The organism is Arthrobacter tecti (assembly GCF_054511355.1).
The window spans coordinates 1-55,455 of the sequence record NZ_JBTNCT010000010.1 but is presented as its reverse complement, the minus strand read 5'-3'; the positions used below and the strand labels follow the sequence as shown (position 1 = coordinate 55,455).

The 55,455-nt window shown below is 63.9% G+C and carries 54 protein-coding genes (1 of these 54 only partly in view); 20 read left to right on the top strand and 34 right to left on the bottom strand.

Going from position 1 to position 55,455, the window contains the following annotated elements; genetic code table 11:
• Positions 1-1,033 carry the 5' portion of a sensor histidine kinase gene (locus ACX80C_RS12190; protein WP_459326743.1) on the bottom strand. 281 nt of this gene lie to the left of the window's left edge, so 1,033 of the gene's 1,314 nt are visible here — the first part of the coding sequence; its start codon is at positions 1,031-1,033; the stop codon falls past the left edge of the window.
• Positions 1,034-1,218: 185 nt separating this feature from the next.
• Between ACX80C_RS12190 and ACX80C_RS12185 the strand changes: the two genes are divergently transcribed.
• Positions 1,219-2,301: an ABC transporter permease gene (locus ACX80C_RS12185; protein WP_459326742.1), complete on the top strand. Its 1,083-nt coding sequence runs from the start codon at positions 1,219-1,221 to the stop codon at positions 2,299-2,301.
• 49 nt (positions 2,302-2,350) lie between these two features.
• The gene (locus ACX80C_RS12180) at positions 2,351-3,058 is read left to right on the top strand and encodes an ABC transporter ATP-binding protein (protein WP_459326741.1); all 708 of its coding nucleotides are present in this window, start codon (positions 2,351-2,353) and stop codon (positions 3,056-3,058) included.
• Between the two features lie 120 nt (positions 3,059-3,178).
• Here ACX80C_RS12180 and ACX80C_RS12175 read toward each other — a convergent pair whose 3' ends face one another.
• The 9 genes from ACX80C_RS12175 to ACX80C_RS12135 all read right to left on the bottom strand — a co-directional run bounded on the left by ACX80C_RS12175 (position 3,179) and on the right by ACX80C_RS12135 (position 15,381).
• Entirely contained in the window at positions 3,179-6,127 is a 2,949-nt protein-coding gene (locus ACX80C_RS12175) for an exo-alpha-sialidase (protein ID WP_459326740.1), read from the bottom strand.
• Between the two features lie 97 nt (positions 6,128-6,224).
• The gene (locus ACX80C_RS12170) at positions 6,225-7,163 is read right to left on the bottom strand and encodes an alpha/beta hydrolase (RefSeq protein ID WP_459326739.1); all 939 of its coding nucleotides are present in this window, start codon (positions 7,161-7,163) and stop codon (positions 6,225-6,227) included.
• Positions 7,160-7,837 carry an N-acetylmannosamine-6-phosphate 2-epimerase gene (locus ACX80C_RS12165; protein ID WP_459326738.1) on the bottom strand — a complete coding sequence of 226 codons (678 nt, stop codon included), beginning with the start codon at positions 7,835-7,837 and terminating at the stop codon, positions 7,160-7,162. Before ACX80C_RS12165 ends, ACX80C_RS12170 begins: the two co-directional genes overlap by 4 nt.
• Positions 7,834-8,790 (bottom strand): ROK family protein, encoded by a 957-nt coding sequence (locus ACX80C_RS12160; RefSeq protein ID WP_459326737.1) that lies wholly within the window; start codon positions 8,788-8,790, stop codon positions 7,834-7,836. Before ACX80C_RS12160 ends, ACX80C_RS12165 begins: the two co-directional genes overlap by 4 nt.
• 3 nt (positions 8,791-8,793) lie before the next feature.
• Positions 8,794-9,720, bottom strand: coding sequence for a dihydrodipicolinate synthase family protein (locus tag ACX80C_RS12155; RefSeq protein WP_459326808.1), 927 nt, complete (start codon positions 9,718-9,720; stop codon positions 8,794-8,796).
• Between the two features lie 43 nt (positions 9,721-9,763).
• Positions 9,764-10,570 carry an ATP-binding cassette domain-containing protein gene (locus tag ACX80C_RS12150; RefSeq protein WP_459326736.1) on the bottom strand — a complete coding sequence of 269 codons (807 nt, stop codon included), beginning with the start codon at positions 10,568-10,570 and terminating at the stop codon, positions 9,764-9,766.
• Entirely contained in the window at positions 10,567-12,735 is a 2,169-nt protein-coding gene (locus ACX80C_RS12145) for a dipeptide/oligopeptide/nickel ABC transporter permease/ATP-binding protein (protein ID WP_459326735.1), read from the bottom strand. The genes ACX80C_RS12150 and ACX80C_RS12145 overlap by 4 nt, the downstream gene beginning before the upstream one ends.
• 2 nt (positions 12,736-12,737) lie before the next feature.
• Complete coding sequence (locus tag ACX80C_RS12140; RefSeq protein WP_459326734.1) at positions 12,738-13,697, bottom strand: ABC transporter permease; 960 nt, start codon at positions 13,695-13,697, stop codon at positions 12,738-12,740.
• Between the two features lie 70 nt (positions 13,698-13,767).
• Entirely contained in the window at positions 13,768-15,381 is a 1,614-nt protein-coding gene (locus ACX80C_RS12135) for an ABC transporter substrate-binding protein (RefSeq protein ID WP_459326733.1), read from the bottom strand.
• A 170-nt stretch (positions 15,382-15,551) separates the two neighbouring features.
• Between ACX80C_RS12135 and ACX80C_RS12130 the strand changes: the two genes are divergently transcribed.
• Together ACX80C_RS12130 and ACX80C_RS12125 are read left to right on the top strand one after the other, a co-directional pair.
• Positions 15,552-16,277 carry a FadR/GntR family transcriptional regulator gene (locus ACX80C_RS12130; protein ID WP_459326732.1) on the top strand — a complete coding sequence of 242 codons (726 nt, stop codon included), beginning with the start codon at positions 15,552-15,554 and terminating at the stop codon, positions 16,275-16,277.
• 141 nt (positions 16,278-16,418) lie between these two features.
• The gene (locus tag ACX80C_RS12125; RefSeq protein ID WP_459326731.1) at positions 16,419-17,501 is read left to right on the top strand and encodes a fatty acid desaturase family protein; all 1,083 of its coding nucleotides are present in this window, start codon (positions 16,419-16,421) and stop codon (positions 17,499-17,501) included.
• Positions 17,502-17,572: 71 nt separating this feature from the next.
• On the opposite strand, the gene ACX80C_RS12120 is transcribed toward ACX80C_RS12125, so the two are convergent.
• Positions 17,573-17,758 carry a hypothetical protein gene (locus tag ACX80C_RS12120; protein ID WP_459326730.1) on the bottom strand — a complete coding sequence of 62 codons (186 nt, stop codon included), beginning with the start codon at positions 17,756-17,758 and terminating at the stop codon, positions 17,573-17,575.
• 445 nt (positions 17,759-18,203) lie between these two features.
• Positions 18,204-19,049: an HpcH/HpaI aldolase/citrate lyase family protein gene (locus tag ACX80C_RS12115; RefSeq protein ID WP_459326729.1), complete on the bottom strand. Its 846-nt coding sequence runs from the start codon at positions 19,047-19,049 to the stop codon at positions 18,204-18,206.
• Between the two features lie 157 nt (positions 19,050-19,206).
• Between ACX80C_RS12115 and bcp the strand changes: the two genes are divergently transcribed.
• Positions 19,207-19,671, top strand: coding sequence for a thioredoxin-dependent thiol peroxidase (gene bcp, locus ACX80C_RS12110; protein ID WP_459326728.1), 465 nt, complete (start codon positions 19,207-19,209; stop codon positions 19,669-19,671).
• Between the two features lie 223 nt (positions 19,672-19,894).
• Here bcp and allB read toward each other — a convergent pair whose 3' ends face one another.
• The 6 genes from allB to ACX80C_RS12080 form a co-directional block, all read right to left on the bottom strand.
• A complete protein-coding gene (gene allB, locus ACX80C_RS12105) occupies positions 19,895-21,235 on the bottom strand; it encodes an allantoinase AllB (RefSeq protein WP_459326727.1) in 1,341 nt (446 codons plus the stop codon).
• Positions 21,232-22,383, bottom strand: a complete 1,152-nt coding sequence (locus ACX80C_RS12100; protein WP_459326726.1) for a glycerate kinase — start codon at positions 22,381-22,383, stop codon at positions 21,232-21,234. Before ACX80C_RS12100 ends, allB begins: the two co-directional genes overlap by 4 nt.
• A gap of 21 nt (positions 22,384-22,404) precedes the next feature.
• The gene (gene gcl / locus ACX80C_RS12095) at positions 22,405-24,183 is read right to left on the bottom strand and encodes a glyoxylate carboligase (protein ID WP_459326725.1); all 1,779 of its coding nucleotides are present in this window, start codon (positions 24,181-24,183) and stop codon (positions 22,405-22,407) included.
• Between the two features lie 103 nt (positions 24,184-24,286).
• Positions 24,287-25,162, bottom strand: a complete 876-nt coding sequence (locus tag ACX80C_RS12090) for a 2-hydroxy-3-oxopropionate reductase (protein ID WP_459326724.1) — start codon at positions 25,160-25,162, stop codon at positions 24,287-24,289.
• 99 nt (positions 25,163-25,261) lie between these two features.
• The gene (locus tag ACX80C_RS12085; RefSeq protein ID WP_459326723.1) at positions 25,262-26,050 is read right to left on the bottom strand and encodes a hydroxypyruvate isomerase family protein; all 789 of its coding nucleotides are present in this window, start codon (positions 26,048-26,050) and stop codon (positions 25,262-25,264) included.
• A 213-nt stretch (positions 26,051-26,263) separates the two neighbouring features.
• Complete coding sequence (locus tag ACX80C_RS12080; protein WP_459326722.1) at positions 26,264-27,208, bottom strand: type IV toxin-antitoxin system AbiEi family antitoxin domain-containing protein; 945 nt, start codon at positions 27,206-27,208, stop codon at positions 26,264-26,266.
• 212 nt (positions 27,209-27,420) lie between these two features.
• Here ACX80C_RS12080 and ACX80C_RS12075 point away from each other — a divergent pair, with 212 nt between their 5' ends.
• Positions 27,421-27,690, top strand: coding sequence for a hypothetical protein (locus tag ACX80C_RS12075; RefSeq protein ID WP_459326721.1), 270 nt, complete (start codon positions 27,421-27,423; stop codon positions 27,688-27,690).
• A 12-nt stretch (positions 27,691-27,702) separates the two neighbouring features.
• Here ACX80C_RS12075 and ACX80C_RS12070 read toward each other — a convergent pair whose 3' ends face one another.
• Together ACX80C_RS12070 and ACX80C_RS12065 are read right to left on the bottom strand one after the other, a co-directional pair.
• Positions 27,703-28,188, bottom strand: a complete 486-nt coding sequence (locus tag ACX80C_RS12070) for a GNAT family N-acetyltransferase (RefSeq protein ID WP_459326720.1) — start codon at positions 28,186-28,188, stop codon at positions 27,703-27,705.
• Positions 28,189-28,204: 16 nt separating this feature from the next.
• Positions 28,205-29,185 carry an ArsR/SmtB family transcription factor gene (locus ACX80C_RS12065; RefSeq protein ID WP_459326719.1) on the bottom strand — a complete coding sequence of 327 codons (981 nt, stop codon included), beginning with the start codon at positions 29,183-29,185 and terminating at the stop codon, positions 28,205-28,207.
• Between the two features lie 85 nt (positions 29,186-29,270).
• Here ACX80C_RS12065 and ACX80C_RS12060 point away from each other — a divergent pair, with 85 nt between their 5' ends.
• Together ACX80C_RS12060 and ACX80C_RS12055 are read left to right on the top strand one after the other, a co-directional pair.
• Positions 29,271-29,618, top strand: a complete 348-nt coding sequence (locus ACX80C_RS12060; RefSeq protein WP_459326718.1) for a cupin domain-containing protein — start codon at positions 29,271-29,273, stop codon at positions 29,616-29,618.
• Between the two features lie 10 nt (positions 29,619-29,628).
• Positions 29,629-29,916, top strand: coding sequence for a DUF4287 domain-containing protein (locus ACX80C_RS12055; protein WP_459326717.1), 288 nt, complete (start codon positions 29,629-29,631; stop codon positions 29,914-29,916).
• Positions 29,917-29,936: 20 nt separating this feature from the next.
• Here the strand turns inward: ACX80C_RS12055 and ACX80C_RS12050 are convergent, their stop codons facing one another.
• Positions 29,937-30,902 (bottom strand): D-2-hydroxyacid dehydrogenase family protein, encoded by a 966-nt coding sequence (locus ACX80C_RS12050; RefSeq protein WP_459326716.1) that lies wholly within the window; start codon positions 30,900-30,902, stop codon positions 29,937-29,939.
• 77 nt (positions 30,903-30,979) lie between these two features.
• Here ACX80C_RS12050 and ACX80C_RS12045 point away from each other — a divergent pair, with 77 nt between their 5' ends.
• From ACX80C_RS12045 to ACX80C_RS12035, 3 genes are read left to right on the top strand one after another with little or no spacing between them, the layout of a single operon-like run.
• Entirely contained in the window at positions 30,980-31,927 is a 948-nt protein-coding gene (locus ACX80C_RS12045) for a DUF402 domain-containing protein (protein ID WP_459326715.1), read from the top strand.
• A gap of 6 nt (positions 31,928-31,933) precedes the next feature.
• Positions 31,934-32,503, top strand: coding sequence for a GNAT family N-acetyltransferase (locus ACX80C_RS12040; RefSeq protein ID WP_459326714.1), 570 nt, complete (start codon positions 31,934-31,936; stop codon positions 32,501-32,503).
• Positions 32,496-33,326 (top strand): DUF3626 domain-containing protein, encoded by an 831-nt coding sequence (locus tag ACX80C_RS12035; RefSeq protein ID WP_459326713.1) that lies wholly within the window; start codon positions 32,496-32,498, stop codon positions 33,324-33,326. Before ACX80C_RS12040 ends, ACX80C_RS12035 begins: the two co-directional genes overlap by 8 nt.
• 159 nt (positions 33,327-33,485) lie before the next feature.
• Here ACX80C_RS12035 and soxR read toward each other — a convergent pair whose 3' ends face one another.
• Positions 33,486-33,920, bottom strand: coding sequence for a redox-sensitive transcriptional activator SoxR (soxR, locus tag ACX80C_RS12030; RefSeq protein ID WP_459326712.1), 435 nt, complete (start codon positions 33,918-33,920; stop codon positions 33,486-33,488).
• 61 nt (positions 33,921-33,981) lie between these two features.
• Between soxR and ACX80C_RS12025 the strand changes: the two genes are divergently transcribed.
• Complete coding sequence (locus ACX80C_RS12025) at positions 33,982-35,388, top strand: MFS transporter (RefSeq protein WP_459326711.1); 1,407 nt, start codon at positions 33,982-33,984, stop codon at positions 35,386-35,388.
• A gap of 61 nt (positions 35,389-35,449) precedes the next feature.
• On the opposite strand, the gene ACX80C_RS12020 is transcribed toward ACX80C_RS12025, so the two are convergent.
• From ACX80C_RS12020 to ACX80C_RS11995, 6 genes are all read right to left on the bottom strand, one after another.
• A complete protein-coding gene (locus ACX80C_RS12020) occupies positions 35,450-35,926 on the bottom strand; it encodes a hypothetical protein (protein ID WP_459326710.1) in 477 nt (158 codons plus the stop codon).
• Between the two features lie 107 nt (positions 35,927-36,033).
• On the bottom strand, positions 36,034-37,995 hold the full coding sequence (locus ACX80C_RS12015) for a beta-galactosidase (RefSeq protein WP_459326709.1): 1,962 nt from the start codon (positions 37,993-37,995) through the stop codon (positions 36,034-36,036).
• A 29-nt stretch (positions 37,996-38,024) separates the two neighbouring features.
• Complete coding sequence (locus tag ACX80C_RS12010) at positions 38,025-38,648, bottom strand: hypothetical protein (protein WP_459326708.1); 624 nt, start codon at positions 38,646-38,648, stop codon at positions 38,025-38,027.
• Entirely contained in the window at positions 38,645-39,550 is a 906-nt protein-coding gene (locus ACX80C_RS12005) for a carbohydrate ABC transporter permease (RefSeq protein ID WP_425339390.1), read from the bottom strand. Before ACX80C_RS12005 ends, ACX80C_RS12010 begins: the two co-directional genes overlap by 4 nt.
• Positions 39,547-40,533 carry a carbohydrate ABC transporter permease gene (locus tag ACX80C_RS12000; protein ID WP_459326707.1) on the bottom strand — a complete coding sequence of 329 codons (987 nt, stop codon included), beginning with the start codon at positions 40,531-40,533 and terminating at the stop codon, positions 39,547-39,549. Before ACX80C_RS12000 ends, ACX80C_RS12005 begins: the two co-directional genes overlap by 4 nt.
• 30 nt (positions 40,534-40,563) lie before the next feature.
• Positions 40,564-41,862 (bottom strand): ABC transporter substrate-binding protein, encoded by a 1,299-nt coding sequence (locus ACX80C_RS11995; RefSeq protein WP_459326706.1) that lies wholly within the window; start codon positions 41,860-41,862, stop codon positions 40,564-40,566.
• Between the two features lie 188 nt (positions 41,863-42,050).
• Here ACX80C_RS11995 and ACX80C_RS11990 point away from each other — a divergent pair, with 188 nt between their 5' ends.
• Genes ACX80C_RS11990 through ACX80C_RS11980 form a run of 3 tightly spaced genes read left to right on the top strand, consistent with a single transcriptional unit; the run spans position 42,051 to position 45,108 of the window.
• Positions 42,051-43,037 carry an acetylxylan esterase gene (locus tag ACX80C_RS11990; RefSeq protein ID WP_459326705.1) on the top strand — a complete coding sequence of 329 codons (987 nt, stop codon included), beginning with the start codon at positions 42,051-42,053 and terminating at the stop codon, positions 43,035-43,037.
• A 50-nt stretch (positions 43,038-43,087) separates the two neighbouring features.
• Positions 43,088-44,029 (top strand): glycoside hydrolase family 43 protein, encoded by a 942-nt coding sequence (locus ACX80C_RS11985; protein WP_459326704.1) that lies wholly within the window; start codon positions 43,088-43,090, stop codon positions 44,027-44,029.
• Between the two features lie 38 nt (positions 44,030-44,067).
• Positions 44,068-45,108, top strand: a complete 1,041-nt coding sequence (locus ACX80C_RS11980; protein ID WP_459326703.1) for a hypothetical protein — start codon at positions 44,068-44,070, stop codon at positions 45,106-45,108.
• 114 nt (positions 45,109-45,222) lie between these two features.
• On the opposite strand, the gene ACX80C_RS11975 is transcribed toward ACX80C_RS11980, so the two are convergent.
• Entirely contained in the window at positions 45,223-47,787 is a 2,565-nt protein-coding gene (locus ACX80C_RS11975; protein ID WP_459326702.1) for a rhamnogalacturonan lyase, read from the bottom strand.
• A gap of 270 nt (positions 47,788-48,057) precedes the next feature.
• On the opposite strand from ACX80C_RS11975, the gene ACX80C_RS11970 reads away from it, so the two are divergent.
• A complete protein-coding gene (locus ACX80C_RS11970; protein WP_459326701.1) occupies positions 48,058-48,549 on the top strand; it encodes a GNAT family N-acetyltransferase in 492 nt (163 codons plus the stop codon).
• Positions 48,550-48,682: 133 nt separating this feature from the next.
• Here ACX80C_RS11970 and ACX80C_RS11965 read toward each other — a convergent pair whose 3' ends face one another.
• Positions 48,683-49,651, bottom strand: coding sequence for an NBR1-Ig-like domain-containing protein (locus ACX80C_RS11965; protein WP_459326700.1), 969 nt, complete (start codon positions 49,649-49,651; stop codon positions 48,683-48,685).
• Between the two features lie 40 nt (positions 49,652-49,691).
• Positions 49,692-50,555, bottom strand: a complete 864-nt coding sequence (locus ACX80C_RS11960) for a peptidoglycan-binding domain-containing protein (RefSeq protein ID WP_459326699.1) — start codon at positions 50,553-50,555, stop codon at positions 49,692-49,694.
• Positions 50,556-50,867: 312 nt separating this feature from the next.
• On the opposite strand from ACX80C_RS11960, the gene ACX80C_RS11955 reads away from it, so the two are divergent.
• From ACX80C_RS11955 to ACX80C_RS11940, 4 genes are all read left to right on the top strand, one after another.
• Complete coding sequence (locus tag ACX80C_RS11955; RefSeq protein ID WP_459326698.1) at positions 50,868-51,749, top strand: peptidoglycan DD-metalloendopeptidase family protein; 882 nt, start codon at positions 50,868-50,870, stop codon at positions 51,747-51,749.
• 113 nt (positions 51,750-51,862) lie between these two features.
• Positions 51,863-52,096 carry a PLDc N-terminal domain-containing protein gene (locus ACX80C_RS11950; protein ID WP_459326697.1) on the top strand — a complete coding sequence of 78 codons (234 nt, stop codon included), beginning with the start codon at positions 51,863-51,865 and terminating at the stop codon, positions 52,094-52,096.
• A complete protein-coding gene (locus ACX80C_RS11945; protein WP_459326696.1) occupies positions 52,083-52,418 on the top strand; it encodes a DinB family protein in 336 nt (111 codons plus the stop codon). The genes ACX80C_RS11950 and ACX80C_RS11945 overlap by 14 nt, the downstream gene beginning before the upstream one ends.
• Positions 52,419-52,422: 4 nt before the next feature.
• Positions 52,423-52,725 carry a hypothetical protein gene (locus tag ACX80C_RS11940; RefSeq protein ID WP_459326695.1) on the top strand — a complete coding sequence of 101 codons (303 nt, stop codon included), beginning with the start codon at positions 52,423-52,425 and terminating at the stop codon, positions 52,723-52,725.
• Positions 52,726-52,751: 26 nt separating this feature from the next.
• Here ACX80C_RS11940 and ACX80C_RS11935 read toward each other — a convergent pair whose 3' ends face one another.
• Genes ACX80C_RS11935 through ACX80C_RS11925 form a run of 3 tightly spaced genes read right to left on the bottom strand, consistent with a single transcriptional unit; the run spans position 52,752 to position 55,095 of the window.
• On the bottom strand, positions 52,752-53,675 hold the full coding sequence (locus ACX80C_RS11935; RefSeq protein WP_459326694.1) for a family 43 glycosylhydrolase: 924 nt from the start codon (positions 53,673-53,675) through the stop codon (positions 52,752-52,754).
• Positions 53,672-54,760, bottom strand: coding sequence for a Gfo/Idh/MocA family protein (locus ACX80C_RS11930; RefSeq protein WP_459326693.1), 1,089 nt, complete (start codon positions 54,758-54,760; stop codon positions 53,672-53,674). The genes ACX80C_RS11935 and ACX80C_RS11930 overlap by 4 nt, the downstream gene beginning before the upstream one ends.
• Positions 54,757-55,095, bottom strand: coding sequence for an L-rhamnose mutarotase (locus tag ACX80C_RS11925; RefSeq protein WP_459326692.1), 339 nt, complete (start codon positions 55,093-55,095; stop codon positions 54,757-54,759). The genes ACX80C_RS11930 and ACX80C_RS11925 overlap by 4 nt, the downstream gene beginning before the upstream one ends.
• Between the last annotated feature and the right edge of the window lie 360 nt (positions 55,096-55,455).

Genomic DNA, 55,455 nt, shown 5'->3' with positions numbered 1-55,455 from the left:
TGGATGCCTGGGCATGGATAGCCACATTGGACATCGCCGATTGGGCCGCGCGCAGCAGGGCCACCTCATAGGGCGCCGGCAACAGGATGGGTTCACCATCAAGCTTGAAACGGCACCGCAAATTTTGCCCCCGGGCCGCCGCCTGCCGTTCGGTGCTCTCACAGGTGCGCCGAAGGCTTTGAATCAGCGAACCTTCCTCGATATGCCCGGTGCTCAAACCACGGACAAAGCGGCGAGCCTCGGTCAGGTTCTCTGCGGCTGTCGCGTGGATGATCCTGACCCGCTCCTGCGCCAGGTCCGCTTGGTCAGCTTCGAGCGCCGCGTCGGCCGCCCGGGAAATCAGCACAATACTGGACAGCCCCTGGGCAAGGGTGTCGTGGATTTCGCGGGCCAGCCGTTCGCGTTCGGCCAGGGCGCCGGCTTCGTGTTGGCTGCGTGCGAGCTCGGTCCGGGTGCGGTGCAGGTCCTGCAAAGCCCGACGCTGGTTGACGCTTTCGGCATGAAGCGCCTGGTAGGCAAGGCCCATGATGACCGCGAAACCGGCTCCGAGGACTGGACCAAGAACCATGGCAATGTGCAGTTCACCGTTGTGGTACCACTGTGCGGCCATCACGACGACGGTGATCGCAGCGACCGCGACGATGGCATGACCTGTCTTCAGTAAGTGAAGATGCAGGAAGAACAGCGGGAACGCCAGCCAGGAAAAGTCAGGATGGATGACAAGCACGAACGCCCACAAGCCAGTGATGACGGCCAGCCATGCGGGCCCGTATCGACCCGCATCAACGATTCCCCAGATTGGACGCCCCTCGGCCGCCCGTTTCTCGGCCAATGTGCCGACCAAATAGACCGCAGCCAGCGTCCCGGCCAGCACTAAACCGCCGTATTTGCCTGCAGATCCCGGTTCACTCAAAAGCATCCGGACTGTGCCAACGGTGAGCAGCACTGCAAAACCGATATGCAGCCCGAGGCGCAAAATGCGCAGCACCAACTCGCCAGTGACAGCAGCACCGATCGAACTTTGGACAGGCATTTCCCCAGACTAATTGCGATCGCAGCGGCGGGCATCAACCGAATGATTGACCGGGCAATCAACCGTCCGTTGATTCGCGATCAACCGGACTGCCCATGTGGCGCTCCGCGAAAGCGCGGAAAGTGGAATAAGGCAGGAGAAACTGCAACTTTCCAATTGGAAGTCATGAAAGAAGTGATCAAGGAATGTATCTAGCTCTGCGGGATATCCGCTTCGCCAAGGGCCGGTTCGCCCTGATGGGATCGGTGGTCGCGCTGATCAGTCTGCTCTTGGTCATGCTCTCCGGGCTCACGGCCGGCCTGGCCAATCAATCGACGTCCGGAGTCAAGGAGTTAAAGGCAACCACCATTGCGTTCGGCGCCCCAGCCGGCAACGAACCCAAGGCTTCCTACACCGAATCACAAGTCACCGCGAAGCAGGTGAACCTATGGGAGCAGGCCGCTGGAGTGAGCCATGCGGAACCGCTGGGCATCACGCAGACCCGTATGCAGTCCGGCGGAACCACCAACGTGGCAGTCTTCGCTGCCGCCCCGGACGGCGAGCTCGCACCGGCAGCACTGGAGAAGGGTGAAGTAGCCGTTAGTGCCCAGGTTGCCGAAGACCTGGAAATCGCCGTCGGTGACACCGTCCTGATCAGCGGCACTGAGCTGCTCGTCGCCGGGATCATCGATAACCAGTGGTACAGCCACTCACCGGTGGTGTGGGCCGCGTTGTCCGACTGGCGGGACTTCGCCCATGTGTCCGATCCGGATGTCATCGGTACCGTCATCGCAGCCAACTACGACGGCGATGCCGCCGGTGCAATAGCCGTCGCAGACATTGATGCAGCGGCAGAAACGGTCAGCACAACGAAGACCGGCAGTTTCTCCGCGCTGGGTTCCTTTTCTTCGGAGAACGGCTCGCTGACAATGATGCAGGGCTTCCTCTACGGGATCTCCGCGCTGGTGATCGTTGCCTTCCTCACGGTTAGGACTGTCCAGCGCACCAGGGACATTGCCGTGCTCAAGGCACTCGGCGGTTCCAACGGGTACGTATTGAAGGACGCCATTACTCAAGCGGCCATCGTGCTGCTGGCCGGTGCGGCGCTCGGCGGAGGGCTCGGCGTCATCGGTGGAATATTCGCCGCACAGGCCGCACCATTTCTCACCACAGCCGCCACCACGCTGCTGCCCATCACCGGCATCATCCTGCTCGGCCTCGCAGGCTCCGCCATTGCCGTGCGCCGCGTCACCAAGGTCGATCCGCTGATCGCTCTCGGCGGCAACTAGGCAACCAGCACGGGCACAGCGCACCTACTCGTTCAGTGAAGGACAGGCCATGAACACCACCTATAACCCAGCCCTCAACCTTGAGGGTGTCACCCTCGAATATCCCGACGGGGAGAACGGAACTCTCAAGGCCCTCGACAATGTCAACCTCTCCGCCGCTGCCGGTACCGTCACCGCGCTGGTCGGCCCCTCCGGCTCTGGAAAGTCCAGCCTCCTGGCCGTCGCGGCGACCCTGATACACCCGACCAGCGGCCGGGTCTGCATCGGCGGGATTGACGTCACAACGTTGCAGGACAGGGATCGAACCAAACTGCGCCGGGAGAAGATCGGGATCATCTTCCAGCAACCGAATCTGCTTCCTTCGCTGACAGCCGTTGAACAACTGGTCATCGCCGAGCATCTCCGCGGTAGCTCCTCCAAAGACGCCAGGTCCCGTGCGATGGAGATGCTTGACGTCGTCGGACTCGCCGAATCCGGGAGCCGCCGCCCGCATCAACTGTCAGGAGGGCAACGTCAGCGGGTCAATGTCGCCCGTGCCCTGATGGGCCGGCCGGCGGTCCTGCTCGTGGATGAGCCCACCGCAGCCCTGGACCATGAGCGCTCCGAGTCGATAGTGCGCCTGTTGTGCCGCATCACCCGGGAATTCGACGTAGCCACCGTCATGGTCACCCATGACACCGAATTCGTTCCCCTCACTGATGCCGTTGCCACCATGCGTGACGGCAGCCTTACCGATCCCCGACTCATCGCCGCATAAGGCCCGCCCGCGGCAGATCATGTCCTCCTTTGCGCATCGAGCGGCCAGTTATGACGTGGTTTCGCGTTGAAACCGGTCATAACTGGCCACTCGATGCTTGCTGCGGTTCGGTCGGCCGGGTTACCGGCCGGAGAGCACCACGCGGTCCCAGCCCACGTACTGACCCTCACCGTCAGTGACCGAGACCCTCCGTGCACCCGGGCCGGCATCGGCGTCGAAGCTGAAGGTCACCTGTCCGGCGTCGTCGGCCTGGAACCAGCCCAGTGGCTCGGTGTCCTCGTGGAGGAAGTACCAGGAGCCCGCCTCCGGGAGCGTAAGGGTCACGTCCTCGCCGCGAACCACAGGAGTACGGGGCGCACCGAAGTCGGCCTCGCTGTCGTGCTTCAACTGATCCCTGGTTGGCACCTCAGGCGTGAAGCCGGGCTCGACGTCCAGCTGGTACGCCTCCGCGGCGACCTGAGCCTCCGCGATTCGGCTGCCATTGGCACCGGCGACGACGGCGTCAACCGCCTCGATCGCTCCGGCCTGCACCTGCGCCTCGGACAGAGTGAACGTCCGGGTGAAGGTGGTGGCACTATCGACGGCCAACTCGGGGACTGCGCCGCCCCAGCCTTCAAGCGCGACATCGGTCAGCCGGACATTGCCGCTGTTGGTGACCGTCACGCTTTGAGTCACCTCATCGCCGACGCTGTCCACGCCGTCGTCGTTTGTATCGGTGATCTCCGTGGTGACAGCCGTGGCTGCCAGCTCGGAATTGCGTTCGGCCAGGTCCGTCTCGCCGCCGTTGATGGTCAGTTCCTTCGACGGGAATCCCGCGGCACTGAGCGTCCAGGTGGTCAGCGGCACAAAGAAACCGTCTGCTGCTTCCTGTTCGGTAACGGTGTGGCGAGGGGTGCCGCAGGTGTAGTCATTCCCTGCCGGCAGCACGAGGAACCGGCAGTTACCCGGACCCGGCGGTACAAACGGAGCGAAATTGCCCGACGTCGGGACAGTCGCCTCGGTGACCAGCCCTGTGTTGGTCACATGGAAGGAATACGGCACCTGCTCGCCCGCTGTGTACGGGTTGGCCGCCAGATCGCGGTTGGTGTCGGTACGCGAACCAATGATTTCCGCGGCGAGGGCGTTCGCCTTGCCCGCAGAGTTCAGGAACAACGCCTGTCCGGTGAAGTTGACCGTCTTGGTCAGCGCCGGATCGGTGGTCGAGGTCGATTCAAAGGTTGCCGTCGGGACGAAGTAACCCCGGTCGACGTCCTCCTGCGTCACGGTGTGCTTCGCCGTGGTGCAGTTGTAGGCATCGCCGGCGGGAAGGACACGGAACCGGCAGTTCGGAGCGGTCGGCGGCAGGAATCCAATGTCGAAGTTGCCGGCTGTCGGTACGGCGCTGGTGGTCACCGTAGCCGTGCTCGTAACGCGGAAGTTGTAGGCAACCCGATCACCCACCGCATACGGATTCGTGTCCACGTCGCGGTTCGGATCAGCGGGCGCTCCCGTTATGGACAGCCCGACGGCGTCTGCCGCGGCCTGGAAGGAGTGCCGCGATTGTCCGCCCTGCGCTGCCGTGAATACGGCGTCGAGCTTTGACGCGGCGGCGGCGTTGTCGCCGGCTGTCAGCGGGACGGTGATGGTGGCCGACTCTCCTGGCGCGATTGCAGGTACGTCGACGACGGGTGCGGTCCACCCCTCCGGCGTGTCGATGGTGACCTCACCCGAAACAGCGGTTTGTTCCTGGTTCGAGATGGTCACCGGAACGTCCACTGCTTCACCGGGGGCGAGCTTGACGTCGTCGACCTCAAGTGGGGCACAGACGTAGTTCAACCAGGCGTCGTCGAACTTGGAGAAGGTGATTCCGTCGGTATAGCTGGACTCGTACAGGAGGCCGATCTGGCCGTCCTCCAGCCGCTCCAAAGTCGAGTATGCGGAGAACCCGGACCGGACGGACCGGACGGATGGCCACGTCTCACCATCATCGCAGGAGACGCGAACGGAGACGTTGCTGCGGGAACTCTGGCTGTTGGAGTTGGAGAAGATCAGCTTCTTCGCATCCGGCGTGCCCTGCGCGGCATCCGGAAAAAGCCGCGTGATTGAGCCGTTGTTGGTCGGGTCAGGCAATTCGAAGTCCTGCGTGACCGGCCCGTAGCTGTGTCCGCCGTCCGTGGAGATCGCTACCTTGCGGTATCCACCATTGCCGCTGTCCCGCGAGTTCAGCATCACGCGGCCGTCGGAGAGTTCGACCGTCTTGTTCTCATCCATCCGGACGCCAACGTTCTCGCCCTTCTGCCACGTGAGGCCGTGATCGTCTGAGTAGACGCTGTACGCCTGGATGGAGCGCGTACCGTCCGGCTGCAGTACGTCGCCGGCGTACTGCTGGATCAGGCGGCCCGCATACTTGCCGTACTTCAGCTGGATGCCCTGGCCGGAGGAGGCGAAGTTACTGCGCACGTCTCCGGGCGCCGGGTTCGCAGGATTGCTGCCGGGCTTCGTGGTTTTGGTGATGAGGCGTGGTTCAGACCAGGTGATGCCGCCGTCGTCGGACTCAATGACGGCAGAGCTGATCACGTTCCTGTTGGCGTCGTCATTGCCGAAGGTGCTGCCGTGGAAGCCCTGGTCCTTCGAATAGACGAAGAAGTTGAATACCTTGCCGGTCTCTTCATCCACGACGTAGCTGGGGTCGCTATAGCCGAACTTGGGCGACTCCTGGCCGGATGCGGTGACGGATCCGGCCGCGATCACCTCGATGGGGCCCCAGGTTTTCCCGCCGTCGGTGCTTCGGCGTTGGACGATCGAGTTCGGGTTGGGCGCATCGGCGGCGTTGAACGGACGGCCGTCCCAGGAGGCCAGCACCACACCGTCGCCAAGGTAGGCCAGGGCGGGGATGCGATAGGAGGCGAAGGGACTGATGAGTTCAGCGCCGAGGTTTGTTTCAGTGAACGAACCCGGTGGGTCCGCCGGTGCGAGCGCAGGCACCGGTGCGGCGTGGGCGGGTGCTGCGGTTGCCACAAGCACCGCAGCGATCAGAGTGGCGAGTCCGAGCCTGTTACGGCTGGGGGACCCGCTTTGTCGTTGCTTCATGGATGTCCTTTTCCTGACTTCTTTGTCGGTGGAGCTTCGATAGTGACGTACCACGTCCTATGTCTTCTACGTGAGATTTACCCCTCTTTCTCCTTTCCTAGTGCAACACCCGGGTGAATGCCCGATTCCGGTCTTCAAGAGCCTGCCTGCTGAGGTGCGCGTGCGGAGCAACCAGTTCGAACCCGTGGTACGCGCCGGGATAGACGTGCAGTTCGGTCGGAACTCCCGCCTGCAGCAACCTGGCCGCGTAGCTGATGTCTTCATCCCGGAAGAGGTCGAGCTCGCCCACCTGGATCAGGGCTCGGGGAAGCCCCCGCAGGTCTGCCGCACGCGCTGGAGCCGCATAGGAACTCACCTCGGCGGACCCGAACGAGGAACCAAGCAGGCAACGCCACGCAAACCGGTTCCGCTCCGTGCTCCACGTCGGAACTCCCGAGAACTCGGTGCCGGCAGGCGAGTCCTGAACGTCATCGAGCATCGGGTACATCAGGTACTGGAATGCGAGCTGCGGGCCGCCCCGGTCCCGTGCCATCAGCGTTACGGCCGCGGCGATTCCGCCTCCGGCACTGGAGCCGCCGATCGCAACCCGCTCGGCGTCGATGCGCAGCTCCACCTGTTGGGAGATAACCCACTCCAGCCCGGCGTAAGCGTCCTCAACGGGCGTCGGGTGCGGATTTTCGGGTGCGAGCCGGTAGTCCACCGCGATCACCACGCACCCTGTCTCTTCGGCCAGCGCTGTGCAGTACGGCTGATCGGCGCGAAGGCTCCCGCTGATCATGCCACCGCCGTGAATCCAGTAGATCGCGGGAAAGGGACCGCCCCCGGGCGGCGTGTAGCTCCACAGTGCAATACCGGGACCGTCGTGTTCGCGGCGCCTTACGCACGACGCTCTTTCGTTGAACGGCGGGATCAATGCCGCTGCGCGTGCGCGAAAGGTCGCTAGCTCCTCAACCGTTGACGGCGGCGGCAAGGTTCCGGAGTAGGCGAGTCCGTCGAGAAGTTCCGGAGCAACCCGGGCAACAAACGCGTCCGTCATTCTGCTCCCAGCGCTCCAACGAACCAGCTGGTAATGGAGGCGGGATGGGTGATCGCGGTGCCCACAACGACGGCGAATGCGCCCGCATCCAGGGCATGCCGCGCCTGCTCGGGGGTGGAGATGCGCCCTTCGGCAACGATCGGACAACCCATCCCGGCGGCCGACAACTGTTCGAGCAGCTGCAGGTCCGGGCCGGCTGTCTTCTCACGTTCGCCGGTATACCCGGCGAGTGTTGTGCCGATGAGATCCGCGCCCGCGCCGGCGGCAGCCAGCGCGTCATCCAGTGAACCGCAGTCGGCCATCACCAGCGCGTGGGACGCGGAATGAATACCGTGGATGGTCTCCTCAAGGGACGCACCGTCCGGTCGTGCGCGCCGGGTACCGTCAATGGCGACGACATGGGCCCCTGCGTTGGCACACGCCAGCGCATGCCGGAGAGTTGGGGTGATGAAGACGCCGTCGTGACCGTCCTTCCACAACCCGATCACCGGCACCTCAACAGCTGAGCGGGTCTGCTGGATATCGGCGATCCCCTGCACCCGCACGGCCGCGGCGCCGCCAATCACGGCGGACTGCGCAAGCTGTGCCATGGTGCGGGAGTCCCGCATTGGTTCTCCCGGATAGGCCTGACAGGAGACGATTAGCCGGCCGCGCAGGCTTTCGAGGTCCATCATGAAGTCACCTTCGCGGGTTGGTTGGTGAGTGCCAGGCGGGCAGCGCCGACGACGGCGGCGTGTGCACCCAGCGTTGCCGGGACGATTGGCACCTCTGCCAGCGGAGCCAGCAATTCAAGGCACGCAGCCCGCAACAGGGCGTCCCACCAGAGTTGCCCGGCGCCCGCCATGCCACCCCCGACCACAACCACCTCGGGGTCAAGGATGTTGACCAGACCTCCAATTGCCTGCCCGGCCGCAGCGGCGCCCGTGCTTATCGCTTGACCGGCGATCGGATCACCTGCGACGGCGAGCGCACAGACTTCGCGGGTGTTCCCGGCAGGAGCTCCCGCCGGTGCGAGGCGGAGGTAGGCCTGGAGAATAGCCGGCCCGGACGCGATTGCCTCCACATGTCCGGAACGACCGCATGTGCACGGCAGGGGGGCGCCGTCGTCGTACGCGTAGGGAGAGGCGAAATGGCCCACGTGACCGGCGGCGAAGCGCGCCCCCTGCTGGGCCACGCCGTCGACAACGAAGCTTCCGCCCACACCCGTGCCCACTGCCACGAGCAGAGCGCTCCGGCTGCCTGCGGCAGCGCCGATCCAGGATTCACCGAGCGCATGCGCGTGGACGTCGTTGACCGCCCTGCAGGGCAGCCCGATCCGCGCCGTGACACCCTCCGTTAGGCGTGTTCCAGCCCACCCGGCAATCGAATCGGTGGCGGACACCACGACGCCGCGGGTCGAGTCAATCACGCCTGCTGATCCGATGCCGACCGATTCGGGCGTCATGCCCTCCGCGTCCGCTTTCCGAAGCAGCCCGAGAACCAACTGTGCCGTGGAATCCAGAATGGCCCCAGCTCCGTCCAGGGCGGGCGTCGGCGTCTGGTCGACGAACAGCACCCGACCGTCCTCATCGACCAGCCCCGCGGCAGTCTTGGTCCCGCCAAGGTCGATGCCAAGCGCGTATCGCATGCCCTACAGCAGACCGTTGCGTTCGAGGATGACCTTGATCGCGGCAGTCTCGCTCGAATTCAAGGCGAGCAAAGGAGTTGACATGACGTTGGTGTCGATCACGCCCATGAGCATGAGCGCCGTCTTGAATGCGCCCAGACCGGCAGCGCCGGCCGAGACCCGCCCGGGGGTTGCGGCATAGACGATGTTGAACACGTCGGTAATCCGATCCTGCTCGCGTGCCGCCGACGCGAAGTCACCCGCGACGGCGGAGCTGTACAGCCTGGCGTACCCGGCGGGATCAACGTTCCCGAGCCCGGGAACCACACCCTGCGCCCCACCGAGCAGCGCGCCGTCCACCACGACCTCGTGCCCGGTGAAAATGTCGAAGTTGGGGATGTCCCTGGATGCGATGAGCAACTGGCGGAACGCAACGTCATCACCGGAGGAGTCCTTGACGCCCGCGATCACCCCGTCGCGGCCGAGTTGCACCAGCAGGTTCAGCGGGAGCTTGTAGTGGGTGCGTACCGGGACGTCGTAGGCGAAGATGGGCACGTCCAGCGCGGCGTGGACGGAACGGAAATGGGTTTCGGTTTCGTTCACATCCGAAATTGCGTAGTACTGCGAGGTCACTACCAGCGCGTCGGCACCGAGCTCCACCATGCGCCGGCCTTCCTCGATGACACGGTTGGTGGTCTGTTCATTGGCGCCCACAATGAGGGGCACCTGCCCTGCGTTCACGCCGGCGATCGTCCGGACGACGACGCCGCGCTCGTCGTTTGTCAGGTAAGGCACCTCCGCGGAGGAGCCAAGGACGAAAAGTCCGTTCACACCGCCGTCGAGCAGGTGCTTGGCCACGCGCTCCAGGGAGGAAACGTCAACAGCGCCATCAGAGGTGCGGGGTGTCACCACGGGTGGGATGACGCCGTGGAAACGGGAAGTAGGCGCGATTGCCACGATAGTTCTCCAGGTTCTAGCAGTTGGTGCTTGGTGGTCAGATGTGAAGCAGGCTGGGCGCTGCGCCCAACAGCTTCTTGGTGTAGTCGTTCGTCGGGTGGTCGAAGACCTGCGCTGCGGGACCTTCCTCGACGATCCGGCCGAAGTACATGACGCAGATTCGGTCGGAAACGTAGCGGACAGTCTGGATGTCATGCGAGATGAACACCATGCCCAGGTTCAGCTCCCGCTTCAGGTCGGAGAGGAGGTTGAGTACCTGGGCGCGAACGGACACGTCGAGGGCCGACGTCGGTTCGTCCGCGACGATCACGGAGGGATCCAGAGCCAGCGCTCGCGCGATCGCGACGCGCTGTCGTTGACCACCCGAGACCTGGCTCGGGATGACCTCGGCAGCGGACTGCGGAAGACCCACGAGGCTCAGCAGGTCCCGGACCTTCGCGATCCGGGTGCGTTCATTGCCGACGCCGTGAACCTGCAGCGGATCAACGAGGATGTCCTGAATGGTCATGCGCGAATTCAGTGCAGTGGACGGGTCCTGGAAGACCACGGAGACGTCGCGGCCGAATTGCTTGCGGACCGCCGCTTTCCGGGCCTTGACCTCTCTTCCGTGGAAGAGTACTTGCCCGGCCGTGGGTTCCTGCAGGCCCACCAGCACCGACGCGAGGGTTGACTTCCCGCACCCGGACTCACCGACAATACCCACGGTTTCGCCGCGGTGAACCGAGAAGTTCACGCCGTCCACCGCCTTGACGATGTTGGGGCGGAACAGCGTGCCCGTACGTGCCCGGTGATAGACCAAGACGTCCCTGAGCTCGAGGACCGGCGTTGTTTCGTTGCGGCTCATCGTGCACCTTCGGAGGTAGGGGCGGCGTTCACAAGAGCGTCGTCGTCGTTGGCGGTTGGAGCGGTGGGTTTGTGGTGACTGGCCCAGTAGTGCTCGTCTGTCCCCACACGGGTGAACTGAAGCACCTGGTTGGGATCAGCGTCGGGGCGCAGCGAGCGCTCCGCGAACCGGTCGCCCGCAGCGAACTCGCGCGGTGACGGCACCGTGCCCTGGATCTGGTGCAGCCGTTCGGCGTCGGCTTCGATCGAAAGGACGGCGCCGAGCAGGCCGCGGGTGTACTCGTGCTGGGGATTGCGCAGGAGCTCCGTGGTCCCGGCGGATTCAACCACCTGGCCGGCGTACATGACGGTGACCCGGTGGGCGAGGGAGGCCACCAGGGCCAGATCATGGCTGACGAAGACCATGGCGAATCCCAGCTGTTCGCGAAGCTCGTTGAGAAGGTCAACTACCTGCTTCTGAACTGTCACGTCCAGTGCGGTTGTCGGCTCATCCGCCACCACGATCCTGGGCGAGCGGGAAAGGGCCATTGCGATCAGCACGCGCTGCCGCTGTCCACCGGATAGCTCATGCGGATAGCTTTTCAGCGTGCGGTCCGGGTCAAGCTTGACCAGTTCCAGCAGCTCACGCGGGGTCTTGCGGCCGTTTCGCTTGGTCAGCTGGGTGAGCTGGTCCTTGATGAGCATGGACGGGTTCAGCGAACTCAGCGCATCCTGGTACACCATGGCGATCTGTTCACCGCGAAGGCCCCGGTAGAGCCTGGTCCGTTCCTTCGGGTCATTGGTCAGCAGTTCCTTGCCGTTGAACTTGATGGATCCACTGAGCTGGGCCGACGGAGGCAACAGACCCATAATCGCCAGCGAGGTGATGGACTTGCCGCAGCCCGATTCGCCTACCAGGCCCATGGTTTCGCCTTCACGGACTGTGAAGTTCACGCGGTCCACAATCGCTGTATCACCGTAGCGGGCGGGGAAGCGGATCGAGAGGTCTTTCACTTCCAGAATGACGGGAGCGTCGGGACTGACCTGCGGGAGGCGATCGGTGCGCGTGCTTTCGATTTCGGAGAGCATCTTCAACTCCACAGCCAGCGCTTCGAGTGATCCCGGCTTGTGGATTCCCGATCCCAGCGCCGCCGCGTGCTGGATGTTCTGTGCGTCGTCGTCGTGCAGTTCGTGCCTCTCACCGGTTCGCACCTCGTCGCCGTCCAGAACGGATGGCTGTGCGGGGGTGGCGGGAGCCGTCTCGGCGATCTGGCCGCTCCTGAGCGGCTCTTCCTTGACCGGAGCGGCTTTGCGGAGCTTCGGGTTGACCATGGCGTCGGTCAGGCCTTCGGCGAGGATGTTCAGCGCAAGCACCGTGAGCAGGATGGTGATGCCGCCGAAGGTGGTGGGCCACCAGGCGCCGCTGAAGACCACGTTCCTGCCATCGGACATCACGTTGCCCCAGGAGGCTGCAGGCTGCTGCACGCCGGCACCGAGGAAGGAGAGGGACGCCTCGAGGATGATGGCGTCGGCTACCATCACGGTGGCGAAGACCAGCACCGGCGCTGCGCAGTTACGGGTGATGTGCTTGATGAGGATGTAGAAGCGCCCGGCGCCGAGGACGCGTTCAGCCCGGACATAGTCTTCGCCGTACTGGGCCAGCACGTTGGCTCGTACAACTCGGGCAAGCTGCGGGGTGTAGACAATGGCAATCGCAAGAATGATCACCGGCACCGTGGAGCCGAACAGGTTGTTCGAGTGGTCCTTGAGCGCGAAGAGCAATGCTGCGGCCAGCGCGATGCCGGGGAAGGCCATCATGACGTCGAGTACCCGCATGATGCCCTCGTTCACCCACTTCCGCGAAGTGGCGGCCAGTGCGCCCAGCAGCGCTCCCAGAATGATCGCGAGCAGCACAGCTCCGAGCCCGATGGCTATGGATACACGTGCCCCGTACAGGATGCGCGAGAAGACGTCATAGCTGGAGCCGTCCGTTCCGAAGAGGTGCGGACCACCGGGTGGGAGGACGGGCGCTATTGACTCGTTCTCCTCGAAGGGCGCCAGTACGGGGCCGATGATGGCCACGAGGGTGATGAAGATCAGGAAGCCGAGGGCAATCTTGGAGCTGAGGGGAAGCGCTTGGAAGCGTGCCCCGGAATTGCTCAGGCGGGTAGCCAGTCCGTTTCGCATGGTTATACCGTCCGAATCCGCGGGTTGATGAGCAGGTAAAGAACGTCAACCAGGATGTTGACGAGCACAAAGGCAACGGCGATCGCCAGGACCGCTCCCTGCACGAGGTTGGTGTCCGACGTCGTCAGGCCGGTCACGATGAGGTCGCCCATGCCGTTGAGGCTGAAGATCTTTTCGATGACGACGGCGCCGCCAAGCAGGTAGCCCACGCGCAGACCCAGCACGGTGACGGGCGTGACGAGAGCGTTGCGCAGCACGTTCCGCGCCACGACGGTGCGGTAAGGGACCCCGTTACCGATGGCGGTTCGTACGTAGTCGCGGTCGAGTTCTTCAACCATGGATGTACGTACAACCCGGATCAGGGACGCCGAGACGGGGATTCCCAGGGCAAGCGCAGGTAGAGCCATCGCGTAGAGCCACCCGACAAATCCATACTGGTCCGCCCAGGCGAGCCCACCCGTAGGAAAGAGGGAACCCTCCGGCAGGGCGAACCACTGGATCAGCAGGATCGCGAGCCAGAACGAGGGCGTGGCAATCGCGGCAATAGAGAAGATCCGGATGACCTGGTCCGGCCACTTGTCGCGATAGAGGGCGCCGAGGACACCGAGGATGAGCGAGAGGACCACCGCGAGAAGCACGCCGAGCAGGGTCAGTTGAAGTGTGACCGGGAAGGCGGCTGCGATCTTTGTGGCCACTGATTCCTCGGGTGGGTTGGTCACGCCGAAGTCAAGGCGCAGCACACCGCCCAGGTACCGGAAGAACTGCACAATGAGGGGGTCGTTGAGCCCGCGCTCCTGGCGCCACGCGTGCTTCATCTCCTCGGTCGCCTCGGGACCGAGAACCGCGGTGGCGCGGTCGGCGGGCACCACGGACAAGACGATGAACACCATGATGGTGACGCCCAGGAGCATGAACGGCAGGGCTGCAAGCCTTCGCCCCAAGAGGCGGAATAACGTGGTCACTCTAAGTCTCCGTACGTTTCGCGGATTCCGGTGGGGCCGCCCGAAGACGTCCCCACCGGATTACGCGGTTCTACTTTCGGCCAACTCCGATGAAGGCAACACCGGTGGTGGGAAGTGGCTGGAAGCCGTCCAGTGCGCTGCTGTCCCAGGCAGTGGGCAGCTGACGGTGGAAGATCGGATAGAGAGGTGCTTCCTCTGCCACGATGTTGATGATGTCAGCGTGAACTGCCTTCGCTGCCTCGGGCTCAAGCCTGACCGCCTCGTCGAGCTTCGCCTGGACCTCTGCATACTCGGCCGTCTCGCTCCAGGCTGCCCGGTCCGTCATCCACGCGTCACCGCGGTAGAACCAGCTCAGGAGGATGTCGCCGTCGTTGCCGAACACCGAGGGGTCGCCCGGGGCGCACAGGACGTCGAAGTTGCCTCCGTTGACCTTCTCCGGTGCGTACACGGCCGCGGACTGCAGGATCTCAAGGGTGGTGCTCACGCCGATAGCGTCCCAGTTCTCCTTGATCAGGGGCACCACCTTGGTGACCCAGCCGGTGTCGGTGGAGGTCAGGGTTACCGTCAGGTTCTCCGCGCCGGCCTCCTGCAGCAGTGACTTGGCCTTCTCCGCATCGAAGCCGTACACGGTTGACGCCTCAGAGTATGAGGGGTGGCCCTCCTGGAAGTAGGAGGTCGCCGGAGCCGCATTCCCGAGGAGAGCCTTGGTGATGATGTCCTCAGTGTTCATGGCGTAGTGCAGTGCCTGACGGACGCGCTTGTCGGCGAACTTCTCGGATGCGCAGTTGAACATCAGGAACAGGAGGCCGAAGGACTGCACCGATTCGACGTCGACCTTGCTCTTCAGCTGATCAACATCGAGGTAGGGCACATCCTCGATCGCCTGCGCGCGGGACGGGATCGAGGCGACGCGGGCAGCAGGATCGGCGATGAGGAGCCAGGTCATGTCCTCTACCCGGGCCGGGTACTTGCCGTTGTAGTCCGCGAACTTCTTGAAGACGATCTTGTCTTCCTTGACAGCGGAAACGAGGCTGAACGGGCCGGTGCCGATCGGCGCCAGGTCGAAGCCTTCGGGGTCAGCCTCGACGGCGGCCTGCGGAACTACCTTCACAACTGAGATGCGGGGCCCGAAGCCGGGGAACGCGTACTTGAGCTTGAATTCGACGGTCTTTTCATCCACAGCCGTTACGGAGTCAATGAACGGGATGAAGCCGGCAAACAGCGATGCGTTCTCGGGATCGAGCACTCGCTCGAAGGAGAAGACGACGTCGTCAGTGGTTACGTCCTCGCCGTTGTGGAACTTCGCGCCATCGCGCAGGGTGATCCGGTAGGTCGTTTCATCGATCATCTCCGGTTCGGCCGCGGCAAGCGCCAGGTACGGTTCGCGGGTTGCGGGATGGAGTTCGATCAACCCCTCGAAAATGTGGAGGTTCGCCGCGAGCGGGGTGGCACCGGTGGCAAGCACCGGATCAAAGCCGGTAGAGAGCTGGTAGGAGATGCCGGCTTCAATCGATCCGGCCCCTTGTTCGCCGTTTTCTCCCGCGGGTTCCGGGCTGCCTCCGGGGCTGCAGGCCGAGATTGAACCGGCAAAAGCCGCGGCCGCGCCCATGACACCCGCCAGTTTCAGGAAATTGCGTCGGTTGGGTTCCTTCAGAAGGCCCCTGGGTTCAAAAGTGTTGCTCATCAATGTGCCTCACCATTCAAGATTGGTTATCGGATGTAGGATGTCCGATGCTATGACCTAACTGTAAGACTGATCACAGTCGGCGGTCAAGCGGATTGCGAAAGTCTCCCAATGTCGTCCGACATCCGATAACCTATGTTTAAGACTCATTGATCCCTAAGGAGAAAAACATGAGCGTAGATGCCCCGCTTCGCCAGGCCCGCTTCAGCGCGCAAGCTCGTTTACGCGCTCTACAGGCGGAGATCATGGACCTCATCCTTGAACGAGGACTTGAGGCAGGAGATCCGCTCCCGACTGAAAGCGAGTTGGCAGCTGAGCTCGGCATTGGACGCAACACGCTGCGTGAATCACTCAAGGTCCTGCAGGCGCTTGGGGTTGTGGAAATCCGCCATGGGTTCGGCATGTTCGTGGCCCCCAGCAATTTCGATGCGCTGACCGACGGCCTGACCTTCCGCGGCCGGCTCTCGCTTCGCCATCAAGGCAAGGAGGCCATCCAGCTCGTCGACGTTCGCCAGGCACTTGAATCAGGGCTGATCGGGGATGCGATGGAGTTGATGTCAGAGGATCATCTGACCGCCATCGACGCAACGGTGCAGCGGATGGAAGCTGCCGCCGAACGGGGCGAGGGTTTCGCTGAGATCGATGAGGAATTTCATCGTCAGCTGTTCGAGCCTTTGAGCAATGAGCTCCTTTCCAACCTGATGTCAGTCTTTTGGAAGGTTTACCGCAAGATCCACTCCGAGGTGGGAGGAGACCCGGTCGATCTGATCGAGACCGCGGCAATCCATCGGGACATTCTGTCCGCGGTTCAATCCGGAGACAAAGCGATGGCTGCGGAACGGCTGAAGCGCCATTTCGATGGAATTCGGCGCGAACTGGCCAAACTGACGGCGTGACCTTCCGCAGCCGGTACGAATATAGTCAGCAGGCTGCATATTTCCAGCCTCTGTTCAGGCGGCGCCTGTAGCATTGAAGAATCTTCGGGAATTGGGGACCCTCCGCGGCTGGGAAGTCGATTACCGACTTCAGGGACTTTTATGAGCATTGCCGCACCCGCCCGCACCGTTCGCGTGGCGAAACCGAACGACGTCGTCGCCTCCTACGCCACCCTCCTCAAGGAGGTGCGCAAGGAAGGCCTACTGACACGTCGTCGCAGGTTTTACATCTCCGTCATGGTGCTTCTCGCACTTGCTATGGGTGCCGCTTGGACAGGCTTCGCACTCCTGGGCGACACCTGGTTCCAATTGCTGATCGCCGGAGTCCTCGGCGTGGTCCTGACCCAGATCGCGTTCCTCGCACACGAGGCCTCCCACCGCCAGATCTTCGCCTCGCGCGGCGCCAATGACTGGTCAGGCCGCATCCTTGCCGCCGGCGTCGTCGGAATCAGCTACCAGTGGTGGATGAACAAGCACTCCCGCCACCACAACGATCCCAACGTGGTCGGCAAGGACCCGGATATCGAGGTGGACACCATCTCGTTCCTCGAGGAGGACGCCGCGAAGGCGAAAGGCATCCAGGCGTGGATTACCCGCCGCCAGGGCTACCTCTTCTTTCCACTGCTTACGTTTGAAGGCCTCAATCTTCACGCCCGCTCCATCGCAACCCTCTTCCGGCCCGGCGCGATGAAGGGCCGTTATGTTGAGCTTGCACTCCTCGCGGTACGGTTTGGCCTCTACCTCGGCATTCTGTTCTGGTTCCTTCCCATCGGCATGGCATTTGCGTTCCTTGGTGTGCAGCTCGCGGTTTTCGGCATCTACATGGGCGCTTCCTTCGCCCCCAACCACAAGGGCATGCCCGTCATCCCCCGCGACAGCAAACTCGACTTCTTCCAGAAGCAGGTGCTCACCTCCCGCAACATCCGCGGCGGAAACTTCATCAACAACGCCTTCGGCGGGCTGAACTTCCAGATCGAGCACCACCTTTTCCCCGACATGCCGCGCCCGCACCTGCGCAGGGCGGCCGTGATCGTCCGCGAGCACTGTGAGCGCCTGAAGGTCCCCTACACCGAGGTTGGCGTTGCGGCGTCCTACGGAGCGGTGGTTTCGTACCTGAACCGCGTTGGCCTCTCGGCACGCGACCCCTTCGATTGCCCCATGGTCAACCGCTACCGGCGCCGGTAGCACCCACCCGACCGACGACGACGGCGGCCCTCACCTTCCAGTGGTGGCCGCCGTCGTCGTTTCGGGGTGGATCAGCCGCCCATGCAGTCGTTGGTGCCACCGCTGTAGCAGGGCTTGTAGCGGTAAGTCTCACTCGGCTGCACAGGTTCAGCGGGATCCAGGTAAGAGCGCGGGGTGACCGCAAACAGTGCAGAGGCACCGGTTGCGCCCAGGAGCAGGAACGCGGCGAAGATGATGAACCCCGCGCGCCGCCACATGATGGTGAGTATCAACCCAACGACGGCGGCGGACACCGTGAACGCGGCTGTCCGGACGTAGCGGGCTTCTTCGTCCGCGCTTGGCGGGTCGGCCGGCTCCCAGATGGCGGATTCGGATCGAAACTGCGCCTGCCAGCAGCGCGAAGATGACTATGGCCGGGCCGACGGCGAACGTGACTGCGGAAAGCAGGCCCGTCAGGTCGCCGCCCATAGCTCCGAACAGCACAGTGTTTCCTAACAGCAGTAGCGCAAACGTGCCAGCTGCCACCCACACCGCCTCGATGAGTGCAGGAGTCCTGCTTGTGTTCTCCTTGATTTTCCCCATAGGTGTGCACCTTACTCGTCTCCGCTTGGCCTACAGTTTCAGGTCAGGAGAACGGCGGGACCGTGAGTAGTACGGCCCCGCGATCGCGCCCTATGAAGCGGCTCTCGCCGCCCGGGAAGGTTAGGCGTTCCACAGCCCGTAAGAGTCCGCCAGCGAGGAGATCTTCTGCGCACGGGCCAGACGTGGCAGGTAGGAGCCGTCACCAACCACCGCACCGGAAGCGTGGGCGTCGAGCAGTTCATGTGCCCACAGAATTTCGGACTCACTCGGAGATAGACCCTTGTTGATGGTGTCCGCAGCATCCGGCATGAGGCATAGTTTGCCGGTCATGCCCATGGATGCTGTGACCTTGCACGCGGCCAACAGGTCGCCTCCGAGCGCGCCGACCGTTGGGCCGTCGATGGGGCCCGGCAACTGACCCACGCGTGAAGCCACAACAAGCTTCGCCCTTGCATAAGCGAGTGCCATCGGATCATCCGAGGCACCCGTGTCCCGGCGGAAGTCCCCAACGCCGAAGGCCAGCCGGAACGTGCCGGGGGCGCTGGCGATTGCCGTCGCGTTCTCGATCCCGAGGGCCGACTCGACGAGTGCGAGCACCGGTGTTCCGGCCTGCAGGCGCATCGCGGTGTGGGTGACCTGCTCTGGCTTTTCGGTCATAGCGAGCATTACCCCGCGCAGGCCCGGCGCCTTGGAGAGGGCAGCGAGATCGTCCGCCCAATAATCGGTCTCAATCCCGTTCACGCGAACCCAGGCCGTCATGCCGGTAGAGAGTGCCTCGACAACCCGATCGCGCGCCTCTTTCTTCTGCTCCGCGGGCACTGCATCTTCCATGTCGAAAACCACTGAGTCAGCCTCCGAGGCAAGCGCCGGCGCGAAGTTGGCCTCCGATGCGGCGGACGCGAGCAACCAGGAACGGGACAGCTTGGCGGGAAGCGCAGCAGCGCGACTGTTTCGAAGGGAGGCCATACCTAGAACCTTACGCAACCGCCGTCGTCGTTATCCACCGCGTGACCCACCAGCACAGTGAACACTACGACCACAATGCCCGTTTGACCCCTACATAGCGCTTCCCTAAGCTTTCCGTAAAGCGATAAACAGATTCCACCAAACGAAAGAGGATCGCATGTCCCTGGCAACCGGAGATACAGCACCATCCTTCACTCTGCCCGACGCCTATGGCCAGCCCGTGAGTCTTAGCGAATTCCGCGGGCGCAGCGTCGTCGTCTACTTCTACCCGAAAGTGGAGACCCCCGGCTGCACCACCGAGGCCTGCGACTTCCGGGATAACCTTGCCTCCCTGCAGGGTGCCGGGTTCAGCGTGATCGGAATCTCGCCCGACACCCCGGACGAGCTGGCCTCCTTCAGCAGCAATCACGGGCTCGCGTATCCGCTGCTTTCGGATGCGGACAACGCCGTCGCAAAGGCATGGGGCGCGTACGGCGAGAAGCAGGTGAACGGCTCGACCGTCGTCGGGATCATCCGTTCCACCGTCGTCGTGGACCCGGACGGCAACGTGCAGCAGGCCGAATACGGCGTCGATGCCAAGGGCCACGTGACCCGGCTCCGCGAGCAGCTCGGCGTCGGGTAGCTTTTCTCGAATCGACTCTCCAATAGGTGACCGTTTCGGCTTCCAAAGAGTCACCTATTGGAGAGTCGATGCAAGCAAGAAGGCCCTCCCCGACTCAAAAGGGAGGGCCTTCCATGTTCCCGGACGGACGTGCTAGCACCCTTCCGGAGTCTCAGTGCTGAGTGTTGAGATAATGGCGTTATAGCGGCGCCAAAGGGTCATTATCTAAGCACTCAGCGGGGGGTTACGAAGCCCCGCGACGCAGCAGGCGCCCGGTCGGCTTCTCCAGGTCCAGCGTCTCCCCGCGGAGGAAGGTCGAACGGACGACGCCGGAAAGCGCCTTTCCGGCGTACGGCGAGATGGGATTCTTGTGGTGGAGCTTGTTGACGTCCACCACGAAGGTCTCATCGGCGGCGAAGACGGAGAAGTCGGCGTCGTAGCCCAAGGCCAGCTGCCCTTTACGCTGCAGCCGGGCGAGAGCGGCCGGACGCGCAGACATCCACTCCACAACCTGTTCCAGGGCGATACCCCGTTGGCGCGCCTCCGACCAGATCAGCGAAAGGCCGAGCTGCAGCGAGGACACACCACCCCAGGCCACACCGAAATCGCCGTTCTCAAGGTCCTTCAGGTCGAGAGTCGACGGCGAGTGGTCCGACACGATGCAGTCGATTGTCCCGTCGATCAGCCCGTCCCACAGCAACTCCCGATTGGACGCCTCGCGGATTGGCGGGCAGCACTTGAATGCGGTCGCGCCGTTCGGGATTTCCTCGGACAGGAGCGTGAGGTAGTGAGGACAGGTCTCGACGGTGAGGGAAACGCCGTCGCGCTTGGCCGTAGCGATCATCGGCAACGCGTCCGACGACGACAGGTGCAGGATGTGCGCACGAGCCCCCGTCCACCGGGCCCGCTCGATAACCTCCGCGATGGCAACGTTCTCCGCCCCACGCGGGCGAGAGGCGAGGAACCTGGAGTACTGGTCCCCCTCCGCGTGCGGCGCCCGATCGATGGAGCGCGAGTCCTCCGCGTGGACGATCATCAGCGAATCGAATGTTGCGAGCTCCGCCATGTCCTCTTCCATCTCGTCCGCTTCGAGATGGGGGAACTCGTCCACACCCGAGTGCAGCAGGAAGCACTTGAACCCGAACACGCCCTCGTCGTGGAGCGGTCGCAGGTCGGCCTTGTTGCCGGGAATCGCGCCGCCCCAGAACCCGACGTCGACAAACGCCTGAGTCTCGGCGGATGTCCGCTTCTGCTCAAGCGCGTCCACGTTCACGGTCGGCGGGATGCTGTTCAGCGGCATGTCGATGATGGTGGTCACTCCCCCGGCAGCCGCAGCCCGCGTGGCGGACGCGAAGCCCTCCCACTCGGTGCGACCGGGCTCGTTGACGTGGACGTGGGAGTCCACCAGGCCGGGGATCAGCGTCTCGTCCGGACCAAGTTCGACGACGGTCGCGCCGTCGAGCCCGTTGCCCAGCGGTTCCAGCGCAACGATCACGCCATCACGCACGCCGACCTCCCGCGGCGCGATGCCCGCGGTCGTCAGAACCATTTCGCCCCGGATCACGAGGTCATAAGAATTGGTCATTCGGTTCCTCCAACTCCAACGCCGGCACCCACACCGAGGCGGGCGGCTATGTCTTGTCCAACACGTTCCAGCAGCGGACCGGCGTTTGCAATGCATTTTCCAACATCCGGCTCCAGGTCCGTCAGCGCGTACACGCGCGAGAAGCCCGCGGCGGCAGTCTGTTCAGACGTGAGAGTGGTCCGCCCGCACACCGCAATCGCCTGCATCCCGGCGGCTGCCTTCGCGACGCCCAGCGGTGTCTTCCCGCCAAGGCTCTGCTCATCCAGGCTGCCTTCACCGGTGATCACCAGGTCAGCCCCGTCGAGTTTTTCTGCCAGTCCGGTGAGTTCGAGTACGACGTCGATGCCCGGCCTGCGCTGTGCGTTGAGCACCGCGAGCGCCGCGTAACCGACGCCACCCGCGGCCCCCGCGCCGGGTGCGTTCGCCTGCGCCCGGGCGCGGGGACCCAGTTCCTGCTCAAGCACTTCAACGAATCGGGCGAGGGCGTCGTCAAGGTGCGCGACGTCGTCGGGCGTTGCTCCCTTTTGCGGCCCGAAGACCGCAGCGGCACCCTTGGTGCCAAGGAGTGGATTGTCGACGTCGGACGCCAGGGTGATCTCCGTTGTCGCCAGGCGCGGATCCAGCCCCGAGAGGTCAATCCAGGCGAGGCCAGCCAGAGCCGCGCCGCCGCCGGGAAGCGGGGTGCCGGCGTCGTCGAGCAGGGCAGCGCCCAGCCCAACGAGCATGCCCGCGCCGCCGTCGGTGTTCGCACTGCCGCCGACGCCAAGCACAATGCTGGTGCAGCCACGGTCAAGCGCGAACCGAATCAACTCGCCGGTGCCGGTGCTGGACGCGATTCGCGCCCTGCGCACGCCTCCAGGAAGCACTGCCAGTCCGGACGCGAGCGCCATCTCAATCACTGCCTGCGATCCGCGGATGGCGATCGGCGCCTCGACCGGCTCGCCGGTTGGCCCCGAAACCGTGGTGATGTGCCGGCTGAACCCGGCGGCGAAGGCAGCATCAAGCGTGCCCTCGCCGCCGTCGGCTACCGGAACCAGATCGACGTCAAGGCCAGGATCCGCATTGAGGAGGCCCTTAGCCAAAGCTGAAGCGACCTCAGGTGCGGACAGCGATCCCTTGAACTTGTCCGGTGCGATGACTATCCGCATTCCCGTATTACACCAACCCGCTCAGACCAGCAGCGAGATAGCGGTGGGGGCGTCGGCGGCGGATTCGGCGAGATCCTCGAACTCGTTGATCGCGTCGATTCCGGCAGCACCCATCGAGATGTTGGTGACGCGCTCCAGGATGACCTCAACGACCACCGGTACGCGGTACTCGAGCATGAGCGCACGCGCCTTCTCGAAGGCGGCCTGCAGGTCGTCGGCCTCGCGGACGCGGATCGCCTTGCAGCCCAGGCCTTCGGCAACCTTGATGTGGTCCACACCGTAGCCGTCCAGCTCGGGAGCGTTCACGTTCTCGAAGGCGAGCGACACGTGGTAATCCATCTCGAACCCGCGCTGTGCCTGGCGGATCAGGCCGAGGTAGGAGTTGTTCACCACCACGTGAATGTACGGCAACTGGAACTGCGCGCCGACCGCCAGCTCTTCGATCATGAACTGGAAGTCATAGTCACCGGAAAGTGCGACGACGGTCTCCCCCGGGCTTGCCTGCGCCACACCGAGCGCTGCGGGTCCGGTCCACCCCAGTGGTCCGGCCTGGCCACAGTTGATCCAGTTGCGTGCCTCGTACACGTGCAGGAACTGGGCGCCAGCGATCTGCGAGAGGCCGATGGTCGACACGTAGCGGGTGTCCCGGCCGAATGCCTGATTCATCTCCTGGTACACACGCTGCGGCTTCACGGGAACATTGGTGAAGTTGGTCTTGCGCTGCAGCAGCGACTTCCGCTGCGCACAGTCCTTCACCCAGGCGTTCCAGTCCGGCAGGCCCTGCTGTTCCTTGCGTTCGCGCGCGAGACCAACCAGCCCGCTCAGGGCGGCACCGGCGTCGGACACGATGCCGAAGTCCGGCGCGAACACGCGGCCGATCTGCGTGGGCTCGATGTCGATGTGCACGAACGTGCGGCCCTTGGTGTAGACGTCGAGCGCGCCGGTGTGGCGGTTGGCCCAGCGGTTGCCGATGCCGATCACGAAGTCGGACTCGAGCATGGTCGCGTTGCCGTAGCGGTGCGAGGTCTGCAGGCCAACCATGCCGGCCATCAGCTCGTGGTCATCGGGGATGGTGCCCCAGCCCATGAGGGTAGGAATGACGGGGATGTTCAGCAGTTCGGCCAGTTCCACCAACTGCTCGGACGCGTTGGCGTTGATGATGCCGCCGCCGGCCACGATCAGCGGGCGCTCGGCCTTCGAGAGCATGTCCAGGGCCTTCTCCAGCTGCTTGCGCGTGGCTGCGGGCTTGTGGACCTGGAGGGGCTCATAGGCGTCCGGGTCGAACTCGATCTCGGTCTGCTGGACGTCGATCGGCAGGTCGATCAGCACGGGACCGGGACGGCCGGTGCGCATCTCGTAGAACGCCTTCTGGAACGTGCCCGGAACCTGGCCGGCTTCCATCACGGTGACGGCCATCTTGGTCACCGGCTTGGCGATCGAGGCGATATCAACCGCCTGGAAGTCTTCCTTCTGCAGCTTCGCCACCGGCGCCTGGCCGGTGATGCACAGGATCGGGATCGAGTCAGCCCACGCCGAGTAGAGACCGGTGATCATGTCGGTGCCGGCGGGGCCGGACGTGCCGATACAGATGCCGATGTTGCCGGCCTTGGCCCGGGTGAAGCCCTCCGCCATGTGCGAAGCGCCCTCAACGTGGCGGGCGAGGACGTGGTGGATGCCGCCGTGGGCGCGCATCGCGGAATAGAAGGGGTTGATTGCGGCACCCGGCAGGCCGAACGCCGTCGTGGCGCCCTCCTTTTCCAGGATCGCAACGGCTGCGTCAACAGCGCGCATCTTAGGCATGGTGTGTGTCCTTAAGGTTCTATTCATCGAGTTGGCAGGACACACCCTGTTTGGGCGTGCCTTCACGGCGTGTCCTGCCAAGTCGATGGGAACGGAAGTATGTTTATTTGCCGGACAGCTGGTTGATCAGCTTGAAGAGGCCGGAGTGGTCCAGGCCGCCGTCGCCCGTGTTGACGAGCGAGGCAACCAGCTGCGCGACGACGGCACCCAGTGGGGTGGCAACGCCGGCTTCGCGGGCGGCTGAGGTGACAATGCCCATGTCCTTGTGGTGCAGGGCGAGGCGGAAGCCGGGGTCGAAATTGCGGTCGAGCATCTTCTGGCCCTTCTGGTCGAGCACCTTGGAGCCTGCGAGGCCTCCGCCGAGGACCTTCAGTGCGGCGTCGGTATCTACGCCGTAGGCTTCAAGGAAGGCGATCGCTTCAGCGAGGACGCCGATGTTGACGGCGACGATCAGCTGGTTCGCGGCCTTCACGGTCTGGCCGGAGCCGGCGGGTCCAACGTGGACCACGGTCTTGCCGACGACGTTGAGGATTTCCTCCGCCGCAGCGAAGTCGGTTGCCTCGCCGCCGACCATGATGGATAGAACGCCGTCGATGGCGCCCTGCTCGCCGCCGGAGACGGGCGCATCCAGTGCGCGTAGGCCTGCTTCCCTGGCTTCCCCGGCCAGTTCAGCGGCGACGTCGGGGCGGATGCTGCTCGCGTCAATCCACAGGGTGCCCTTCTTCGCGTTGGCGAAGACGCCGTCTTCGCCCGTTACTGCGCCACGGACGTCCGGGGAGTCCGGCACCATGGTGATGACGACGTCGGCTTCCTTCACGGCGTCGGCGATGCTGGTTGCGCCGTGGCCGCCTTCGGCGATGAGCTTGTCAATGGCGTCCTGGCTGAGGTTGAAGCCGGTGACGTGGTGGCCGGCGTTGACGAGGTTCTTGGACATGGGCAGGCCCATGATTCCGAGTCCGATAACTGCAATGTTGGTCATTGTGCTTGTCCTTTGTGTCTGTGTGTCATCGAATCAGCAGAAACGGCTAGTTGTTTCGGTTTTTATAGTCATTTCTGCTGACTCGATGGAGATGATGGGTTAGCGGGTGGCGTGCTGGCGGATGGCCCAGTTGAAGGCCGTTTCCGCGGGCTCCTTGTACTCGAGCCCGATGTGGCCCTCGTAACCGAGTTCGCGGCTGCGGGCAATCCATTCGCCGAGCGGTAGCTCCGCGCTTCCGGGTGCTCCGCGGCCCGGTGCGTCTGCGATCTGGATGTGGCCGAAGTCCTTGGCATGGTTTTCGATGACCTGGCCGACGTCGTCGCCGTTCACCGCGAGGTGGTAAAAATCGGCGAGGAGCTTGATATTGCTCCTACCCGTCTTCGCGATGACATCGAGTGCGTCCTGTGCACTCTTCAGCGGGTAACGGTCCGCGCCGCTGACGGGCTCGAGGAGAACAGTGCCGCCGATCTTCGCTACTGCGTCAGCGGCGAAGGCCAGATTCTCGACGGCGACGGCGTCCTGCTCCTCCGGCGTCGCGTTATCCACGCGGTTGCCGTAGAGGGCGTTGAACGCCTTGCAGCCCAGACGCTCACCGATTCCGACGACGACGGGAACGTTCGCACGGAACTCCGCCTGGCGTTCGGGCCAGGAGACCAGGCCGCGATCGCCGCCGGGCATGTCGCCGGCGTTGAAGTTGAGCCCGGTGAGCTGGACGCCGGCGCCGGTGATGGCGCTCTCGAATTCGTTGAGTTCCTGCTCGGTCGGCGTGGAGGTGCTGAACGGCCACCAGAACTCGACGGCGTCGAAGCCGGCCTTCTTCGCAGCGGCCGGGCGCTCGAGCAACGGCAACTCGGTCAGGAGGATGGAGCAGTTCACGGTGTACGTCATCGTCAAGTCCCTTTGATTTCGTATTGTGGAAGTAAAATTCTGTCTAATGAAATAGTAGGGGTTTCTCAGGAGTTACGTCAACCGCCTTGAGAGGGCGGTTGGCGTCCTGAACACAGAAACTGCCCGGACCTTCAGGACTGCCGGTTCGAACCGGCGCATCTGAACGTACGGGCAGTTTCTATAAGGGACAGCCAGATCGGCGATGAGCGGCGGTCAGGCCGCGATCCGCTGCTCCGCCCTGCTAAGCGCGGACAGGATCCGCTCCTTGAGCCGTGACTCGTCGAAGAGGTCTTTCCACTCGATGCGGATGAACATCCAGCCGTCCTCCATCAGCGCTTTCTCACGCCGCCGTTCCTGGAAGATCACCTCGTCGGTTGCTGCGTAGTCGAAGTACTTGGTCTTACCGTCGAACTCCAGTGCGAGTTTGATTCCCTCCCATGCAAAGTCCAACCGGTGGGTGCCCTGACAGGAGTGAACGTGCAACTGCTGAACCGGCATGGGCATACGCATGACGCGAAGGAAGTTGAGGGTGAGGGTTTCGCCAGGCGATTCCGAAAGCCCGCTGGCATGCTCCATCACGGCCCTCGCCCTGTGCACGCCCTTGCACCCAGCGAGCCTGTCGATAGTTTCACCAATTCTCACCCGGTCAGCACCCATCCATAGTGCATTCTCAGCAATAACCAGCGCCTGCTTTAACGGCAGTATCCGAGCGCAGTCCACAACTGTGCGCTCCAGCGAGGTAACTTGCAGCTCCGCCTGGCGTGTCACTTCGAAAGGCTCCAATGAGGCCTTATGGCTGCGCACATCCGGAGCATGACTGGTTGCCGAGACGTTCGACAGCTGCGTGAGGTGAATGAGGGAATCGACATCCCACAGATACAGCTTATGAGCGCGGGCGGCGGAGGTGTGACTATAGGTTGCCGCTCCCCCGCCGGGTGCAACGGTGGCCAGTTTGTGAGCGTAAATCATCTGGAACGCTTGGGCTTTCGGCGACATTGCTCTCCAGAACTGTGCGTGCATGTAACAGCCCCTGCGCAACCGAACCAACTGCTTCGATCTCACGAGCGCCTGAATGTTCAGAGTTGTCAGGCCGCGGTCCTTCAGTGTCCCGGTGAGCCACAGAGCGTTCTTATCTGTGAGCCAATCTGGCGAGTTCATTCCTCAAGGATGTGCCGATGTCGACCGTTCACGGGTGGCATTACTGCGTTATGTGGATAACTCGCCTGGCATCCGTGTTCACAGAAACTGCCCGTACGTTCAGAACCGCCGGTTCCAACCGGCAGGCCTGAACCTTCGGGCCGTTTCCTCGCGGGCCGCACTGGAGGACGGAAGGCTCATCGGCGCGATAGCCTTAATGGGAGAGGGGAACGATGCACCAGGCGAGCAACAGGAACGACGAACCAACCGCCATGATCGAGTGGCCGCGGCCCTTGAGCGCCGAGGCCCTCAAAGCCATCAAGGTCGTGCTCATTGGCGGGCTCGTGATTACCGCAGTGATTCAGATTGTGCCGTTCCAGCTGCTCGGCGGACTGGCGAACAACTTCTTCACCATCCTGCTGGTCCTGTCCTGGATCGGTCCCGCCCGGCGCTACTTCCGCCGTCGTAGTGAGGAAAAGGGCGCTGCACCCGAGGAGGGCTGAAGCGCCGCTAGTTCAACGAACCAAACGGACAATTTCGACGGAAGTCCCAACGATGTTGTGCATGGCCGCGGCGCCGTCCGGGACGAACCCATTGCGTTCATAGAAGGCTCGCGCCCTCGGGTTGTCCGCAGCCATCCACAGATAGGCGGGGGCTGTTCCAATACCTGCGTTCAGCAGGTGCTGGCCAACTCCGGTGCCGTAATGCTCCGCCACAACGTAAATCCCTTCCACCTCGGTGGGCCTCGGACCGTCATCGTCGCGGCCGTCTCCGACAGCGATCCAGCCGACGATTTCGCTCTCGACCCTGGCGGTCCAAATTTTCGTCCGATCATCGTTGATGATGTCCACCCAGCGCTTCGCTCTCTGACCGACGTCGAGGGCGGCAAGCTCGTCGACCGAGGCCAGATGCGCGTAGGCTTCCTGCCACGACCGGACATGAACCCGCGCGATTCCGCAAGCATCGGTAACAGCTGCGCTACGGATTTCCACATCTGTCATGGTCACAACCTAACTGCTAGCCCGCCAGGGAATCGCCCAGGAGGGTTCGCGCGTGAAGGATGCGTACGCCGTCGCGCGTGCTGCTGATCAGCCCGGCTTCCCGGAGCGCCCCTAGGTGATGTGAAGCTGTCGAAACGGCGAGCGAGCAGAGGTTGGCGGTCTCCGATGTCGAGCGCGGACCGGTCAGACACAGTAGAACGCGCGCTCTCCCCTCTCCCATGAGCGCCGACAACGCTCTCTCGGCCGACGTATTCGCTTGATGCCAGGTGTTGGCCAACGCCTGCACCGGATAGAAAAGTGTGGGCTGTACCGGCTTTTCGGTGAGGACCGAGCACCAGGGGCTGGCGAACACACTGGGAACAAGGAGCAGCCCGCTGCCTTCGCAGGGCACGAACTCCGTCCAGCTGTGCATGCGTACGCGGACGCTGTCGCCGTGCCAGCTGACGCGCTCGTGCAGGGAGGCGATCATCGCCGTCGTGCCCTGTTCGGCAATACTCCGCGAGCGCTGGGCGATGTCCGCGAGGAGGATGCGCCGAAGTTGTTCCCAGTGCGGCGCGATGAGCGCAGCCCACAGTTCCTCCCAGGCGTCACAGATACGGCTCAGTGACCGGACCGGTTCCCGGATCATGGCGGATACGCGTTGGTGCCGTTCGCCGGTGGCGAGTCTGAGCACTTTTGCCAGGTGGGTCTGCACGGTATCCGGCTGTATGAAGCGCATGTGCGCGATTTCTTCTTCGGGTGTGGTGTCGCCGGAGATTGGGCCGGTCAGGAAGTCGGGGAAGTAGCCTGACGGCGCGACGAGCAGCCTCATCAGGTTGAACGCTTCCGCGGGCACTGCATCCCTGACTGTTCTCAGCCATCCCCATTGGAGCGGCCTGCTGCCCGCCGACTGCAACGTACGAACGGCGTGCGCGAGCTCGTGGCCCGGTGAGAGTCCGAAGCGCAGCAGTCCAATGTCGTCCGCGCCGAGACTGAAGGTCACGATGTTTCGATCCACATCGAAAGAGTAGCGGGTCCGTTCAGAGCGTCCGAGACTATTCATCACAACGACGACGGCGCCACCGACGAAAGGCAGTCAGACAATGGAAACGACGCACACCATTCCGGCGGAAGCGCTCCGGATGCCGGAAAGTTCGACACTGCGGTTCGAGGGGTCCGACTTCGGCTCCGGCGTCTCCTTCTTCCTCGTGGACGCCGAGCCCGGGAAGGGACCGGATCTGCACCGCCACCCCTACAGCGAAACCTGGGTGGTGCTGGGTGGAGAGGCAACGTTCGAGGTCGGCGGAACCACGTTCACCGCGGTCGAGGGTGACACCGCGGTGGTGCCCGCTGACGTCTGGCACGGGTTCAAGAACACCGGCGCGTCGCGGCTGAAGATCATGTGCATTCACGCATCGCCGACGATGATTCAGGAATGGTTAAACCAGTAAGGAGAACACCATGTCATTTCAGGCATACCTCGATGCGATCGAGGACAAGACGGGCCGAACACCTCGTGAGCTCGTGGAGCAGGCGAAGGAACACGGTTTCGATGATCCAGCGGTGAAGGCCGGCGTGATCGTGGAATGGCTCAGGGAGGACTACGGGTTGGGGCGCGGGCACGCGATGGCGCTGGTGCATGTGGTCAAGAAGGGCCCTACGATCAGCGAGAAGCATGTCGGCTCCGATGGTGCCCACCGCGACGAGTCCGCCGAGCTGTGGCTCGATGGGAAGCAGAACCGGCCCTAGCGTTACGTACTCCTCCGGTCTCAGACGTTCAATACGCGTATTGGCGAGCCCTCGATGAACGCCTTCATGTCCTCGACAGCCTCCCTGAAGTAGGTGCCCAGGTTCTCAGCGGTGACGTATCCCAGATGTGGCGTAAGGAGCGAGCGGGGCGCACTACGCATGGGATCATCCGCAGGTAGGGGCTCCACATCGAAAACATCGATGCCCGCACCCGCAATCCTCCCGTCGCACAATGCTGAATGGAGCGCTTCCTGATCGACGATTGCCGAGCGCGACGTGTTGATCAGGAGCGCAGATGGTCGCATCGCGGCAAGTTCACTCGCTCCGATAAGTCCGTTCGTCCTCCCACTGAGTTTCAAGTGGATGCTGACGACGTCGCTGCCTGAAAGCAACCCATTCAGGGAGTCGGCGCGTCGGGCGCCTACTTCCTCGCATCGCTCATCAGTGAGGTTCGCGCTCCATGCGAGAATATCCATTCCGAACGCCTGCCCAACCTTCGCTACCGCCGATCCGATCCTGCCAAGTCCGATCACCCCGAGCGTCCGCCCGTGCAAATCTGAGCCAACTGTCGTCTGCCAACCTCCCCGGCGCATCGAAGCGTCCTCGGCGACCAGGTTCCTGGCAAGACCGAGAATGAGCGCCCATGTCAGTTCGACTGGCGGGGTCTGGCTGCTGGCAGTGCCGCTCACAACCACCCCGAACTCGCGGGCAGCAGCCATGTCGATTGCTGAGTTGCGCATTCCCGTGGCCACGAGAAGCTGCAGGCACGGCAATCGCTCGAGCACGCGACGCGGGAACTCAATACGTTCCCGCAACGTCACCACGATCGCAGCGTCAGCGATGAGCCCTACCAGTTCGTCCTCGGATGTGCGATGTTCAGCAACGCTTGAGACGTCGACCATTTCCTCGATGGACGACCAGTCCGCACTCGCAAGGGCGACGCCCTGAAAGTCGTCGAGCACAACACAGCGCAGCCGGTCCGTCATTTTTCCTCCTTGTGCAGGCCAATCAACAGCCACCACGCTATATCCGAATGCGCTCGCGGCTGGACTAGGTTGGGAGGATGCACCTGGACCGTCTCAGCGAGCTCCTCGATGAAGTATCCGTGACCTATGCCGAGAAGAACGGCATCGACCGAACGCCGGATTGGTTCACCCTCAAGCTTCAGGAAGAGCTCGGCGAATTGACCCAGGCTTATCTCATGCAGCGGGGTCAGGCGCGGAGCAAAGGCTTGTCCGCTGCAGAGCTGCGGTCCAGTATGACGGACGAGGTCGCCGACGTTTTCGCTCACGTGCTCCTCCTTGCCAGGCATCACGACATCGACGTGATCGAGGCTGTGGAGAAGAAGTGGCTCAGCTACCATCCGTCCCGTTCCCCGCGGTGGGCACGCGGCGACACCATCACCTGGTCCTACCGCAATCCTGATTTCCCGGACCTGATCGATTGCCGGCCGGTCACGGTGGTCGACGACGGCGACAAGGGGCTGGTCCTTTGGCTCGCGCCGCGGACGCGGATGCTTCATCACGTGCTGGCCGACGGCTCTGAGATCAGGTCCGCTGAGGGCTCCGACCGTTTCACGTTTCCTCAAGCTCAGGCCATGCGAACGTGGATTGGCGGCGGGATACTGGTGGCTATCCAGCCGGACACCATGTACTCGGTCTGGTGCTTTGAATCGCAACCCGGCGTGCGGGACAACTACTACGTCAACATCGAGGAGCCATTTGTCCGAACCCCGGAGGGGATTGTGAGCACTGATCTGGTCCTCGACGTCGTCGTTTCCCCGGACCGGAGCTGGAGGTTCAAGGACGAGGACGAACTCGCCTTCGCCCACGAAGCCGGGGTGTTCGACGACGCCGCCCACGCCCGCATCCGACACGCGGGCGAAGAAGCTGTTGCCGCCGTCGAACGCTGGGACTATCCGTTCAACGCAGGCTTCGAACATTTCGAACCAGATTCGTCCTGGCCCATCCCCGAGCTTCCATCCGACGCGACGTGGCAGTACGAGACGTGATTCAACGTGCCACTCATTAACCCGTACCTTCCGCCCGGCTCGCTGAATCGCGGGTCACAGCCCATTCTCGCTCTCGGTGTGCTGACCCTGCGGCCTTGGGCGGACAACGACGCCGGCGTCGTTGTGAGTGCCTACACCGACCCGGACATTGCCCTCTTCAACCGACGGTCAATTGCCACGGAGGCGGAAGCGCTCGAGTGGATAGGCGGCTGGCCACGGCGCTGGCAGCGGGAGAACGGCGCCAGTTGGGCAGTGTGCGACGGCGAAGGGGCCGTCGTCGGGCGTGTTGCCCTGAGCCTGCTCGACCTCTTCGAAGGTGACGGTGAATTGGGATACTGGGTCCTGCCCGCGGCGCGCGGGCAAGGTGTGGCGCCGGTTGCGGTTGCGGCGCTGAAGAGGTGGGCGTTCGACGTCGTTGGTTTGAAGCGCCTTCAGCTCACCCACTCGACCCAGAATCCCGCGTCCTGCCGTGTTGCTGAGAAGACGGGTTTCATGCTGGAAGGGACCAAGCGGAGTGCGATGAGGCACGACGACGGCTGGCACCACATGCACCTGCACGCCGCAATCAATGAGTAGCGCGTGGGAGGATGCGCTCGACTTTGTGCGCGGTACGGTCTCGGGCCCTCCACTCGATCCTTCACTCGCGGTGACGCTGCATTTCCACCCCGACCGTCTGGTCGGTGACACTTCCCTCCTTGAGCGGCTGGCATCGGATCCGGTGTACCGCTCGCAGTTCGAAACGGGCACCACCAACGGCGGCCTGACCGCCTATCCCGGCGGTGACAGGTGGCACTGGGAGGACCGGATGTTCGGCGGCGTTTATAACTCGGCTCCCGCTGCGGAGCGGCCGAAGTACGGGTCGCTGAACTATCGGCGTCGTTCGATTGGGGGTTCAGCGCGGTTCGGATCTTCGCACTTCCGGCTGGCGCAGAGTGAGCTGGGACGAACGACCTTCTGTTACCCGGACAGCAGCACGCTCCCCTCCCATTTCGGAACGGCCGAGCACATGCCGCTGATTCGACTGGCGGAACAGGGAACGTTCGACGTGCTGGATGATCACATCGAAGCTCACGTTCACGGCCCGCTCAGATTGGGTGAGCACCTCGAATCGCTCGTGCTCGATCCGTCGTATCGGGGCACGCCCGTGGAAGACGCGGCCCATACATTACCCATTCGCCTCACCTGGCACGAGGGATTCCGGTTGCACGTGGATGAGCTGCAGCAGCACGCCGAGTACCGCGGGGCCGAAGTGGTTGCGGCCGGGCTGAGCATCGCCGTCGATGGCTGGCTGGACCCTCGCATCATCGGCGAGGCAGTAAAGCAGCAGCGCTTTGACGGGCAGACACTCAAACGCGTCTGGCACTGCGTGGCGCGGTTCGGGTACCGCTGGGGTGAATAGCTTCCTGCCGCGGCTCCGGCGGGTATTGCTCCCTTTTGGAAAGTGCATGCAGAGAGCACTTCGCCCTCAACGCAGGCGATGAGTGCAGTGCAGGCGTTTCCTGGAAGTGACCACCGCGTAGGGCAACGGTGCCAAGCGAAGTCGGAGCCAGCAGAACGGTCACTCCCAGCGACGCGCGCCCGCCCCGCCTCGTCCCAGCTCGTCAGCAGGGTTCTGCAACGTGCACGACTTCAGGCTCAGACAACCGCACCCGATGCAGCCGTCCAGATCCCGCCGCAGATGCTCCAGGGCGGTAATCCGCGCATCGAGCTCCGAACGCCACAGACTCGAAAGCCGCGACCAATCCCGCTTGGTTGGCGTTCGCCCCTCCGGCAGCGAGTCCAACGCCCCACGAATGTCCCGCAACGGAATTCCAACCCGCTGCGACACCCGGATGAAAGCCACCCGCCGCAGCACATCCCTGCGGTACCGCCGCTGATTTCCCGACGTCCGCTCCGAAGAGATCAACCCGCTGCGCTCGTAGAAATGAAGGGCCGACGGCGACACCCCACTCCGCGCCGACAACTCGCCGATACTCAACACAGAATGAGGCATCGATCACCTTCGGTTGGAACTGATTGACCTCAACCATAGTTGAGGTTCTACGGTTACGTCCATGACAACAAGCCCTACCGCCGGCCCGCCCGGAACCGCCGGAATCCCCGGCATCCTCCACCCGACCTACCGGTGGGTCACCATCGGGACCTTCGCGCTCGTCTTCCTCGGTGCGTTCGAATCCCTCGCCGTCACAACAGTCATGCCGCTGGTGAGCCGCGAACTCGACGGCGCCGCCCTCTACGCCCTGGCGTTCGCCGGACCACTCGCAACCGGCGTGATCGGCATGGTCGCGGCAGGCAACTGGTCCGACCGGCGAGGACCCAACACACCGCTATACGCGTCCGTCGCCGCATTCGTGGTCGGGCTACTGATCGCGGGAACCGCCGTCAGCATGCCCGCCCTCGTTGCGGGCAGACTGATCCAGGGCCTGGGCGGAGGCGCCATGACCGTAGCGCTCTACGTTGTTGTGGCCCGTGTGTACCCGGGCGCGCTGCACGCGAAAATCTTCGCCGGCTTCGCCGCTGCGTGGGTCCTGCCGTCCCTGGTCGGCCCGTTCATCGCCGGGCTGGTGGCCGAACTCGTCAGCTGGCACTGGGTATTCCTCGGCGTCGTCTTCCTGGTGGTCCCGGCATTGGCGATGCTCTTCCCGGCCATGCGCGGCCTACGCTCCGTACCCGAATCACCCGTCCCGTGGAACCTCGGCAGGCTGGCATGGGCCGCGCTGGCAGCCATCGCAGTCCTCGGTCTGAATCTCTCGGCCGAGGTTCCCACCGCAGCCGGGGTACTCGCCGTCGTCGCACTCGCGGTTGCCCTCTTCGCCGTCCGGCCGCTGGTACCGCGTGGCACGCTCAGCGCGCGGCGGGGCCTGCCGAGCGTCATCCTCGCCCGGGGTCTCGCGTCCGCCGCGTTCTTCGGTGCCGAGGTCTACCTGCCGTACCTGTTCATCGAACGGTACGAGTTCCCACCGGCACTCGCCGGACTCACCCTGACTCTCGGCGCACTCGCCTGGGCCGGCGCCTCCGCCGTTCAGGGACGCATGGGAGACCGACTGCACAATGCATTCGCCGTACGAACGGGTTCTGCCCTGGTGCTCGCGGCCACACTGCTCGCCCTGATGACCGTGGTACTGGACTGGCCGGCCGCCGTCGCAATCGCGGGGTGGATCTTCGCCGGCGCCGGCATGGGCCTGATGTACCCGCGGCTAAGCGTCATGATGCTCGCACTGTCCACGCCGCAGACCGAAGGATTCAACAGCTCGGCGCTGTCCATCTCCGATTCCCTCGGCGGAGCACTCGCGCTCGCCACCACCGGGATTGTGTTCACGGCGCTTACGACGGCGGGAGCCTCCTTCGCGGGCGTCTTCGCCCTGACTGTGGTCATCGCGGCGGTTGCCGTAGCAGTTGCACCCCGCGTTCTGAAGGCGCAGCCCGCGGACGAGCCCGTTGTCGAAGGAGCGGCAGTATGAAAGCGGTTCAGCAACTTATCTACGGCGGACCGGAGCAACTGCGGTTCGACCACAGCGCCGGTCAGTCGAGCGACGACGACGACGCCCGCCCTGGCTCCCCCAGCGTCTGGACGATGAACGTCTCCTCGTACCTGCAGCCGCTGGGTACCTCCTCGAGCAGCTCGACGTTGCGCTCACTGGATGCAAATCCCCCGCCGAACGCCACCTGCACGCCGAACGAAAACTCGTAATCACCGGATTGGACCACGAGCTCATCGCCGGCCCCGAAGGAACTGCCACGGGGGAAGAGCAGGCCCACCTCGTACCCTTCCGCCGAGCGTCCCGTGACGCAGGAGGCGTCATTGAGGAACAGTTCGCCCTCGAAGAGCGCCTGCATCACGGCGTCACTCGGTCCGGTGCGCGAGACCACGAGTAACTCTCCGTTCGGCCCCGGCTCAGTGCCGGGTTCAGGCTGCGATATCCACCCGCAACCCGCCGTCAGCAAGATGACTGCAACAAGAACCGCAACCCATTCCATCTGAACAGACCGTCTCGACATGGGTACAGCGTAGCCCCGCACAGAAGCCACGGAACCGTTGACTCGACGCCCAGCGGGTGGCATCGAACCCACGTCGAATGCGCGCAGGCAACGGGTTTGCGCGGAATCTACTGCCGCAACAGCACGTAGCCGTACGGCTCCAGATGCACCTTGTCGACATCCTCGCCCGAGAGCAGGTCCGTGCCGGAGACCCCAAGCGCAACGGAATCGGTCCCGTGGTTGATCAGCGTCAGGACGTCGCCACGCTGCGCAGCCTCCACGAACTCAGGCAATCCCTCGACCACCGGCACGACGCCGGCACCCGCGAACACGTGGGCACTCACCAGGCGGGCGCCGCCGTCGTCGGGCACTGTCGCAAGGTAGTAGGCACGGCCCGCACCGGAGGCACGCACAGTGAACGCGGGCAAATCCGAGGTGCGCCCACCACTGAAGGAAGCGAGCACCTGCGCGTCGGTTGCAGCGATTTCCTCCGCCAGGAAGAAGCCGTCGAAGGAGTTTGACCCGAACGACACCGGCGCCGAAGACTGCCCCGGACCGCCGACAGCCAGTGCACCAAACTCCTCAACCGTAACGCCCAGCACCGGCCCGAGCTGGGTGAGGAAGCCGCCGTCGCGGAAGCGGTCGTGTTCGTCGACAACATCGCTGAACGCGGTTACCAGGAGATGCCCGCCGTCCTCAACGAAACGCGTGAGGTTAGAAGCTCCCGAAGACGTCAGCAGATACAGCTGCGGCGCAATCACGACGGAATAGGATCCAAGATCGGAGGTGGGGCGCACGAAGTCCACCTGCACATGTTGGCGGTGGATCGCGAAGTACCAGCGCTGCACGCACGCCACGTAGTCCAGCACCACCGGGTGATCGGGCGCCTCGATAGCCCACCAGTTCTCCCAGTCGAACACGATCGCAACGCGTGCATCGCGAGACCCGGCCGGCAGCGTAGGCAGAGCAGAAAGTTCCTCGCCCAACTGCACAACTTCCCGCCACGTCCGCGTGGACGTACCCGCGTGCGGCAGCATCGCGGAGTGGAACTTCTCCGCCCCCGCGCGGGACTGCCGCCACTGGAAGAACAGGATGCCGTCAGCGCCACGGCCAACGGACTGCATCGAAAGGGCCTGCATCTGGCCCGGAGCCTTGGGTGCGTTCGAGGGCCGCCAGTTCAGCGCATTGGTGGACTGCTCCATCAGCAGCCACGGCACCTCGGGCTTGAAGGAGCGCATCAGGTCGCGGGCAAAAGCGCCGGCGCGAAAGCTCTCGGCGTTGTTCGGGTCGGGATAGCAGTCGTCGGAGATGACGTCCAGTTCCGCTGCCCATTCCCAGTAGTTCGCGGGCTTGAACGGGCCCATGAAATTGGTGGTAACCGGCTGGCTGGCTCCGGCCGCGCGGATGATGTCCCGCTCCATCCGGTAGCACTCAAGCAGCATGTCGGATGTGAACCGCCGGAAGTCGAGCAGCTGACCCGGATTATGGCTGTAGGGTGCCTTGCGCGGCGGGAAGATGTGGTCGAACGACTCATAGTGCTGCGCCCAGAACCAGGTTCCCCAGGCGTCATTCAGCGCGTCCAAGCTTCCGTAGCGTTTCTGTAGCCACACCCGGAAGGCGTCCCGCGCCGAGTCCGAGTAGTCCTCGTTCACATGGCACCCGTACTCGTTGTTCACGTGCCACAGCACTACGGCCGGGTGGTCGGCGTACCGTTCGACGAGACGCTGAACCAACGCGGAAGCCAGCCGGCGGTACGACGGCGACGACGGCGCGTAGTGCTGCCTGCTTCCGTGCCAGTACGGCGCGCCGTTCTCGTCAGCGGCGAGGATGTCTGGATACGCGACGGTCATCCACGGCGGAGGTGACGCCGTTGCCGTCGCCAGATCGACGGCGATGCCCGCCCCGTGCAGCAGGTCGATCACACGGTCAAGCCAGTCGAAGTCGTACACGTCCTCAGCCGGCTGGATACGCGACCACGCGAAAATACCGAGGCTCACCATGGTGACCCCGGCCTCGCGCATCCGCTCGACATCCTCCGGCCAAACGGATTCCGGCCACTGCTCAGGGTTGTAATCGCCGCCGTAGTGCACGGTGGTTCCTTTCTAAAAGTGTTGGAGACCTAACGCCGCTCGCGTTCCTTCACCACGAGCACAGCAAAAACAAGGCAGCCGAGCCCGGGAACGACCAGCGGCGGCAACTGCCAGGTCACCACAACCGCAAGAACGACGGCGGCGAGCAGCGGCGCTATAGCGCCCGGGTCCGTGGCGAAACTGTTCATACCCTCCCGCACGGCCTGCTTCCAACCCTTGGAGGGAGTCCACCGCACCGCAGACTGCAGCAGCACGAACACCAGTGCGGTGAGTGCCAGGAAGCAGACGGCGAGCACCAGCAGCCAGCCCGGTAACACCTGAGTGCCGGCCAGCAGGAGGTTGAAGAGCAGGACGACGGCGAGCGCCGTCGTCGTCAATCCGACCACCCAGCCGGTGCGAAGGGCTGAAACGAAATCTTCCCACCACTGTCCGAGCGTGGAGCGCTCGGCGAGGAGGTAGCGGTGGAGGTGCCTGGTGGAGGCGGCGAGCGCGGCGGGCAGCGTGATGATCAGCAACCCGCCGGCGAAGGTGAGGACTCCCATCCACAGCACCTCCGCAAGAAGCGCGAACTTCCCCTGGGCACCCGGCCACTTGAGCTGGGTGCCGTCTGGTTGGGGTTGTTCGCGCCGCTTGCGGGCGCTGCGGGCTGTCATCCCTTCAGGCCCTGGGTGGCCACGCCGGCCACGAGGAAGCGCTGGAAGATCACGAAGAACAGCATGACAGGTAGCAGTGCGAGGACCGAGATCGCGACGGTGGCGCCGTAGTCAGAGGCACTCGACTGGTCGTTGAACACCCGCAGAGCGAGCGGCAGCGGGTAATTCTCGGGCGAGTTCAGGTAGAGCAAGGGGCCGAGGAAGTCGTTCCAGCTCCAGATGAACGCGAAGATCGAGGAGGTGATCAGCGCGGGCCGGATCAACGGGACCGTGATGGACCAGTAGATCCGCCAGTGCCCGCAGCCGTCGATGCGCGCTGCTTCGTCCAGTTCCTTGGGAAGGTTGCGGATGAACTGAACCATCAGGAAGACGAAGAACGCCTCCGTGGCCAGGAACTTGCCGATCAGCAGGGGGAAGAACGTATCCACCATGCCGAGGTTACGGAAGATCATGTACTGCGGGATGATCAGCACGTGGAACGGCAGGAGCAGGGTGCCGATCATCATGGTGAAGAACAGCGGCCGGCCCTTGAAGTCCAGGCGGGCGAATGCGTAGGCGGCCATCGAGGACGAGATGACCGTACCGATCACCGCGCCGATTCCGAGGATGGTCGAGTTCCAGAAGAACTTCCAGGTGGGAATTCCCGCGACGCCCTCAAGGACTTTGATGAAGTTGTCGATCGTCGGGTTCTCGGGCAGGAGGCTCTGGTTCGATCCGAACTCCGCACTCGGCTTGAAGGACGCCGAGATCATCCAGACCAGCGGATAGAGTACGACGGCGGTGAGCACCACGATCGCGACGATCCAGGCCACGGTCGAGGCAGTCCTGCGTGGGTTGCGGCGTCGCTTGTGCGTGGGCTGAACGGGTGGGACCGCGGTGGGATTTGTTTCGATAGTGGTCACTTCGTGTCACCTCCGTAGTGCACCCAGCTCTTGGAGGTGCGGAAAAGGATGAAAGCGAGGATGCCCACCGCTATCAGGAGCACCCAGGCCATGGCGGATGCGTAGCCCATCTGATTGTTGGTGAAGGCACGTGTGTACAGGTAGACGGTGTAGAAGTTGGTGGCGCCTGCAGGGCCGCCGGTGCCGGAACCGATGATGTAGGCCGAGGCGAAGATCTGGAACGCGCCGATCATCTCAAGCAACAGGTTGAAGAAGATCACCGGGGAGAGCATCGGCAGTGTGACGCTGATGAACTTGCGCCAGGCCTTTGCGCCGTCAACGGAGGCCGCCTCATAAAGCTCGGTGGGGACCTGCTTCAGGCCTGCGAGGAAGATGACCATCGGTGCGCCGAACTGCCAGACGGCCAGGAGGATCATCATCGGCATGATCAGCGCTGGAACGCCTACCCAGCCGCCGACGTTGATGCCGAACAGACTCAAACCGCTGTCCACAGGGCCGTCAGCGGAGAACATTGCCCGCCACACGATGGCGATGGAGACGGAGGCGCCGATGAGGCTCGGCGCGTAAAACGCGGACCGGAAAAAGCCCGTGCCCCTGGACTTGAAGTTCAGCAGCATGGCTACGCCGAGGGCAGCGGCCAGCTTGATGGGCGTTCCGACGAGCACGTAGATCAGGGTGATCTGGACGGATCCCCAGAAGATGTCATCCGTGGCCATGCGTTCGAAGTTCGCCAGGCCGGACCACTCCGGTGAGGTGAAGATGTTGTAGTCAGTGAAGGCCAGATACAGGGAGAAGAGCATCGGGCCCAGGGTGAGGGCGAAAAGCCCGAGCAGCCAGGGAGACAGGAAAACGTAGCCGGCGAGATTGTCCCTGTTGCGCTTGCGTTTGGACTGCCCACCCGTCCGGCGGTTGCCCGCCGGACGGGTGCCGGGTTCGGCGTTGGTGCGGGTTTTTGTTGGCGCGTGCGCCGATCCCGTTGTCATGAACTGCTCCTAAACTGCGGTTGGATCAGGTCAGCGGCCGAGCGTAACGGCGGCCTCGTCGAAGAACTGCTGTGCTGCGTCCTCAGGAGAGATGGCATCCAGCCCGATGGAGGTTCCCAGGGTCAGGAAGGTGTTCTCGAGGGCGCCGTAGCCCACAACCGGTGCGGCAGGGGGATCGCCGATGCGGTCAGCAACGGAGTCCAGGTATTCCTTGACCTCGAGTTCGGGGCCTTCAAGGGCAGCACCTTCAAGAGCGGTCTCAGATGCGGGGACACCCAGTGTGGCGCCGAAGATCTCGCCAACCTCGGGGCTGTTGATCAGGAACTCGACCAGCGCAACCGCTGCTTCAGGGTGCTCGGTTTGAGCGCCAACCGCGTGCAGCATTGAAGGCTTCTGATACAGGTCCTTGACCGAGGGGTCGCTGGTGGGCGGAGCCAGGATGGTCAGATCCTCAGCACCGGTATCAGCCAGGTAGCCGCCCATGAAGTTGGACCAGGTCATCTCACTTGCGGTGAGGTTGGCGCCGAAGCCTGACTTCGGTGCTACTTCCTCGAGCGTCCGGGCGGGGATGGTCGCGTTCTGGCGGAGATCCTGTGCACTGCTCCAGAACTCGGCGAGCTCCTCCTGGGTGAAGTTCAGCTCGCCTTCCTCGGTGAACAACTCACGGCCCTGCTGGCGAAGCTGCAGTTCGAAGTTCTGGATGCGACCGGTGTAATCGGTGCCGCCGTACACTTCGCCACCCGATGCTTCGGTGACGCTGGCCATGTAGGCGTCGTAGTCATCCCAGGACGTGCCGCCCTCGTAGCCTTCTGCACCAGCCTGCTCGATGACCGCAGGGTTCTCGAACAGCGACCATGCGTTGTAGCCGGTGGGAACGGCGAGGGTCTGGTCTTCAAGCTTGCCGGTGGCCAGCAGTGTCTCGTCAATGGTGTCGGTAGTCAGACCGTTGCCAACGTACGAGGTGAGGTCCAGCAGCAGACCGTTCTGGCCGTACTGGCGAAGGTAGCTGTAGTCGAACTGCATGACGTCGGGAAGTCCGCCACCTGCTGCCTCTGTCTGGCGCTTCTCCCAGTAGGCGGGGAAGTCCATGAAGGTGCCGTTGACGTCAATGTTGGGGTTCGCGTCTTCGAACAGTGCGATCGCTTCGTTGTAGCGCTCCGCGCGGTCCTCGTTACCCCACCAGGTGAAGTTGAGGGTTACTTCCTCGTTCGGATCCGGAGTGCCTCCGGCATCGCCACCACCATTGCCGCCACACGCCGTCAGCATCAGGGCTGCCGCGACGGTGACCGCTACGCCGGAGCCGGCGCGTCGTGAGAGTTTCTTGAACATCTTTGTCCTCCTGGGAACGGCTCAGATATGAGGTGAAGCTCTTTGGTTCCGCTGGTACTGTGGTGTACCTCACGGAAAGCGCTCTCCCTAGAGAGTAAATTGAATCGTCTCAATACGCAAGGCCTAGTTCTAGAATACTGTGATCCGTGATACTTCCGAGACCTACTTGAGCAAAGGATTTTGCCCCGATGCCGCAGTTCGACCTCCCGCTTGAGCAGCTTCAGCAATACCTTCCGGAACGCACCGAACCCCTGGACTTCGATGCGTTCTGGGAGAAGACCCTGACCCAGGCAGCTTCCTTTAGCCTGGACGCCCGCTTCGAGGAGGTCGACGCCGGTTACACCGAACTCCTAACCGAAGACGTGACGTTCGCCGGCTACGGCGGCCACCCGATCAAGGGCTGGATGCTTCGTCCGCGTTCCGCCAAGGGCCCGCTTCCCGTCGTCGTGACCTATATCGGCTACGGCGGAGGGCGGAGCCTTGTCGGTGAGTGGACCGCTATCCCAAGTACCGGCGTCGCACATTTTGTGATGGACCTGCGGGGGCAGGGCGCCGGACACAAGAGTGGCGATACACCGGATCCGGGTGTCAGCGGGCCGCACTTCGGCGGTCACCTGACGCTGGGGATCGATTCGCCGGAGACCTACTATTACCGGCGGTTGTTCACCGATGCTGTGCGCGCTGTCGAGGCGGCGCAGGCCCACCCGTTCGTAGATGCTTCTCGTGTTCTTCTTTCCGGCGGCAGCCAGGGCGGAGCCATTGCGCTGGCGTCCGCGGCGCTTTCCCCCACAGTCCTTGAGCATGCGCCGCTGGCCGCCATCGTCGATGTGCCGTTCCTTTCCCACGTTCGCCGCGCTACCGAAATGGTGAACACGGCACCTTACGGCGAGCTGGTGCGTTACCTCGGCGTCCAGCGCGGCCGTGAGGATGAAATCTTCCATACGCTGGGCTATTTCGACGGCGTCAACTTCGCCGCGCGGTCTTCGATGCCGGCGCTGTTCTCGGTGGGCCTGCTCGACGACGTCTGCCCGCCGTCGTGCGTCTATGCCGCCTACAACCACTACGCGGGACCGAAGTCCATGAACGTCTTCCCCTACAACGGTCACGAGAACGGCGGAGCAGCCCAGGCCGCGGAGCACATCCGATTCCAGCGCGAGGTATTTGCGGGAGCCTGACAAGGCTACCGGCTCGCGACCGCCGAACAACGCTTCCCCAAGGACCAACAATGCCCCAGTACCCTGCCTACCTGTTCGCATACTTTGCTGGCGAGGATTTTCCGGATGCCGAACAAGTTCACTTCGCGGTGAGCAGCGAAGACGCCCCGTTGTCGTTTACGCCACTGGCCGGCGGGAAACCGGTGCTTCAGTCGACGCTGGGTACCGGCGGAGTGCGGGACCCGTTCCTGGTGCGCAATGAGCTGGCCGCCGGCTTCCACCTCATCGGAACGGACCTGAGCATCCATAACGACGGCGACTGGGAGCGTGCGACGCGCTACGGCAGCCGATCGGTGGTCATGTGGGACTCGCCCGATCTGGTGTCGTGGAGCGAGCCGCGCCTGGTTGAGATCGCGCCGTCGAACGCGGGATGCGCCTGGGCGCCGGAAGCCTTTCTCGACCGGGACCGGGGTGCCTATGTGGTGTTCTGGTCATCACCGCTCTACGGCGAGGAGCGGACGGGAGCCTCAGCCCACCTCCGGGTACTACGCTGCTTCACGAAGGACTTCCGTTCCTTCTCCGATCCGGAGGTCTACCTCGACCCCGGCCACTCGGTCATCGACACAACGTTCCTGGAACGCGACGGCGTCACCTACCGCTTCACCAAGGACGAGCGGCCGCAATCGGCTGGCGCCTTGATGGGGAAGCACATCTTCGAAGAGGCAAGCCGGGACGGGATGCTGGCCGACAATTTCACGCTGGTCGCGGAAGGCGTCGGTTCGGCACATCTGGCCCAAGGTGAGGGCCCGATCGCCGTCAACTCTCCGGATGGACAAAAAAGCTACCTCATCATCGACGAGTTCGGCGGACGCGGATATGTCGCGTTCCAATCCGAAGACCCGGGCACCGGTGCGTGGGAGCCGGTGGCCGATGCCCGACTCCCGGAGGGCGCACGGCACGGATCGCTCCTGCCGATTACGTCTGCGGAGCGCAGCGCACTGTTGGCCGTGTGAATTTTCATATGGAGCCCGCGGACAGCGATCATTGAGCCGTGTCCGATACTTCCCCGCTCCTGACCCTCGGCGTCGTCGTTCCTCCGTCATTTGAGCCGGCCTCCGTACAGGAGCTGGGCGACGCCCTGCCAGGACTGCTTGCCGAGTCGCACCCGGGCGTCGCGTGGCGCGTGGTTGTCGTGGTCGAGACGCTGGACGGCCGGGCGCCGTCGGAACTGCTGGAGACAGCCCGGGACCGGCTGCTGGATGAGGATTGGGATTTCGCCGTCGTCGTCAGTGACCTGGCGCTCCGCAGCGGGCGGAAGCCCGTGCTCACCCAGATCAGCCCGGTCCACAAGGTGGGACTGGTGGCGCTCCCGGCGCTTCGGGCTGTGGGCCGCCGCGAGACACTGTCGGACGCGATAGTGCGGTTGATCGGGCCCCTGGTCGGGTGGAATGACGACGACGACGCCGAGGACCGCGCCCGCCGCGCCCGGGAAATGGCCGATGACCTGCCCGACCACACCGGCGAGAACGCCATCCAGTTCACCGGACGGGTGGTAGCCGGAAACGCCCGGGTACTTCTTGGGCTGATCCTCGCGAACCGTCCCTGGCGGCTCGCCGTCACCCTTTCCCGGGCGCTCACAGCGGCAGCGGCGGCGGGTGTAGTGACCCTGGCTGCGTCGGACCTCTGGATGCTCGCGACAGCGTACGGACCACTTCGGCTCATCCTGCTCACCGTTCTCGCCATCGGTGCCGTGACGCTCACCCTGATGATCGGCGCGGACCTTTGGGAACGTCCGCGGCGGCGCCTCGAGCGCGAGCAGGTCGCCCTGTTCAACCTCGCCACGACGGCGACCGTTGTGATCGGAGTCATGACCTTCTTCGCCGCACTGTTCGTCCTGTCCTTCGCAGCGGCGTTGCTGTTGGTCGACGCCGGGGTGTTCGCCGCCGTCGTCGGGGCACCTGTGGGCCTGACCGAGTACGCGCAGCTGAGCCTGCTCACCGCGGCGCTCGCGACCGTGGGTGGCGCACTGGGTGCGGGGTTGGAGAACGACGACGTCGTCCGCGCCGCGGCTTTCACGCGCAACGACGTTTAGCCTCGACGTCGTGAAACGTAGAGCAATCCGGACAATCGGGTGCGAAATTCCGCTCCCTTTTGTCCGGATTGCTCTACTTCGTGTCCGGATTGCTCCGTTATGGGGGCGCCGGGGCTACCGGACCATGCCGAGGATCGTATCGGCCCCGTGCTCAAGCGCGGCTCGGGCGTCATCCGAAACGACGTCGGGCCTCTTGCCCTGGTTCAGGAACTTCACGAACTTGTCCATCGCCTTGCCGACGCCCTGGAAATTACCCTCCTCCACAGCACGCTGCGCTTGGTCGAGGGAAGCCTCCAACTGCCTGGCGACCGGCCCATCGACGTCCCCGCCGGCGATGAAGCCCTCCAGCGTCGCCTGCAGGTCAGCAACAATGCCCGGCGTCCATGCGTCAGGTACTGGAACCTCCGAGAAGTTCATGTCCGAGGCGAAGTAGTAGCTCGTGTAGGACGGCTGGTTGTAGGAGGTGTTCTGGCGGGCGACCTCCACGCGGTACTGCGGATCGTGCATCAGCGTGGTGAGCTTGTGCCCGGTAATCTCGGTGCTCAGGTACACGCGGATGGCGGAGCTGTCTGCCGTGCGGACAAACAGTTCCTCACGCCAGTCACCGAATGCATCCGCGACCAGGGCGGGGTTGCCCTTGGTCCCATTGTTGGTGCGGGTTCCTTCTGCGGTGAGCAGGCGGCCGCGGGTCCAGTCGTCGATGGTCGGCGTCGCGTTGCCGGAACCGTTGACGATCTGCGTGGTCATGTCCTCCGCCCACTTGATGCTCTGGTTGGTTCCCGGCGTGCGGGTTTCGAGCTGGTCGCCGTCGGAATCCAGCAGCCCTGAGCCGAGGGTGCCGTTCGGCATGCTCGCCCACACCTCAATGCCTTCGACGTCGGAGCGGACGTCGCCGATCATGCCGCGGCCGGTATCCCGGCCGGAGTAGGCGCCGAAGAGTACTTCGCCGGTAGCAGCATCGCGCATCGCGGAACCGTAGGGCGCGTACGCGCCGCCCTCATGAACGGTCCAGATTTCCTGGCCCGGGCGGTTCGGGTCGATGTCCGTCACGTGCATCGCGTCGCCGTGACCGAGCCCGGCCTCGACGCCCGGCGTAGCGCTGCCTTCCGGCATGGTGTCGAACGAGCTGTAGAGCAGGGAGCCGTCGTCGTCGATTGTCGCCGAGCCGTACACGATCTCCTGGCGGCCGTCGTCGTCCACGTCCGCCGCGCTGAGCGAATGGAAACCCTGCGTGGTGATGGAGCCGAACTCCGGGTCCGTTCCGAGACGGCCATGTGGGCCGTCGTTGAACGGGTTCGTCATCGGCGTCCAGCCGCTGTCCACGAACCAGTCCTGGGTCAGGTTCTTGCCGTCCCAGTTGTAAGCGGCGATCGTGGAGCGCGTGTAGTAGCCGCGGGCGAAGACCGCCGAGGGACGCTGCCCGTCCAGGTACGCAACGCCGGCGAGGAAACGGTCCACCCGGTTGCCCGGCTCGATGCGGGACATGGCGTAGTCGCCCCACATGAGGCCGTCGTCGTGCCGGCCCGGCTCGTAGTCGACGGTCTCCAGCTCTTCCCCGGTGGCGCCGTCGAACACGGTCAGGTACTCGGGCCCGCTGAGGATGAAACCCTCGAACGCCCGGAGGTTGTTACGGGTACTCCGCGAAGGTGCGTAGACGTCCATGAAGTAGTCGGTCATGGCGCGGGCATCGGCGTCGGAGAGCGGGTAATCGTAGCGCTGCTCGATGCCGAACGCTTCCTCCAGCGTCGCGGGCCAGTTGCCGGCGACAACCTCGGGGTGCTCATGCCAGCCGGCGAACATGTCGACGACGTGCTCGTAGTAGCCCTGCGCTGAGAGCCGGTAGTCGTCCTCGTTGCTGTAGCCGGCCTTGCGGTCATCCTTCGGGAGGGTGATGTACTCGGGCTCCCCGGCAACGCCGTCCGTGTAGGTGGTGACCGTAGTGCCGGGCGCGGTCTTCATCATCATTTCGGTGCGGCCGTCGCCGTCGAAGTCGTAGACCATGAACTGCGTGTAGTGCGCGCCGGAGCGGATGTTCACGCCGAGGTCGATGCGGTGCAGCAGCGTCCCGTCCATCGTGTAGGTATCGATGTAGGTGTTGCCGGTGTAGCCGACCTGCGAAACGTCCTTCGAGTTGGACGGCTCCCACTTCACGACGTACTCGTAGTCACCATCGCCATCCGCGTCGCCGATGCTCATGTCGCTCGCGGCGTACGTGTAGCTTTCGCCGGCCGGTGTCACGCCGTTGGCCGGTTTCTGCAGCGGAATGTCCGTGTAGTTCTGCGACCACGGGCTCACTTCTTCGCTGGGCTGCAGTTCAACGCCGTCGACGACGGCGGCAACTGAGTAGGTTGAGCCTTCCGTTTCGTCTGGGTCCAGGTAGTTGGTGCTGTCGGTGACCGTGGCGATCTTCTCGCCGTTGCGGTAGACGGCGAAGTCCGCGCCGGTCTGACCGGTTGCGGAGGCGCCGGTCACCTCGGTGGCCAGGAGCCGCCAGCTGAGGAAGGTGCCCTCGGGGGTGTGAGCGGCAACAAGGCCGCGGTCGAGGTGTTCGAGCTGGATGCCGGGCTGGGCATCCGGGGCCGGAGCTGCGACAGCGGGAACGCCGCCACCCCCGGCGATCAGGGCTGCGCCCAGCGCGAGCGAGGCCGGCATGGGAAGGGTGCGAAAGCGCGGGTTCATCTTTGAATCCTTTCAACGGAAAGCGCTTTCTCTACGCTAGGCGAAGTGCTGGAACCGGGTCAAGGGTGCGCGGCGGGATTTCTTCGTGTTCGCGCTCGCTCAGAAGGACCGAGCCGACGCCGGTGAGCGCAATTTCGGTCGAAATCGTCCTTCGCGCCAAAAAATCTGATGCGATTGACAACTTCGGTCGAAATCGTCCTCCGCGCCAAAAAATCTGATGCGATTGACAACTTCGGTCGAAATCGTCACAGGTTCGAGTAGCGTGGACGCGTGGCAACAACCATCCGTGCTATGACGCCTGACGACATTCCGAGTGTGCTCGACGTTCAGGAGCCGGGCGCCATCGCCGCCCTCTCTGACGTGTTTCCACAGAATGAATACCCATTCCCCCGCGACGACGTTGCGCAAGCTTGGCAACGGGAGATCACGACGCCGGGCATCGCTTGCTATGTGATCCTGCTCGATCACACCATCGTGGGGTTTGCTGCGATCCGGGGCGATGAGCTTCTGCATTTCGGGATCGCGGTCGAGCACTGGGGCACCGGCACCGCCCGGACCGCACACGACCTGGTGTTGGACCGGATGTGGAACTACGGCAATCGGAGCGCGTGGCTCAGAGTATTCACCGGGAACGGGCGGGGTCGTCGGTTTTACGAGAAGCTCGGGTGGCGCCCAACCGGCGAACGCTCCCCCACCTCATTTCCACCGCATCCGGAGCTACTCCGCTATGAACGGCCCCTGGAGGGCCCGCGTCCCGTATGAAGGGCCGGTCGGGTACAGCGTCGGCCAGGCTCTGTGCAATAGATCGACGCAACAGATCGACCGATATCGTCAGGCGCATGCGATTATCTGACGCGAATGACGATATCGGTCGATATTGCTCCGCGAAAGCAAGTCACTCCACGACGATGTCGAAGAAGACCGGACGCCCCCCGGGAAATGACGCCTCCTCGGCTTCGTCGCCCATGAACCAGAGAACCTTGCACCGGACGGGGGAATCGGGAGTACGGACCTCCACGCGAACGTCCACGGTTTCACCCGGAGCCGTCGCGGGGACCTCAACGCGGTCAGCGGTGTCGCACGGCACATTTGCTGAGACATCCTCGCGGATGAGGTAGCGGTCTTCCCAGGGCACCGTCCCGACGTTCCGGAAGCGCCAGATCTTGGTGTGGGTTTCGCCGGTTCCCACCACCGTGCCGTCCGAAAGCGTCACATCGGTCAGGAAGGCCGCCGCGTCCCCGGGTTCCGACGGCGGAACCTCACCCGCACCGTCCGCCTGGGAGCCTTCGCCGACCTGTTCGCTTACCGTATCGCCCTGTACCGGGGCGGAAACCCGCCCGACGACGAATCCAACGGCGAGCGCGATCACGGCCACCAGCGCGACGGGCCAAAGGGCCAGCCACCGATTCCGCCGCGCTGAATCCGCGGATTCGCGTGGGACCGCGGGCGCGGGTGACGCCGTCGGAGCGGAGTTCGCGGCGGCGTCATCCGGCACCGGCGTGCTGCCGCTTCCCGCGGCAGGCGTCCGGGTGTCGGGTGCGCTGCCGTCAGGGAAGGATCCGACACCCGCGTCCTCAGGAGACTGTGGACGTCTCGTCGCTTGCTGCGCTTCAATCCACCGCTCGCGCCACTCGTTCACGTCGCCGCCGCAGATTCGCACAAACTGCTCGGTGGTCTCCCATGAGGGGAACCGCACGCCTTTTGCTGCATCGTGCAGGGTTGTATGCGAGATGCAGCCGGACTTCTTCGCCATCGAGCGGAATGACGGTTCGCCCGCGCGCAGGCGCAGCTTCGCGAGTTCGGCGCTGAACTGTTCGACCGGATCTTCAGTGGGTGGATGGGTTTGAGACTGGGGGTGGTGCATACCCCAAATTCTAGGCCACCGAAATTAGCCGCAACTGTGCTCACTGTGCGCGCTGGTAGTCCTCCCACGTTGTCTTCTCCACCTTCGGTCCGTTGTCCGGGCTGTGGCCGACCAGCCCGTCCATGCAGTTGTAGTAATCGAAAATCTGGCGATTCCTGTCCGCTTTCCAGGCCGCCGAGGCCATGTCCGTATCCGAGATGGCCATCGCGTGAATGTGCGGTTGGCTCATCACCCCCGTGCGGTCCCACGCTGCAAAGCCGACCTTGCGCATGGCAGTGACGATCTTCTTACGTTCCGCCGCGGACAACTTCGCGGTCGCGACATCAACCGCGCCGCCGCCGTCGTGGGTGCCCGCAGACGCTTCCACGCCACCCTTGTTGTAGGACCCCTGGGTCAGCTCGATCCCGACGCCGGCGAGCTTCTCGGCTTCCTTCAACATATTCGCCGTGCGCTGATTCACCGTGTGCCCGTCCACCGTTGTCCTGCCGCCGAGGTTGATGACCTTGACCACCGTGAAACCGTTGGCTTTGCCGAGCGCGGTCAACGTTCCTTTACCGGGCAATCCGTTTGCGCCTTCACCCGTTGCACCTTTGGACTTCTGGTAGGCCGCATAGGCATCAACGGTTGTTCGGCCGAAGTGGCCGTCGACGTACTTGCGCTCAAGATGACCTTCATCGGCCAGCGCCTTTTCAACGGCGGTGACAGAAGCCTTCGCCCCAGGCGTTATGCCGGTGCCTGCTTTGGCGGGATCGAGCTGGGCAGCCAGAACTACTTTCTCCATGTTCACGGTTGTCGCTGCATGCACGGGTAGGACTGTTGTGATTGAACCGCCCAGCAGCAGCGCCCCTGCAGCGAGACACCCGATGGCCAGGCGTCGCTTGTTGCGTGCGTGTGTTGTTCGCATGTCATTTCCCTTCTGTTGGTAATGAGGTCCGGATGCCTCACCTGTGCCCACCTTGGCGCCACGGCGCAGGTGTCCTCAACACCAATGAACAATGGACGGCGTCCCGGAAACTGTTCCTGACGGCGTCTTCCACTTTCGGACAGGTGGATGGAGTGTTTCCGCAGGTCAGAGCGCTTTCCGTGGATCCGGCGTCGTCCGATGTCGTCCATGTGCCGTCCGGCCGTAAAAGGCGTTGAGGACAGTGGCCCAGCCAAGGAAGTGTGGAATCACCGGGTCACCCGGGAATCACATCCACCGAGAAGGAGACTGGAAATGCAGAAACTGAAGGGACTGATCAAACGGAGCCTCGCGGTTGGGGCTTTGACAGCTACCGTTGCGGCGGGCGGCGCCATCGCCTCGGTACCGGCGTACGCGGCCGACCGTGACGGTAAATGCAACGACGGCGAGTTCTGTTACTTCTACAACAGCGATCACAAGGGGTCGGTTTCGGACTTCACCAAATCGGTGGGCGACTATGGAACGTCGCAGCCGGAATGCTTCGAATTCCGTGGTGACGGCAAAGGCAAGGGCGAGTGCATCAAGAACGAAGCCGCGTCGGCGTGGAACCGGACGGGCAAGGATGTCACCGTCTACTTCAACTCCAACTACGGCGGGGCCACCCAGGTGTTCAAGCCCGGCCAGAAGGTAAACCTCAAGGGTTCGCTGTACAACGGAAACGCTTCGCACCGGATCGGTAACGCGCCGCAGCCATCCGGCGACTGGGCCTCCCCTGCCCCGGCTAACCGGACCGTCACGGCCGGCTGGTACTACCCATCGGGCAGCTTCCACGGGGCCATCGACGTTGGAGGTGCCGCCTTCACCATCAAATCGGCGTGCACCGGCAAGGTCGACAAAATCGACATCGACGCCAAGTACCCCAACTCCAACGCCTACAAGGTGTCCGGTTCTACCAACTACGTGTGGGTGGACTGCGGCGGCGGCATCCGGATGGGCTACGCCCACTTCTACGAACGGGATCTGCCGGACTCCATCAAGGTAGGAACTAAGCTCAAGGCTGGCCAGAACATTGTCGCGATGGGCAACCAGGGCAACTCCAGCGGACCACACATGCACTTCGAGGTCCGTAAGAACGGTGAGAAGATCAAGCCCTTCGACTTCCTCCGCACCAAGGGCGTGACAGGCCTCCCCAACTAAGCGTCTTCGCTGGGCCCCGGTACCGTTTCAGTGCCGGGGCCCTTCTGATGGCCTTGTGATAACGACGACGGCGCCGCTCGCCTAAGCTGGACGCGAACCAAAGGGGGAAACCAATGACTAATCCGCTTGTCCCGACGCACTGGGAACTGACCGTCACGGCGGTCGGCCTGCTCCTCGTCGTGCTGGCGATCGCCGCCGTCGTCTCGCTTGCCCGCAACCGCAACTACACGCCGGTCCAGCGCCTGCTCTGGCTGCTCGTGATCATCTTCGCGCCGATTGTCGGCTCGGTGCTGTGGCTGCTCGTCGGCCGGCGGACCGGAACCCAACGACATAATGCAGCTGCGTGACCTCGATCCACGGGACGTGCGCCCGCAGCTGACGCAGGAGCGCCGGGAGCTTCTCGCGTTGCTGTCGGAACTCACCGCTGAAGAGTGGCTGCTGCCGACTGCCGCCGCGGAGTGGAACGTCAAGGCCGTGGTCCTGCACCTGCTGGATGACGACCTCGGCTGGCTGTCCCGCCTGCGTGACGGTGATACCAGCGGCCAACTGGAAGTTGGCGACTACCGGACCTTCGTCGATGCCCTCGATGCCAAGAACCAACGGTGGATCTCGGGCGCCAGGGGACTGAGCCCGCGGGTCATCATCCGACCTGCTGACGTTCTCCGGTGAAGAGATGGACCGGTGGTGGGCCACCATCGATCTCACCGCCGAGGGTGGCGTTATCTGGGCCGGCGACAGCGTTCCCGAATGGTTCGACATCGCACAGGACCTGACCGAGCGGTGGGTACACCAGATGCAGATCCGGTGGGAACTGAACGCGGGTCCCGCCGTCGAGCCCGCCGCATCCTTCGCTGTCGAGTCCGATGCCGCGTGGCGCCTGCTGACGGGAGCAAAGTACGACGACGGCGCCGTCACCATCAGCGGCGACACCCGCCTGGCCGGTGGCTTGCTTGGGATGAGGGGAATCATCGTCTGACGCTGCGCCACCGGGTGGAACCGCGCTCAGAAAATGAACGGCTCATCGGCCGGCACGTTCCTATCGCAGCGCAGCACTCCGTCGTCGACCCACAGCCAAGCACGATGGACCGCTGAACGCCGCAGCGCGCCTGCCTGCTGTTCGACGTCTTTACTCCCATCCCACTCGGGGTGGGTGAAGTAGAAGGCGACAGCTTGATCCCCCAGAACGACGACGTCGGCATGCCGGCCCACCTGCCGGTCCTCCGGGTGGGACCCGGGCGAATCAAGGATGAGGCCCTGCGCGGACCAGTTGACGCCGTCGTCGGACCGGTAGACCCGCTGCCCTCGCCACTCGTCCACGACCATCCAGAACCAGCCGTCGAGCACGAAGACGTTCGGCCCCTCGTGCGGCGTACCTCCGATGACCTGTCCCTCGACCGTCCAGGTGTGCCAGTCGGTGCTGACGGCAGACCAGGTGGTGGACTCATCGGCCTCATCCTTGTACCAGAAGCGCAGCAGGCTGTCGGGTGTCCGGGCGACGGCGGCGTCTATCACGAATCGCGACCCCAGTTCCAGGAAGCCCTGATGCAACCAACACTCAAGATCAGGGCTCACCAGGTGGGCGATGCGCCGCTCGTGACCCGCCCACGTGGACGGAACGCCCCGAATCCAGGTGAGGTACATGTGGTACTGCGAACCGTCCCAGACCACCTCGGGCGCCCAGTGCGTGTTCGGGCCGTGCTCGTTAACCGGATCGAGCCCCTTGGCGACGCCACGGTATTCCCAGCGGGCGCCGTCGTCGGACACTGCCAATCCGATCCTCGACCCGTGCACCCACGCCACGCCCTCGCCTGTATCGGAAGGACGGCGCTGGGTGTAGAACATCCACCACTGGCCGGTCTGCTCGTTGCGGATGACCGTGGGGTCCGTGGGCCCGCCGAGTGGGTCTGTGAAAAGCGGCGCGCTCAACCCGAGGGCCGGAGGTCCGTTACCGGTACGCGCATGCCGCCACGGAACTGTGGGTCGGCCAACTCGGCGCGCTGAACCGGGGCACCTCGCCCCGCGGAGGCGTACAGGGCAGCCACAATCTCGATCGCGCGGGTAGGAGCCGCGGCAACGGCGGGCACGTCGGATCCGCTCAGCAGCGCCGCGTACACCTCGCCCAGCAACGCCGCATGACCGCTGGGTACCTCAACGTCCGGAAGCGCCCACCCTGCCGACTGTCCGGCGTCGATGTGCCGCGCCGGCGTTACCTTCCAGCTCGCGTGGTTGTGCCCATAGAGGTGCTCGAGTTCGATGGTGGCGTGCTCGGTATCGATGCGGATCAGGCTCGACTCGCGGGGCGCCAGCACCGTAGTCAGCACAGACGCCACAGCCCCGCCTTCGAACACCACGACGCCGCACGAGGTATCTTCCGTTTCCACGTCGCGATCCAGCCGGAACAACTGTCCCGATACCGAAGCCCAATCCCCCAAAAGGTACGCCAGCAGATCGATCTGGTGAATGCCGTGGCTCAGCGTGGTCCCGCCGCCCTCGCTCTCCCAGGTTCCGCGCCAGGGCACGTCGTAATACTCGGAGCCACGGTACCAGTGCGTGTGGCAGACCGCGGTCAGCGGCCGGCCCAGCTCTCCTGAGCTCAGCAGTTCACGAATGTGCGTGGCCGCCGTGCCCGTGCGCTGCTGGAAAACGACGGCGAACTGGCGGCCCGCCCTATCGGCCGCCTGTTGCATCTCGTCCACTTCAGCGAGCGAGAGTGCCGGCGGCTTCTCCACGATCGCGTGGGCGCCGGCGTCGAACGCTGCCCTGGTCTGCCCCGCGTGCCCTGCAGGCGGGGTGCAGACGTGCACGACGTCGACATCCTCCGACGCGAGCAACTCCTCCAGGGTGGCGTACCCGGCCGGAACGCCGTGCCGGGCTTTGAAGTCCCGGACCCGTTCCTCGCTGGGGTCCGCGGCGGCAACGAGCGTGACGCCGTCGAGCTCGGCCAAAGCCTCGGCGTGCAGATGCGCCACGGCACCGGTTCCGAGAATTGCGGCGCGGAGGGTGGTTGTCATCGGTGCTCCGGAAGCTGGTCCTCGAGGTGGAAAACCTCTTCGAGTTGTAGGAACCCTTCGTCCGGACGTCCGTCCAGTTCGACGAAGAACTCGCCCATCTCCGCCTGCCAGCGCGCATTGACGTCTGTCCCGGCCATGGCTTGCTGGGCGGCGGCGAAGTCCTCGGATTCAACGTAGCCGATCAACAGGCCATCGGGTCGAAGAAAGAGGGAGTAGTTGTTCCATCCGGTCTCTTTGAGGGCCTGCACCATGTCCGGCCAGACCGCGGCATGACGTTCCTTGTACTCCTCAAGGCGGTCGGGCTTCACCTGCAGCTGGAAGCAGACGCGTTCCATGATTCTCCTCTTCGAGTTTTCATGCTGAATCGTTTCATCGTAGCAGGGGTACCCGCTCAGGGGCTGCGCATATGAAACGGAGGGTGTCGAAGCACAACGGCATCCGACACCCTCCGGGTCTACTGTTCGAACCTAGCGCGCCAGGGAACTCCAGTTCACCTGCCAGGATGTGAGGACTGCGGCTCCATGTGCGTTGACGGACCGAACGATGTAATAGCCCTCCCTGGGTGACTGTCGGTCAACATACTCCGGTCAAGTCCCGTGGAGTGGTGTAGCCGTTCTGTGGCTTTTCGAGGTTGTTGAGGTTTAGAAGTTGTGGTTCTCGGATGGTGTGGCGGGTTCGGGTTCCTCCTCTCGTGC

Excerpts from the sequence above, each read along its gene's own strand:
- ACX80C_RS12185 (WP_459326742.1), top strand. The coding sequence starts at position 1,219 with ATGTATCTAGCTCTGCGGGATATCCGCTTCGCCAAGGGCCGGTTCGCC.
- ACX80C_RS12180 (WP_459326741.1), top strand. The coding sequence starts at position 2,351 with ATGAACACCACCTATAACCCAGCCCTCAACCTTGAGGGTGTCACCCTC.
- ACX80C_RS12175 (WP_459326740.1), bottom strand. The coding sequence starts at position 6,127 with ATGAAGCAACGACAAAGCGGGTCCCCCAGCCGTAACAGGCTCGGACTC.
- ACX80C_RS12170 (WP_459326739.1), bottom strand. The coding sequence starts at position 7,163 with ATGACGGACGCGTTTGTTGCCCGGGTTGCTCCGGAACTTCTCGACGGA.
- ACX80C_RS12165 (WP_459326738.1), bottom strand. The coding sequence starts at position 7,837 with ATGATGGACCTCGAAAGCCTGCGCGGCCGGCTAATCGTCTCCTGTCAG.
- ACX80C_RS12160 (WP_459326737.1), bottom strand. The coding sequence starts at position 8,790 with ATGCGATACGCGCTTGGCATCGACCTTGGCGGGACCAAGACTGCCGCG.
- ACX80C_RS12150 (WP_459326736.1), bottom strand. The coding sequence starts at position 10,570 with ATGAGCCGCAACGAAACAACGCCGGTCCTCGAGCTCAGGGACGTCTTG.
- ACX80C_RS12145 (WP_459326735.1), bottom strand. The coding sequence starts at position 12,735 with ATGCGAAACGGACTGGCTACCCGCCTGAGCAATTCCGGGGCACGCTTC.
- ACX80C_RS12135 (WP_459326733.1), bottom strand. The coding sequence starts at position 15,381 with ATGAGCAACACTTTTGAACCCAGGGGCCTTCTGAAGGAACCCAACCGA.
- ACX80C_RS12130 (WP_459326732.1), top strand. The coding sequence starts at position 15,552 with ATGAGCGTAGATGCCCCGCTTCGCCAGGCCCGCTTCAGCGCGCAAGCT.
- ACX80C_RS12125 (WP_459326731.1), top strand. The coding sequence starts at position 16,419 with ATGAGCATTGCCGCACCCGCCCGCACCGTTCGCGTGGCGAAACCGAAC.
- ACX80C_RS12120 (WP_459326730.1), bottom strand. The coding sequence starts at position 17,758 with ATGTGGCGGCGCGCGGGGTTCATCATCTTCGCCGCGTTCCTGCTCCTG.
- ACX80C_RS12115 (WP_459326729.1), bottom strand. The coding sequence starts at position 19,049 with ATGGCCTCCCTTCGAAACAGTCGCGCTGCTGCGCTTCCCGCCAAGCTG.
- bcp (WP_459326728.1), top strand. The coding sequence starts at position 19,207 with ATGTCCCTGGCAACCGGAGATACAGCACCATCCTTCACTCTGCCCGAC.
- allB (WP_459326727.1), bottom strand. The coding sequence starts at position 21,235 with ATGACCAATTCTTATGACCTCGTGATCCGGGGCGAAATGGTTCTGACG.
- ACX80C_RS12100 (WP_459326726.1), bottom strand. The coding sequence starts at position 22,383 with ATGCGGATAGTCATCGCACCGGACAAGTTCAAGGGATCGCTGTCCGCA.
- gcl (WP_459326725.1), bottom strand. The coding sequence starts at position 24,183 with ATGCCTAAGATGCGCGCTGTTGACGCAGCCGTTGCGATCCTGGAAAAG.
- ACX80C_RS12090 (WP_459326724.1), bottom strand. The coding sequence starts at position 25,162 with ATGACCAACATTGCAGTTATCGGACTCGGAATCATGGGCCTGCCCATG.
- ACX80C_RS12085 (WP_459326723.1), bottom strand. The coding sequence starts at position 26,050 with ATGACGTACACCGTGAACTGCTCCATCCTCCTGACCGAGTTGCCGTTG.
- ACX80C_RS12080 (WP_459326722.1), bottom strand. The coding sequence starts at position 27,208 with ATGAACTCGCCAGATTGGCTCACAGATAAGAACGCTCTGTGGCTCACC.
- ACX80C_RS12075 (WP_459326721.1), top strand. The coding sequence starts at position 27,421 with ATGCACCAGGCGAGCAACAGGAACGACGAACCAACCGCCATGATCGAG.
- ACX80C_RS12070 (WP_459326720.1), bottom strand. The coding sequence starts at position 28,188 with ATGACAGATGTGGAAATCCGTAGCGCAGCTGTTACCGATGCTTGCGGA.
- ACX80C_RS12060 (WP_459326718.1), top strand. The coding sequence starts at position 29,271 with ATGGAAACGACGCACACCATTCCGGCGGAAGCGCTCCGGATGCCGGAA.
- ACX80C_RS12055 (WP_459326717.1), top strand. The coding sequence starts at position 29,629 with ATGTCATTTCAGGCATACCTCGATGCGATCGAGGACAAGACGGGCCGA.
- ACX80C_RS12050 (WP_459326716.1), bottom strand. The coding sequence starts at position 30,902 with ATGACGGACCGGCTGCGCTGTGTTGTGCTCGACGACTTTCAGGGCGTC.
- ACX80C_RS12045 (WP_459326715.1), top strand. The coding sequence starts at position 30,980 with ATGCACCTGGACCGTCTCAGCGAGCTCCTCGATGAAGTATCCGTGACC.
- ACX80C_RS12035 (WP_459326713.1), top strand. The coding sequence starts at position 32,496 with ATGAGTAGCGCGTGGGAGGATGCGCTCGACTTTGTGCGCGGTACGGTC.
- soxR (WP_459326712.1), bottom strand. The coding sequence starts at position 33,920 with ATGCCTCATTCTGTGTTGAGTATCGGCGAGTTGTCGGCGCGGAGTGGG.
- ACX80C_RS12025 (WP_459326711.1), top strand. The coding sequence starts at position 33,982 with ATGACAACAAGCCCTACCGCCGGCCCGCCCGGAACCGCCGGAATCCCC.
- ACX80C_RS12020 (WP_459326710.1), bottom strand. The coding sequence starts at position 35,926 with ATGTCGAGACGGTCTGTTCAGATGGAATGGGTTGCGGTTCTTGTTGCA.
- ACX80C_RS12010 (WP_459326708.1), bottom strand. The coding sequence starts at position 38,648 with ATGACAGCCCGCAGCGCCCGCAAGCGGCGCGAACAACCCCAACCAGAC.
- ACX80C_RS12000 (WP_459326707.1), bottom strand. The coding sequence starts at position 40,533 with ATGACAACGGGATCGGCGCACGCGCCAACAAAAACCCGCACCAACGCC.
- ACX80C_RS11995 (WP_459326706.1), bottom strand. The coding sequence starts at position 41,862 with ATGTTCAAGAAACTCTCACGACGCGCCGGCTCCGGCGTAGCGGTCACC.
- ACX80C_RS11990 (WP_459326705.1), top strand. The coding sequence starts at position 42,051 with ATGCCGCAGTTCGACCTCCCGCTTGAGCAGCTTCAGCAATACCTTCCG.
- ACX80C_RS11985 (WP_459326704.1), top strand. The coding sequence starts at position 43,088 with ATGCCCCAGTACCCTGCCTACCTGTTCGCATACTTTGCTGGCGAGGAT.
- ACX80C_RS11975 (WP_459326702.1), bottom strand. The coding sequence starts at position 47,787 with ATGAACCCGCGCTTTCGCACCCTTCCCATGCCGGCCTCGCTCGCGCTG.
- ACX80C_RS11965 (WP_459326700.1), bottom strand. The coding sequence starts at position 49,651 with ATGCACCACCCCCAGTCTCAAACCCATCCACCCACTGAAGATCCGGTC.
- ACX80C_RS11960 (WP_459326699.1), bottom strand. The coding sequence starts at position 50,555 with ATGCGAACAACACACGCACGCAACAAGCGACGCCTGGCCATCGGGTGT.
- ACX80C_RS11955 (WP_459326698.1), top strand. The coding sequence starts at position 50,868 with ATGCAGAAACTGAAGGGACTGATCAAACGGAGCCTCGCGGTTGGGGCT.
- ACX80C_RS11950 (WP_459326697.1), top strand. The coding sequence starts at position 51,863 with ATGACTAATCCGCTTGTCCCGACGCACTGGGAACTGACCGTCACGGCG.
- ACX80C_RS11945 (WP_459326696.1), top strand. The coding sequence starts at position 52,083 with ATGCAGCTGCGTGACCTCGATCCACGGGACGTGCGCCCGCAGCTGACG.
- ACX80C_RS11940 (WP_459326695.1), top strand. The coding sequence starts at position 52,423 with ATGGACCGGTGGTGGGCCACCATCGATCTCACCGCCGAGGGTGGCGTT.
- ACX80C_RS11930 (WP_459326693.1), bottom strand. The coding sequence starts at position 54,760 with ATGACAACCACCCTCCGCGCCGCAATTCTCGGAACCGGTGCCGTGGCG.
- ACX80C_RS11925 (WP_459326692.1), bottom strand. The coding sequence starts at position 55,095 with ATGGAACGCGTCTGCTTCCAGCTGCAGGTGAAGCCCGACCGCCTTGAG.